The organism is Pseudoalteromonas sp. T1lg21 (genome assembly GCF_002964625.1).
In the GTDB taxonomy this organism is placed as follows: domain Bacteria; phylum Pseudomonadota; class Gammaproteobacteria; order Enterobacterales; family Alteromonadaceae; genus Pseudoalteromonas; species Pseudoalteromonas gelatinilytica.
In genome coordinates this window covers 1-57671 of record NZ_PQBX01000001.1, presented here as the reverse complement: position 1 = coordinate 57671, position 57671 = coordinate 1, and the positions used below count along the sequence as shown (strand labels likewise).

Here is a 57671-nt window from a genome sequence, read left to right as displayed (position 1 = left end):
CAAAAAATTTATTACAGCCAGCAAAGCCGTTAACCTGCATCGCTTCGATAAAACGCAGCGAGGCTGTTTGGGATACAGGAATGGCTAAACCATTCACTTTTGATAATTGCCACTGTGTATATTTTAATTGCTCACTAGTGACTGTCCCTGTCGATGAGCAGCCCATGCAAAATAATACTAAAAGGAGGGGCAAGGCTACTAACTTCATATTTTTTTACGATTCAAATTTCAATGTAGTAATAATAACAACATTTAACGCAATTGATCGTTAAAAAAACATGTTTTATCTGTAAAAAATTGTTCTAAGTTAGCTTTTTAAATAACAACGCAGACTATTTGAATAAGTTATCGACTTCTTCTGGTAAAAAAGGACGACCTTTTTCATTTACCGACGTGCCAATCACCAAAGCTTGCAGCATCACTTTATCGTCATGTTTACGATACACCGTTTGCCTAAAAGCAAACTTTAAACGGCTGATACGCTCAGGCTCAACTGCAACGTAAAACTCATCGCCCGGCACTAGTGATGCCTTGTAATCCATTTCGCTTCGCAGCACGACCAGGTTTACTTTTTCTCTTGCTAGCTTTGCAAAGTCGATACCTTGAGCATGTAAAAACTCATGGCGAGCATGCTCTAGGTAATTAAAATAAACACTGTTATTAACAATGCCTTGTAAATCACACTCATAATCACGCACTTTAAAGTCTACTTTAAAGGTCATAGTCGTATTCCTAATCAATTTACGTATAATTGCCTGCGTTTATACCATAAAAATTGATTTTATAGCCATTTGGCTAGCTAGGTTGCTAGAATAGCAGTCCCGAAAATGGAGTTAAGAATCCGCATGAAACGACGTTTATCATTATTATCTGCTGCCATCCTGCCTTTATTCGCAGCATCTTCGATTGCTTACGCTGAAGACGGCGAGCTGGAAACGATTGAAGTTACCGGTGATTTCAAAAGAGAAAGCATTCAAACCCTTAGTGCCAGCGCAAGCTTGTTTTCAGATCATGAAATCAATCAACGTGGTGCAAAGTTTTTAGATGAGATGCTTGCTAGTGCAGCGAATGTAAACTTTACCTCTGGTGCATCTCGTGGTCGTTTCGTGCAAATTCGTGGTGTTGGTTTACGCTCACAGTTTGTTGACCCTATTAATCCTTCGGTTGGCTTAGTGATCGACGGTATTAACTACTCTGGTTTAGGCGGCAGTTCACTGTTATTTGATATCGACCAAGTTGAAATTTATCGCGGCCCACAAGGGACTCGCTTTGGTGCTGATGCCTTAGCTGGCATGATTCAAATGGAATCTGCAACACCCACTCTTGACCCAAGTGTGAAAATACAATTAGGTGCTGGCAACTACAACAGCTATGAAGCAGGTATAGCCGCAGGTACGGGTATTACTGACGACACAGCAGTACGCGCCAGCATTTATCAACGTGAATCGGATGGCTATGTTGAAAACCGTTATTTAGGTGAAGATACCCAACAACAAGATGAGCTTGTTTCTCGCTTTAAGTTACACAGCCAATTGACCGATCATCTGCGTACTGAACTGAATGTACATTACATCGATATAAATAACGGCTATGACGCATTCACACTAGATAACAGCCGCTACAGTGTTGCTGATGAACCAGGTCAAGACAACCAAGAAAGCATTGCGGTTGGCCTAGCAAATATTTATACCGGTTTTGACTTATTTGATGTCAGCCTAAACCTTTCTGGTATCGACAGCGAGCTGTTATACAGCTACGACGAGGACTGGGTGTGTAATGATGAAGCCCAACCTGAATTATGTGCCGCTGGCTTACATGATTGGGGCTATAGCTCAACAGATGCTTACTTTCGCGATCGTCAAGATCAGGCTGCAGAGCTGCAATTTAGCGGTAAATCAGGTGAGTGGGTCGCTGGCATTTACTATCAAGGCCGCGAAGTTGATTTAGAGCGCCAATACACTTGGCTTGCACAGCCATTTACCTCAAATTATGAAACCAGCAATATTGCAGCGTATGGCCAACTAGCAACAGCTATTGGTCCAAAAACAACCTTAATAACGGGTTTGCGTGTTGAGCAGTATCAAGGCGACTACATCGACAATAACGGTTTTATTGAAGAAACGGATGATGTCATGGTGGGCGGTAAGCTTGCACTTGAATACCAAGTGATTGATCGCACTATGATCTACACCAGCATTACTCGTGGCTATAAGGCTGGCGGTATTAACTCTGAAGCTTTAGCAAAAGCTAAAGATGAGGGCTTAAATCTAGATGCTGATTTCTTCGCTAATCACACATCATTTGCCCCTGAATACCTTTGGAGCGGTGAGTTTGGTGTAAAAGGCAGCTCTTTGGATGATAAGTTTGTGTTACGTCTTGCCGCTTTCTACATGTACCGCGAAGATATGCAGCTAAAATCGTGGCAAGTTGAAGGCCAAAAATTCACAGGCTATATCGATAACGCCAGCTCTGGCGAAAACTATGGTTTAGAAATTGAAGGCAGCTTCCAAGCTACTGACAATTTGCTACTAACAGGTAGTGCAGGTTACCTAAATACAGAAATCAATGACTTTGTTGCGCAATCAGGCCTAGATCAAGATGGTCGAGATCAAGCACAAGCACCTAAATACCAATACGCATTCACTGCGCGTTATAACTTTACGCCAGCACTTTACGCATCAATTGGTATAGAAGGCAAAGACGATTACTACTTCTCTGATAGCCATAACTCAAAAGCACCTAGCAGCAACTTAGTGAATGCTTCGTTTGGTTATGAAAGTGATAATTGGAGCATTAATGCATGGGCACGTAACTTATTTGACGAAGACGTACCAACTCGTGGTTTTGAGTTTGGTAACGACCCATTAGACGGTTACACCACTCATACGTACACACAACTTGGCGAACCTATGGTTGCCGGTGTGACATTTATTTACGAGCTATAAGCAATTGAGTGCTAGGTTTTCACCTAGCACTCAAACACCTAGAGCCTAGAGGCAAATCAGTTAAGCCCTTTCAACATCAAAGGCAAGTACGTCTTTAATCTTTTGCTTATTCGTTGCCAGCATAATGAGTCGATCAATACCCAGTGCGACACCCGCACATTGTGGTAAACCATGTTCTAGTGCAGCTATTAAGCGCTCATCCATTGGCACTTGCTTTAATCCATTCGCTTCACGATATTGATTATCTTCACTAAAACGAGCTACTTGCTCTTTACCATTGGTCAGTTCATTAAAGCCGTTTGCCAGTTCCATATTTTTAAAATATAACTCAAAGCGTCCTGCTACTCGCTCATCATGTTGGCAAATTTGGGCAAGAGCGGCTTGCGATGCAGGAAAATGATAAACAAAACAAGGCTTTTCTTGGCCAATCGTTGGTTCAACCTTCATACAAAATAATAGCTGCAACAAGGTATCGCGGTGCGTTTCATTCGCGGCAATATCGGCAAAGCCCTGCTCCGCTGCTAGCTGTTGTAATGTGCTGATATCAGCAGTTAAAGGATCAACACCTAAAGCGTTAATGAAGGCTTGCTGATAAGTTAGTCGCTCTGCGCTATCTACGCCAAGCACTAATTGCATAAGCTCATCCATTTCATCCATAAGCGCAAACTCATCAAAACCTGGGCGGTACCACTCAAGCATTGTAAATTCAGGATTATGATGACTACCCGCTTCTTCATTACGAAAGGCTTTGCACAGCTGGAAAATAGCCCCAGAGCCCGCAGCAAGTAAACGCTTCATGGCAAACTCAGGTGACGTTTGCAAATACAGTGGCAAGCCACCAGCATGACCTGGGCCAACAAACTCGGTACTAAAAGTCGCTAAATGCACATCGGTTACACTGGCAGCACTAAGACTCGGCGTTTCAACCTCCATTACATCCCGTGCATAAAAGAACTCGCGAATACGACGAATGATGGCGGCACGCTCTCGTAAAGTTTCAATATCGGCGCTTGGTTGCCAAAGGACATTAGACATAAAGTGTTTCCCAAAAAAAATCCCAGCAGAAGCTGGGATTTTATAATAATTTCATACCAACTCGCTTAATTAAGTGGTCTATTTTGAGGCAATAAAACCTTGTTGATAGCAAGGCAAAAATTTCGTTATTTAGTTGTTCTAAATCAGAAGTTTTTAACGCAGCTAGCGACAGGTTTAATCCCTCAAAATGATTAAGTATTATTGCGAATTGGTATTATTTAGCCTATTACTTAACGCGGCTCACGTATTCACCGCTACGTGTATCAACTTTGATCACTTCGCCGATTTGTACGAACAGAGGAACACGAACAACAGCACCAGTGCTTAATGTTGCTGGTTTACCACCCGTACCCGCTGTATCACCTTTTAGACCTGGATCTGTTTCAGTGATTTCTAGTTCAACGAAGTTTGGTGGAGTAACTGCGATTGGGTTACCGTTCCAAAGTGTGATTGTACATACGTCATTTTCAACTAACCATTTTGCATTGTCGCCAAGTGCTTTTTCGTCAGCAGCGATTTGCTCAAATGTTTCGTTGTTCATGAAATGCCAGAACTCACCGTCAGTGTAAAGATACGCTAAATCTGTATCCATTACGTCTGCACCTTCAACGCTATCGCCTGATTTAAACGTTTTCTCAAGAACTTTGCCTGAAATTAGTTTACGAATACGAACACGGTTAAACGCTTGGCCTTTACCAGGTTTTACCATTTCATTTTCTAAGATGCTGCAAGGTTCGCCGTCTAACATAATTTTTAGGCCGCCCTTGAACTCATTGGTGCTATAATTCGCCATCGTTTCCTCTGTCTAAATAATTTCGAGTAATCTACGTGTCAATGATACAAAGAAATGAAGTAAATTTGCATAAAAACTGGCAAAAAGAATTGGCAAATGTTGTCACTTGTCCTGAACGCTTGCTAGAAATGCTAGGATTATCAAGCAAAGTAGACGAAAAAGACCTAAAAGCACGCAGTCTTTTTCCTGTCCGCGTGCCACTGCCTTTTATCAAAAAAATGCGTTATGGCGACATAAACGACCCTCTTTTGCTGCAAGTGATGCCAAGACACCAAGAGTTTTTAGCAAAAACAGGTTACGACAAAGATCCTCTAAAAGAGCAAGATAACAACCAACCTGGTTTGTTACACAAGTATCGCTCTCGGGTTTTAGTGATGTTTAAAACCGGCTGTGCTGTAAATTGCCGTTATTGTTTTAGACGCCATTTTCCTTATCAAGAAAACCAATTAAACAAACGCAGCTTGATTGACGCACTGGCTTACATAAAAGCAGACAGCAACATCAACGAAGTCATTTTAAGTGGTGGCGATCCATTGATGGCCAAAGACGATGCTGTTAGTTGGTTTATGGATGAGTTAGAGCAACTTCCGCAAATTAAACGCATGCGTATTCACAGCCGCTTACCTGTGGTGATCCCTGCAAGAATTACCGATGAGCTATGTACACGCTTTGCTGCATCACCGTTAAAAGTGGTGTTTATAAACCATATCAATCACGCTAACGAAATTGATGATGACTTTAAAATGGCCATGCAAAAGTTAAAAGCTGCAGGGGTTACGTTATTAAATCAGGCGGTGTTACTAAAAGATGTGAATGATTCTGTCGAGTCGCAAGTTGCACTTAGTGAGGCTCTGTTTGAGGCAGATATACTTCCTTACTACTTACATCTACTCGATAAAGTTGAGGGTGCTAGCCATTTTGACATAGCTGAGAGTCAGGCACGGGAAATCGTAACGGCTATGCTGGCAGCATTGCCGGGGTTCTTAGTTCCTAAGCTGGTGCGCGAGATCGGCGGCGAAAAAAGTAAAACGCCTATCGATCTAAGGGCGTGTTGACCTTTGTTGATTGAAATTTGTTCACTCTAGGGGCGATTTAATCGCGGCGCGAGATTTGTAACCTAGTGGGCTAAGTAAAAACCGAGCAACAAAGAGTTAATCGCCCCTAGGAAGAACCCGAAGGGCAGCGCGTGTTTGGCATTGATGCTGCGTTATCGCCTATTTATGTGGAACAACCACACTACATAGGCTCTGCCTTGCCTAAATACCAAACACACTGCTGCAAAATTAATCATAAAGGGTCAACACGCCCTATCTAGTTTAACAACTAAACGTATACGTTTACGTTGTTACCTAGTGTCGCAGTTACCGACTTAGCAGGTGTTTGTGCAGCACTGGTATTCATTGCTGCGCCTTCGATAAGTGCAAGTGCCGCAGCACCATCAGCCTTTTGCTGTTTTTTAGCAAGCGATGCGCTGTAAACTTCTGCGCTTTCGCCACCGCCACTCATCGCTGGTAAGCTTGATCCTGATATATTCATAGTTCATTACCTGACTTTTTATGACAATCCACGTACTATATCGGCATTGCAGTCTAAAGCTTTAGGAAAAAAATGGATTCAATTATTGAACAACTCAATGCTAACCTAAAAATCGTTTATCGTCAGGCACTTGATGCTGATAAAAAATTAGATGATTTACAGCAGCAAGGCCATGGCAAATTCACAGCCTTATTTGCAAAAGATGCTGGCTTTGATTTTGAAGCAAAACGCTTTAAACCTTACGTTCTTGATGTTGCTGCTGATGTAGAAAGCTTAAGCAACGACGGTATGGACGAAGAAAAACTGAAAAAAACCGTTATTAAACTGCAGCAGTTACTACAACTGTTAGCGACGTTTAAGTAAACTAACGGGAAAGTGAAAGTGGCTCTTTAGTCATAAGTTTAGCAATGAGTATATTCATCGTTAAAACTCATATAGTTAATTTGGCAGCGCTTTTATATATTGTTAATTACGCAAACAAAAGCAAAAACACTCGATATAAAGTTGCTGCCATAGAAGCGTATTTATTCAGCTGAGTCAATTGACGGAAGCAGTTTATCCTCAAACCACTCGGCTATCAGCTTATTATCGTAATAGTATGAATCTTTGTAACGCATTACGATACCATCTAGATAGCTCATATCTTTAAGTTTCAAATTGCTATCTTGGCTAACAATTTTTCCATCATTACTCTTAACTGTGTAATTTAAGGTAATTTTAGGTGAGTATGTCGATGTCATTACGCGAGGTTCGGTACTATTGCCATTACCATTACCTAAAAGTACTTCACCAGCTAAATCTAAATCTGTTACCTCAACAGAAAAAACATAACCATCAGGTAATTTACTTGCTAATTTTCTAAACGTTTTTTCGTGGTTACGCTTAACGCTGTTGTAGTAATTTTCTTTTTTCCAGTTACTCCCTGGACGCACATCACTGTATTCATCAAAATTATGCCATTTTACTTCAGCTTCTCCAGAATAGGCAAAAGCAGGTAAAAGTAAACCAGTTACAAGTAACACTTTATTGATTTTAATCATTCCATTTCTCCATTAGATATCAAACTATTACATAATCAATATTTATAAAATGTAACGTTTGATCACTAAATAAAAATCATGTAATAGAATAACAATATGGTATAAAATGTAACCAGTTTCAAGACTAAGAGTTCCTTTTGTCTTAGGTATTGAACGTTAAACGAATAAACTAAAAGAAAACTTATATACTAGGATTCCAAATCAGAGAAAATTTATATGTTGTAGCAGCTAAATATGTGTTTAGTTGTACTATTTACTTACGACTACAGCCACATAGTTACTAAGTTTATTCATCAAGGTTTAACGACGGCAATAACTCATCTTCAAACCAATCAGTGATTAAACGCTTGTCGTAGTAATAGGCTTCATCTCGACCCATTTTCATACGATCCATGAAGCCCATGTCTTTAAGCTTTACATCATTAGCTTCGCTTATCACTTTACCTTCTTTATCGGTAATCGAATAATTTAGGTCGATACGCGGGAAATAAATTGGTTTGATGATGCGCAATTCATTCATCGTACCAAAACGCACATCACCCGCTAGGTCGAGCTCAGTCACTTCAACGTTAAAGGTGTAGCCTTCAGGTAACTTTTCAGCAAGCTTGTTAAAGTGTTTTTCAAAATTCTTCGCCACATTTTTATGAAATGAACCTTTCGGTGAGTTGTTACCTGGTTCAACATCGCGGTAATCGTTAAAGTCATGCCATTTAACTTTTGCCTCTCCTGCGTGAGCAAAAGCAGGTAGTGCAATGATCATTGCTAAGGCAATTTTTTTTACTGTATTCATCTGTTTCTCCACTTAACAGGTATAGCTAATGATTAAATTTTAGCTGCTGACAATTAACTATAGCTTAATATCTAAACACTTAGGTGTAACCAATATGGTGCAAAATGTAATCAAAAACAAGCGATTCATATTTTTGCTTTATCGCTATAAGTCACAATTTATTCATGTAATTTAGGCCGAAATGTGATGAAATAAGGCTAATTCAACCAGGTATAGTTCATGGATATTATATGACCATTTTAGTCACCGGCGGAGCCGGATACATCGGTTCTCACACCGTATTAGAGTTATTACAACAAGGTACTGACGTTGTTGTACTCGATAACTTAAGCAATTCATCAAATGAGTCATTGGCTCGCGTAAAACAAATCACGGGTAAAGACGTCACATTTTATCAGGGTGATATTTTAGATAGAGCCTGCTTAGACAAAATCTTCAGTGAACACACAATTGATAGTGTTATTCACTTCGCAGGTTTAAAAGCGGTTGGTGAATCGGTTGTAAAACCTATCGAGTATTATCAAAACAACGTACAAGGTACATTGACTCTGGTTGATGCTATGCGTGATGCTGGCGTGTTTAAGTTAGTATTTAGCTCGTCAGCAACCGTATACGGTGACCCTGCAAGCCTGCCAATTCGCGAAGATTTCCCAGTTGGCGGTACAACTAACCCGTATGGCACATCAAAGCTTATGGTTGAAATGATGCTGCAAGATATCGCAAAATCAGATGAACGCTTTGCCTTTGTTATCTTACGTTACTTTAACCCTGTCGGCGCTCATGAATCTGGCCTTATCGGTGAAGACCCTAACGGTATTCCTAACAACTTATTACCTTATATTTCGCAAGTCGCTGTGGGTAAGCTAGAAAAGCTAGGTGTATTTGGGGATGACTACGATACTGTAGATGGTACAGGTGTTCGTGACTATATCCATGTCGTCGATTTAGCATTAGGTCACTTAAAAGCACTGAACCGAATTGCAAGTGATACAGGTGCGCACGTATTTAACCTTGGCACAGGTAATGGTTACTCAGTACTACAAATGGTTACCGCTTTTGAGAAAGCCAGCGGTCAAGCTGTACCATACCAAATTTCGCCGCGTCGAGCGGGCGATATTGCAGCCTGCTACGCAGCTCCAGAAAAAGCGTTGAACGAGCTTGGCTGGCAAGCAGAGCGTGGTATCGATGAGATGATGCAAGATACATGGCGCTGGCAAAGCAATAACCCGAACGGTTACAAATAGTCAAAATCATTTTAAGGCCGATGTTCACACATCGGCTTTTTAATTTAATGAAGCTTTCTTAAGCTGCGCAATACCCCAGAAAAGTATCCCTGCCCCCGTGCACGATAAGAAAAAGAACAACCCTAAGCCGACAGGCGATCCCCAAAACAAAATACTGTATAAAACTTCCATCTCTATATCCTTTATTATTATTTGAATAGTAAGTTATATAAGTTTTAGGAACAGCTCGTCAAGTTATACCAATCCGCTTAATTAAGTAGTCTATTTTGAGACAATAAAACCTCATTGATAACAAGACAAAAACTTCGTTATTTAGTTGTGCTCGGCAATTGCTCCTGCATTGCTCTACCTTCTGCATCCATGCAGTCGTAAATGAGAAATTTTTAACGCAGTTAGCGACAGGTTTAATCCCTCAAAATGATTAAGTATTATTGCGGGTTGGTATTATAGCGATTCCTTTTATAAAAGCGCTTAGCCAAGGTATGGCGGATTAATATTTCATGCCAGTAAAAATTAAGCCTGCACTAAATGCAGGCTTAATTATAAATCACTAACCACCTGGGCCACCTCGACCACCGCCACCACCTGGGCCAGTTTGCCCTCCTAACTGAGTAACAACATCAGTAAGAGTAAATGACTCTGACAAACTAGCTCCGTCTAATGAGAACTCTCCTGAAGTATACAAACCATTAAAGCTTTCACCGTCACTCACACTGCCGCCAACATAAATATCGTAGCTTTCAGACAAGCTCAATTTGGCACTTGAATAGAGTATGGTCGCAACTTGTTTAGGCACTAAAAAAGTAAGCGCTTCGTCTTGTGATTCTGAGTGAATATGTAAAATACTGTCTTTGGCAACCCCATCGAGCACGATGCTATTTTGTGTGCTTTCGGTTGAGCTTGGTAAACTTGTGGTTCCACCGAGCCCAAGAATTGTGCCCCCTGTGAACTTAATCGTGTTGCTATCTGCATCGATCCCTGCTTCTGGTGCACTGCTACCAATCGCTATCAGAACACCGCCGGTGATAGTAATTTCGCCATTTGAGTCAACCGAGTCATTTGAACTGCTATACGCGTAGATCTGACCGCCATTAATATAAATCATATCGCCTGCATTTATAGCATCGTCATACGCGTTGATCTCAAATTGCCCATCGTTAATGGTTATTTCACTTTTCGCTTCAATTCCTTCTCCTTCTGAGGTTGTTATCGTAAAAGTGCCGCCATTAATCGTTACATTAGGAGTGATTGACTCATCCGGCTCGTCTTCTTCGCTAATATCATAAGATGCAGCAATACCATCATCTAGCACGTCAATATTAAAGACTCCATCATTGATAATAATGTAGCCCTCAGATGCATCAATACCGTCGCTTTGTGCTGCAAGCGTAAAACTACCGCCATCAGCAATAAAATAATCATTGGTATGAATGGCATCTTTTACTGCGTCAGTCACAATAATAGTGCCATCACGTACACGGATATAATCATCACTGACAATCCCGTGCTTGTAATTAGCCGTCACGGTTAACTCACCTGAGCCACTAAAAATGAGTTGCCCTTCACTAAAAAAGGTCGCTTTAGCGTCTTCATCGTCAGGAATATCGGAATACGTTGTACCGTCGATAAGAGAGCTCTCACCTTCTAAAATGACGAACACCGTTTTTTTAGACTGAATATTAATGGCAGGGCCATCACTATTTACAAGCTCAAGATCTGATAAACCCAGTTTAAATTTATTATCACTGTAGATCTTTAATGACCCCTCAGTGCTCGAGCCCTCGACGTCATACGCAACTCCCGAGATGGTTGCCACAACAGTCACATCAGCACCATCAACGCTAATCTCAACACCATTGTCTTCAAACGGATTTGTTACCGACACGCTGGTATCGATATAACTAATAATAACAGTGCCATCAAAGCTAGCATTTTCAACGAGGTCGTCTTCATCTTCACCTGTGTTGTCAGTATCTCCTTCTGCTGCTCCTGACGGGTTGTAGTCTAAAATAGTAATGGTATCTGCAGATGATGTACTCGTGGTCGCTGTAATAGCTACCGTATCAGCAGTACTATTTTGAGAGCCATCATTAACGATTAATTGAATGGTATAAACACCGTCTAAATCAGTTGTGAATGAGGGGGATACCGTTGTTGCATTCGTTAATTCGGCTTCACTGTCTGTCGGAGTTGATAACAATGACCATTGATAAGTAAGTGTATCGCCGTCTTCATCGCTACTTGATGAACCATCTAAGGTCACCTCAGCTCCAGTTTCAACGCTTTGACTGTCGCCCGCTTCCGCTATGGGTGCGGTATTAGTTGCAGCTGTCGATGAGGCTGTAATTGTCACCGTATCTGCACTGCTCGACTCTGCTCCATCATTCACTATTAACTGTATTTCATAGTCGCCATCGCTATCTGCAGTAAAAGTAGCAGAGACACTCGTTGCATTTGAGAGGGTTGCTTCGCTGCCTGATGGCATACTTACAAAAGACCATTGATAAGTTAATGTGTCATCATCGTCATCACTACTCGACGCGCCATTTAAGGTGACGAGCGTGCCTGTTTCAACAGTTTGATCTGTACCAGCATCGGCTTCAGGTGCTGTATTTTCAACGCTAGTGGTACTTGCCGTGATAGTAACCGTATCTGCACTACTTGTGTCTTCACCATCGCTTACAACAAGCTGTACTTGGTAGCTCCCCGCTACATCTGTAGTAAAAGTAGCAGATACGCTGGTTGCATTTGTAAGACTGGCGGAGCTGTCCGAAGGTACGCTAACAAAAGACCATTGATAGGTTAACGTGTCACCATCTTCATCACTACTTGATGAGCCATCTAACGTAACCACAGTGCCCGCTTCGACACTTTGATCGACCCCTGCAATCGCAATAGGCGCCGAATTCACCGTTTCTTGATTGTCTGAGCCACTGTCACCGCAGGCAACTAAGCTCAGCATAATGCTCGATAAAAGCAAACATTTCACAACATGTGCCATAAATACTCCCTATATCTCAGTATTGACATAGGTGTATTTTTAGCCAGTTACACAGCGCTCTACTATAGGCTAGGAGGCATCTTTATTGTATAAGCACAATACTTCCACACTATAAACACAATTTGGCCACCTCAAGTAGCAACGCCGCTCATCAGCGCATCGCTTGAATGCTCTCAAGCGCTACAGCTATCTGTGCTTTTAGTTTTTTATAGCGTACATAAACAGCCAGCACGATAATGCCATTAATACCAAGCTGGATAAGCCATAGGCTGTATGTTTTAAACATAACCATATTAAACAAGGCAACGATTAGCAAAGCGCACCAAAGAGCAACGCAGCCAATAAAACTCACATGCCAGTAATGAACTTGGTGCTTCAGCTGGTTTTCTTTAAAATTAAGCATTGCATTAACGTCTAGTGTTTCTGCTCGCCAAAGCTTTCGTCTTAAATGGTATGACCAAATCCCAAAGCCTAAAGGAATAGGCACTAATAGTGCAAACATAATGGTTTCATAGGTGTTTTTTGCCTCAAACAACATGGCGTAAATACAAAATACGGTTACCACAACACCTAAAAATGAGTCGATTAACCCTTTTAGTTTTAACTTAGCTCGCGACTTTTGCGTTTGTGCTATTAACGCTGCACTATCCACTTTCGGCGTTGCCTGAACGAATGCCTGCTGCCACTTAGCTAATTGATCATCTGCTTCGAATTTATCCACTTTATTCACTCCACTAGGCTTGCAAGTTGTTGCCTTGCTCTACTTGCACGTTTAGCAACCGCATCTTCAGACAGCCCCAGCGTTTGAGCTATCTCACTTTGATTAAACCCTTCAAGCTGTAAGGCAAGCACCTGTCGGTATTTCAGCGTTAATTTACGAAGGGCAGCCATTAAATCTAAACTGTCGTCTGGTGATTTATGCGCACTTAAAGCTTGGGTGTAATCAATACTTCCAGAACTTGCCACCTCTTTGCGGTTTTGCTCTTTTATCACATGATCAACCGCTTTATTATGAGCTATTCGGGCAATATAGGTTTTTATGCTGGCATCGCCCCGAAAGGCAACATCGGGTGATGAGTCATTACTTTCAAAAGCGCGCCAAACAGCCAATGACATCTCTTGAATTAGCTCATCTTGTAGCGCTTGATTAATCTCGTAGGTTGCAGCAACACGCGCCAACAGCGGCGCGTATTCATTCAGCAATGTGTTTATTTGAACATCAGCTTTCACTGTACTTCCATGTTTTTATTATTATTTGAACAAACGATTATAGGAACAAAAGTAGGTACATGCTAATACCGGCCCTACCAACAACATAGGTAAAAGACTATAAGGGGCAGCAAAGGTAACGAGCATATTAATCAAACAAAGCATGCTTAATGGTTTAATCACCTTTAGTGCCGTTGCAATGCTTTCTTTAACAGCTGCACTAAGCGAAGCATTGTTTAAAAGTAACAGAGGTACCACAAACATAAGCAACATATTTACAGGAACAATTGATACAAACATGACCCCTACGCGCCAGCGCTCAACATCAACAAACTGACCTGACAATAAAGCCGATAACTGCTCACTACCAATCAAAGTACTCCCAACAGCAAATTGCAACAGCGCCAGTAAAATACCAACAACTGACCACACGGCAACTCTCCCCCACTTCGTCCATGTTGCATTGTGCTTAAATGAAAAACCTTGCTGATTATTCAGGTTAAACAACAATGGCCACACCGTTGCCATTAACATAGGCGCTAACCATTTTGATACTGTTAAACCTGTAGGTGCAGGTAATAGCTGCACTAAACCAGGCACAATAGCGAACAGCGTCATAAGTAAAAAAAGTTTAAACGGTGCTTTTTTAAATAACCCCCATCCTTCTTTTAACCAAAGAGCCGCATCACTAAATGGTGCATTCGTTGAATCAAGTTTTAGCGTATTCACAGTTGATGTTGTGGTCGTCATGAGTTTGTCCTTTTCGTAAAAAATAGATACACAAGACACTGCCTATTACTACCACCGAATAGAACAACTTCGTGTCATTTGCAGCTATAGACGAGACAAACACAGATAACCTGACAAAATATTTTTAAAAAATTTAAAATAATTTTATTTCATTGAATTTTAAGGATTAAAAAGAGGTGGAACGCAGCTATAAAAACAGCTGTAAGCTTTAATTTTGGATTTTTACAGTAAGAAAATGGTGGCCCCTCCCAGACTTGAACTGGGGACCTAACGATTATGAGTCGTGTGCTCTAACCAACTGAGCTAAGGGGCCATTGTATTAGCGAAAGCTAAATTTTTTGATGCGTTTAGCAGGTTTAACTGACTAAAGCGGGATGCAGTATAAGAAGTTTTTGTAACCTTGTCACTAGCAAAACCCTTTATTTTAACAATCACTAAATCAACTGCTCAAATAGTAAACTCTTTGTTTTTACAACGACCTTAAAGCATGCCGATTAGTTTCTAGCCTCCGACATTGTTCTAGATCAAATAGCTAAATCACTAAACTCGTTAAAATAGCCGCTCAATCAATTGCGGAGCGCTGACTGTGATAAATTTACCTAGCTGGGATCAATCTCTGATCAACAAGTACAATATTTCTGGGCCTCGATATACATCTTACCCAACAGCATTGTCTTTAGCTGATGGTTATAACCAACAAGATATGATTAACGCGATTGCGGCATCGAAAAGCCGTTCTTTATCCTTGTATATCCATATCCCTTTTTGCAGTCAGCTTTGTTATTACTGTGGTTGTAATAAAGTAATCACTCGTCATCAATCTAAAGCCGATTTATACCTAGATAATTTAGCGCTTGAAATTGCTGAGCAAGCAACACTTTTTGCCGATTATAAGGTTGAGCAATTGCATTTAGGGGGTGGTACGCCAACGTTCTTATCGGCAGAGCAAATGAGTCGCTTAATGGCATTGGTTGAACAGCATTTTAATTTTGCTGATGATGCCGAGCGCGGTATTGAGATTGACCCTCGCTCTTTAGCTGATGGCATGCTAGTTCATTTACGTAAGCTTGGCTTCAATCGTGTTTCGTTTGGTATTCAAGATTTCAATGATGCTGTGCAACTGGCGGTTAATCGCCCGCAAAGTGTGCAATCTGTAAAAGGCTTGATTAGTGAGGCTCGTGAACTTGGCTTTAAGTCTATTAATGCCGATATGATTTACGGTTTGCCACTGCAAACACCAGAGAGCTTTAAAGAGACGATTGCACAGCTGATAGAGTTAAACCCTGATCGCGTGTCGGTATTTAACTATGCCCACTTACCAGATAGATTCGCAGCACAGCGTAAAATTAAAGACGCTGACTTACCATCTGCGGGCGATAAGCTCACTATGTTCAAAAATACCCTTGAGCAGATGTTAGCGGCGGGTTATCAGTTTATCGGTATGGACCACTTTGCCCGTAAAGACAATGAACTGGCAATTGCACAAAACGCGGGTCAATTACATCGTAATTTCCAAGGTTATACAACGCATGGCCAATGTGACTTATTAGGTTTGGGTGTGTCGTCGATTTCACAAATTGGCAATGCCATTTTACAAAACGAAAAAGAGTTAAAACACTATTACAAAGCCGTGCAAGAAGGCTTTGGCAGTGCAGTCTGTAAAGGTGTTGCTTTAACTGATGACGATACGTTACGTGCCGCAGTGATCAAACAATTGATCTGCCAGTTTGAGCTGGATATTCCTGCAATCGAAAAGCAGTTTAATATCAACTTTGCCAGCTACTTCTGCGAGGCACTACAAGCACTTGACCCGCTACTGGCTGATGGCTTGGTGTCTGTGAGCCAAGAAAAAATCACAGTAACAGCCCGTGGTAATTTATTTATTCGTATTATTTGTATGTGCTTTGATGCGCACCTACAACAACAAATCAAGCAAACTCGTTTCTCACGAGTTATCTAACCCAACAAAAAGCAGAGCCTAGGCTCTGCTTTTTATTTTGCTTAAATCACTGCACGTATGTTTAATTGAATACGACGTTTTCGCTGCCTGGGGCTGCTTTAAACTCTTCAATGATACGTACGCAATCTGCTTTTATCTCATCGCTAAGTTGCTCTTCAGCACGCCAGCGAGTGGTGTCCATTTTAAAAATCTCTTTTTTAGAGTATTTCTTACGGGCATCATGGGTTGGCATGTCTTTAACTACTTCGTACATTTTAAATATGCCTGGGTAGCGCTCACTTAACTCAAACTCTTCTGCAAAGCTGTATTGAGAGATCAGCACCCAAATGCGCAAGCTGCCTTCTGAGAACTCACATTGCTCTTCATTCATTGCACGGGCAATTAAATGAATGCTATCGGCTAACTTTGCATTACGCTTTGTTCTTGATGCCGCAAGCTTTTGCTCATGCTCAGCTTGCTTCTTGGCGATAAGCTTATTTTGCTCTTTTAGTTTATACAGAAGTTGTCCTGCATAAAACGCAAGCCCTGCGATAATTGCCGCACCAATTACGATGGCAATAATCAAGGTTGTGCTCATCGCTCATCCTCATCTTCGTCATCAAACCATTCGTTCGCTAAATCGTCAGATAAGTACTTATCGAAGTCTGATTCACCTTCATCGTAAAAATCATCTTCAAAGTCATCTTCGTACTCGTCTTCATCATCTTCGATACCTAATAGCTCACATAGAGCTTGGTGACGAGCAATACGACTATTAAAGTACTTAGCGTCTTTACCTGTTAGTAACTCGCCACGCTCATGACGTTCTACCAGTTTCAGAAGACGCTCGTCATTTTCTAGCGCTTCTAGCTCTTGCTCTGGCGTTAACTCAGGCTCAGTTACTTTCTTCAGCTCAACCATTGGCTTTAAGTTGCGTTTCATTTCAACTTTTGGCTCAGCCTTAGGCGCAACTAAAGAAATCGGCTTTTTACTACCAACACGCTTATCTTTCGGTTGATTGTTCGCAGCAGTGTTTTCTGCACTTTGTGCATCTGGCGCATTTCGAGACCCAGGTTTAGCACCTTTCGTCTTTTTAACTCGCTGCTCTTTTAACGCGCGCATCTCTCTAAGCTTTTCTTTACTTAGACGTACAGGACCATTCGATGGAATTTTACGCGACTTTTTCTTTCTACTCATATCTTGATCATCTCACTTAAGAGGTTGTGCACAACGCCTGTGTGGCATTGTAATGCTGGCATAACCAGAAGAATTCGATGTGCGGATGTGGTTGGTCAACTTGACGAACTGCGCACTTTTCATACTTTTAGTACAAACGGTGGCTATTGTAACAGGACAAATAAAAAGGCGGTAGAGAAAACATCTCTACCGCCTACTAATCTGAGCGCCAATTATCTGGACACTTCTCCCTTCGACTTTTTAGTCTTTATTATTTTTATTATTATTGTTTTTCCATTTTGTTATTGTTTTAACCTTCCGTGTAGCATTCCATTTTGTTTTTATTATTAAACTTCCATGAGCTTTTATTATTCTCGGTCAATCCTGACGCTTTTTTGTTATTTCCTTTAGGACACCTAACCAGTGTCAACCCCTAAAGACTTGCCGCAATCACTTTCCTTATTACATTGTCCATGTTGTTTTTGCTGTCTCAGCGACAGTGGTTAATTTACTCATTAATAATTTTGTTACAACTAATTTATATAATTTTTCTTACAGATAAGATATTGCAACAAGATCAAATCAACCAATAACAAAGACTTACAATTAAAAGTGAAATAAAAATAAGATTTAGCTTACAGCTCGATATGGTCAATGTCTTACAAGAGTGTGGGATATTTCGACATGGATTAAATACAAAAAAAGCAGCTTGCGCTGCTTTTTTCACACTAATCACATATTACTGCGCAGTATTACTACTGGCAATCAGACTTTAGTGTAAGCCACCTAAGTATTTTGAAAGTACTTCGATGTCTTTGTCTGTTAATTTTTTAGCGATGTCTTGCATCATACCGTTTAAGTCGTTATTACGCGTGCCATCACGGAATTTTTCAAGTTGTGACTTGATGTATTCTGGATGTTGGAACGAAATTTTCGGGAATTTTGCAAGTGATGTACCGTTACCACGTGGACCGTGACACGCAGCACATGCTGGAATACCACGCTCTGCATCACCGGCTTTATAAAGCTGCTGACCAACTTCTACTACATCTTTAGGTGTTGCACCTTCAGACATATTTAAAGAAGAGAAGTAAGCTGCTAGGTCTTTCATGTCTTGATCGCTAAGCGGCATAGCCATACCACTCATTACTGGATCCATACGACCTTCTTTGCCGCCAGATGTCATACCTAATTTCAAATCTTTTAATTGTTTATAGATATAATCTGCGTGTTGGCCTGCAAGCTTAGGGTAGATATTAACCGGCGCATTACCGTCTGGGCCGTGACAAGCCGCACACGTTGTCGATTTCTCTTTACCTGCGTTTACATCGCCATCAAATGCTGTTGCGTTGCTTGCTGACAACGTACCAAGCAATATAGTTAAAGATAGTGCTATTTTTTTCATGGTGAATTCTCTGTTTCCGACCCTGTATCATCTACAATATGGATGTTGTGATTTCTATATTCTACACGATAATAAATTCTCTGGCACGTTTTCTGCCCACATTAAGCTCATAATTTATAGGGATTTGACTTAGATTAAGTTTCTACCTAGTAATTTTCCTAATTCAAAGCCAATTTAGCACGCTTAAATACGCTTTTGAATGCTGCTTTAATAGTATAAAATACGTGCCTTAAGTGGAAATTAGCCACTGTTCGTTATTATTTATAAAAGACTAGGAGAGCCTGTGCTCAAATCTCGTATCAAATACAATACTGCGTCCTTTGTTACCAGCGCACCTGATATCTCACGCTTACCTGCTGATACGGGGATTGAAGTCGCGTTTGCTGGTCGCTCTAATGCGGGTAAATCAAGTGCCCTTAATACGTTAACAGATCAAAAATTAGCACGTACCTCTAAAACACCAGGTCGTACTCAATTGATCAATACGTTTGAGCTAGATGCCGATAAACGCCTTATCGACTTACCGGGTTATGGTTTTGCGAAAGTGCCTATCGAAATGAAAAAGAAATGGCAAAAATCGCTAGGTGAATACTTACAAAAGCGTCAAAGCTTAAAAGGTATCGTTGTTTTAATGGATATTCGTCATCCGTTAAAAGATTTAGACCGTGACTTAATCGATTGGGCTGTGGGCAGTGAAATACCTGTGCTTGCACTTTTAACTAAAGCCGACAAGCTCAAACAAGGTGCGCGTAAAGCACAAGTTTTACAGGTTCGCCGTGAGTTAAGTAACTTAGAGGGTGATATTACCGTACATGCCTTCTCTTCACTAAAAGGCACAGGTTTACCAGAAGTTGCTAAAAAGCTCGATGAGTGGTTCTTAGGGCCTATTGAAGTTGAAGCACCTGAGTCTGATGACGAACAACCAGAAGCTTAATCGCTTAGGCCAAGTAATAACGCTTGGCTAATGATTCTATATAGTAGCCCTGCTCGTCTGAGCAGGCTATTTCAGCCCACTGATAATAAACATTTCTCGATACCCTCGCAGCCAAGCCATGCGCTAATTGAAGATAAGGCACACTAACCCCCTCAAATTCTCTTAGTAATAGTGGTTGCTTTGCTGATACCAACCATGCACGCTGTAAATTATCGACACAACAAAGTGCACGGCCTTGCTCTGTCTCTTCAAAGCGCCAATCAACAATAATAAAAGGCACATCAATGACGGTGATTGCCATTTTCTCAACAGGTGTTTTTAAAAAGTAACTATCGGCTTCTTTGCAAAGCACAGAGGCAAAGAGTTTTACCATTGCCTCGCGCTTTATTTCACTGCCGGCATAAAACCAAAGCCCTTGCGCATCAATCTTTATTGGCAATTGCCCACAATTTTGTGGTTGCCATTGATCAAAAGGTTTATCGGGCGCTTGAAGTGCGGCTTCTAATTCGGCAAGTGATTGCATTACTTTTCTTTATCTAGCGTCAAAGAAAATGTTACAGGAACAGCTGTCGCAATTGATGGTAAACCCGCAAGTTTTTGTAACTCACTAATACCTTCTGTTACTTTGAAGTCACTTGCATTAATAATAACCGGCGTAAACGATGAAACAGTAACATCGCCTTTCGGTGACATATTGGCAAGCACATCAATCGTTAGCTCTTTCTTGTTGCCGTGAAAATCTAATTCAGCTTTCAAACCTTTAAGCACATGTTGACCAGGTCTTAGCGTTAACAGCGCTTTGCTTAAATCAGCAGTTAACACTGCATTAGGGAATTTAGCTGTTTCAAATAACAACTTGGTCATGCGCTCATTGCGAATAGGGATTAGAGTTTCAACCGATGTCAGATCGATCATCAACTTAAATTGACCTTGCTCGTTAAGTGTACCCGACACGTTTTTGAAATGATGCGCTTCTGCAACTGAATTCTTTTTGATAGACACAAAGCTCACATTGCTTTGCTCATTATTAACTTGCCAGTTTGCGCTGGCTAAAGGGGCAACTAAAATACTCGATAATGAAAAGGCAGCAATTGCCAAAGATTTAAACATAACGCATTCCTTCGAAAGTAAATAAGAATCACTTTGATGGTATCACTTGCGTTAATTTGTGCAATGAATTGTATGATAAGAGAAAGAAAAAGCGACTCACTCAACAAGGAGTGAGTCGGTATAGCAAACTGGGGAGAAGCTATCAATACGTTGCATCTTTTCAGATGCATCATCAACAGGATGTCCTACAGGATGAGGACGGCGCGGACTTTAACAAATACCAGATTAAAAATAAATTGCATAACCGCAGAAACAACACAAATTGATAAACATATAACGAAACACTAAAACCATCTTTTCTTGTTTACTTAAAATTAACATTACAGCGAACCGTAATTTAGGGTAAAGTGAATCAACAGCACGCAAAAATCAGGCTTTTTCAAGGCTTGTTAGTGATAAAAATTGCAGTAGAAGAGTAAAAGGTATGAAAAAAATCCCCTTAATTTTATTTGCTACCTTACTTTTTTTAATGACCCCCTACTGTCATGCAAAAAAAACAACGACACAATACCCGGTAGTTTTAGTTCATGGGTTAATGGGATTCGATAACCTACTCGGCCTCGATTATTTTTATAATATTGCTAAAAGCCTCAGCCAAGATGGTACCTTGGTGTTTACGCCGGCGGTCTCTGCTATTAATAGCTCTGAGGTCCGAGGCGAACAATTACTTACTCACGTAAAAGCAATTTTAGCACTGACAGGCGCCAATAAAGTAAACTTGATTGGTCACAGCCAAGGCGCGCAAACAGTGCGCTACGTTGCATCTGTCAGACCTGATCTGATTGCCTCAGTGACCAGCATTGGCGGTGCAAACTATGGCAGTGGCATTATTGATCTAATTAGTCAAAAGCTGCCTGCGAACTCTCAAGCTGAACAGACCGCGCGATTCATATTTGATGGGGTTGGTGGGGTTATTTCACTGCTCTCAGGCCACAGCCAATTACCACAAGATACTCTGGGTGCATTAAATAGCTTAAGTAAACAGGGCGCTGACGTATTTAATCAAAAATACCCTGAAGGTTTACCAGAAAATAAGTGCGATCAAGGTCAGTTAGTTGCCGAAAATGGCGTGTACTATTTTTCGTGGAGCGGTACAGCAGCACTTAGTAATATACTGGATCCCACCGACCTGCCCATGCTGCTCGGTTCATTACTTATTTTAGGCAAAGATGATGGCCTAATATCACGCTGCAGCAGCCATTTAGGCCACGTAATTAAAGATGATTATGACATGAACCACTTAGATGAGATTAATCAGTTCATTGGTTTACACAATTTTCGCGAAGTTGACCCTATTGAGCTTTATCGTCAACACGTAAAGCGGTTGCAGGAGTTGGGGTTATAGTTAGCAAGTTAGCAAGTTAGCAAGTTAGCAAGTTAGCAAGCCTAAATGACTTAGCTTGCGCGTCAAGCAACTCGCTAACTTTACTCTTTCCCCTAGAAACTCGCTAACTTTCTAGCTGACAGCTTTCATTTTTTCGCGACTATTAGTTAGTGCGCCTGTTGCCAGTTGTCACCGCTGTCGGCTTCAACAATCAGAGGCACATCAAGAGTCGCGGCTTCAGACATTAGCTTGCAAATTTCAGCTTTATAGTCATCAACACACTCTTCTTTAATTTCGAACACTAATTCATCGTGCACTTGCATAAGCAACTTCACTGAACCTTCAGCTTGCGCATTCACCCACTGATGAACTTTTAGCATCGCTTTTTTGATGATATCAGCAGCAGTACCTTGCATTGGCGCGTTGATCGCAGCACGCTCAGCGGCTTTACGACGAGCACCGTTACGGGCATTGATTTCTGGTAAATGTAAACGACGACCAAAAATCGTTTCTACATACCCTTTATCAGCCGCTTTTTCACGGGTTGTTTCCATGTACTCAAGTACGCCAGGGAAACGCTCGAAGTATTTATCAATATAATGCTGTGCTTCATGACGTGGTACGTCTAATTGGCGTGATAAACCAAACGCCGACATGCCATAAATTAAACCAAAGTTAACCGCTTTCGCTTTACGACGCATATCGCTGGTAACTTCTTCAAGGCTAACCCCGAAGACTTCTGCCGCTGTTGCACTGTGTACATCTAAACCATTCGCAAACGCAGTGAGTAGGCCTTTATCTTGTGATAAGTGCGCCATGATACGTAATTCAATTTGGCTGTAATCGGCAGCCACAATTTTATGGCCTGGTGCAGCAATAAAGGCTTCACGAATACGACGACCTTCTTCTGAACGAATTGGAATATTCTGTAAGTTAGGATCCGTTGAACTTAAACGCCCCGTTGCCGTTACTGCTTGATGATAAGAAGTATGCACTCGCTTCGTGCGCTCATTAACCATCAGCGGAAGTTTATCTGTGTAGGTTGATTTAAGTTTAGATAAACCACGGTGCTCAATAATCACTTTTGGTAATGGATAATCATGAGCAAGTTCTTGCAATACTTCTTCTGCCGTCGAAGGTGCGCCCTTAGGTGTTTTCTTGATAACAGGCAGCTCAAGCTTTTCAAATAAAATAACTTGCAGCTGCTTAGGTGAACCTAAGTTAAACTTTTCACCAGCCATATCATAGGCTTCTTGCTCAAGCTCTAACAGGCGTTCGCCTAAACGTTGGCTGTGAGCAGCCAACATGTTGCTATCAATTGCAACACCAGTACGCTCAATATCAGAAAGCACTGTGACAAGTGGTAACTCAATATCTTCGAATACTGACTTCAACTGGCTATCAGCATCAATTTTTGGCCATAACACTTGGTGAAGACGAAGTGTTATATCTGCATCTTCAGCAGCATAAGGCGCTGCCTTTTCTAGCTCAATTTGATTAAAGGTTAACTGCTTCTTACCTTTACCAGCAATATCTTCAAAACTGATATTTTTGTGACCAAGGTATTTCAGTGCCAACGAGTCCATATCATGGCGGCTGCCCACACTATTAAAGACATACGACTCCAACATAGTGTCGTATTTAATACCCTTTAACTCAAAGCCAGCATTCGCTAATACGCTTTTATCGTACTTAAGGTTTTGCCCAACTTTCGCTTTATTTTCGTCCGCTAAAATTGGGCCAATTTTTGCCATTACCGTTTCTAGGCTTAATTGTTCAGGCGCATCCGGGTAATCATGAGCAACAGGAATATAAGCCGCTTCACCCGCTTTTACCGCAAAGCTCATACCAACCAATTGTGCTTGCATATAATCAAGGCTGGTTGTTTCAGTATCAAAAGCAAATAATTCTGCGTCGTTTAACTGCGCCACTAAGGTATCAAGTTGCTCTTCGGTTAAAATCGTTTCGTAATGCGCATCAGCGACTTTTGGTAGTTCATTTGCTTCTGTTGGCACATCTAAATGCGTGTCAGCATCTTTAGGGTTATCAAGTAGTTCAGCTAACCAACGGCGGAACTCACATTCACCATAAAGTGCAATCAGTTCATCACGATTAGGCTCTTGCAACTTAAAGGTTTCAAGATCTGACTCAACCTCAACATCACACTTAATTGTTGCTAATTCATAGCTAAGTGGCAGATGATCCAGCGCTGCGGCAAGTTTTTCACCAATCTTACCTTTGATCTCACCAGCATGGTCCATTACACCTTGTAATGATCCATATTTTTGTAGCCATTTCACCGCTGTTTTAGGACCACAACCATCAACACCAGGGATGTTATCGACCTTGTCACCCATTAAAGCAAGGTAATCAATGATCAGCTCAGGGCCAACGCCAAATTTTTCAACCACGGTTTCAGGATCTGAAATGCTATCTGTCATGGTGTTGATCAGCGTGACATGTTCATTAACAAGTTGCGCCATATCTTTATCGCCAGTCGAGATCAGTACATGACGTTGCTGCTCTGAAGCAATACGCGCAAAGGTACCAATAACATCATCAGCTTCAACACCTTCAATACTAATCAGCGGGAAACCCATTGCTTTAATAATGTTATGCAGTGGTGCGATCTGTGTGCGTAAGTCATCCGGCATAGGTGGACGATTCGCTTTGTATTCGCTTACATGTCATTTCTGAAGGTTTTACCTTTGGCATCAAAGACCACCACCATGTGTGACGGATCATATTGCTTGATCAAACTCTTAAGCATATTCACTACGCCATAGATTGCGCCTGTCGCTTCACCTTTTGAATTAGTAAGGTGCGGTGGCGAATGATATGCACGGAATAAATACGAAGAACCATCTACAAGAATAAGTGGATTTTCAGGGATCTGAGCCATGGTGAAATTGGATCCTAATTGAATAACATTAAATTGTTTGTAAGCATGCCATAAGGCTTTAAAGAAAACGACTGTGAATTATTAACCAATAATTGTTTCTTCAATAGCAAGCTGTGGATAACTTTGTAGATAACAAACACAGATAAACCTCCCGAAATGTAAAAACATTTAGGAAATTTTCATAAGTTCATGTTTTGATTTAAAAAAGATATTACGACGTTCTTTTTTTATTATTTTTGTCCGATGTGGAAAACGGTTTTAGCAGCGATAACCTTTTGCTTATTCGAAACCGAATTAACATCCCTTTTCATAACCGGAGGAGTATTCTAGCATAATGGATCAAAGATCATAGCGATCCTTTATACTTTTTTTTTCGTTAGTAATTTAGAAAAAGGCATAAACAGCTATTCATCATGCTTTGCGAGTTATTAAGCGGCGAAAATTTTTATTTTGTAGGCTGACTCGTATCCTTGTTAAACTAAAGCAAGTCGCATTAAGGAGAGTTCTAAAATGAAAAAAGTTGCTGTAATTTTAGCAGGTTGCGGTGTTTATGATGGCGCCGAAATCAACGAAGCTGTATTAACCTTATTACATATCGCAAAAGCTGGCGCGAGCTATGAATGCTTTGCACCCGATATCGAACAAATGCACACCATTAATCACTTAACCGGTGAAGAAATGACACCTAACCGTAATGTGTTAGTTGAAGCTGCGCGTATTGCTCGTGGTGAAATTAAAGCCCTTACAGAGCTAGATGTGAATGAGTTCGACGCCTTGATCGTACCAGGTGGTTTCGGGGCCGCAAAAAACCTATCAGATTTTGCCGTTAAAGGCGCAGATGCCCAAGTTCAAAGTGATGTACTTACCACTGCGAAAGCCTTTGTCGATGCCAATAAAGCGGCTGGGTATATTTGCATTGCCCCTGCCATGCTGCCACTTATTTATGGCAAGGGTGTCAAAACCACCATTGGTAACGACGCAGATACAGCAGCAGCAATTGAGCAGCTAGGCGGTGCACATCAAAACTGTGCAGTGAATGATGTTGTTGTTGATCAGCAGCATAAAGTAGTCACAACCCCTGCTTATATGTTGGCACAAAGCATTTTAGATGCTGACGCAGGTATCGAAAAATTAGTCAACAAAGTGTTAGAACTAGCTTAATCATCGGGCAAAAAGCCAGCTACTAATGCAGGCTTTTCTTGCGCTAACGCAAAAAAATGACGGTTTTTCTCAAGAAAAAGCCTTTTAGATCATTTTATAAATTGTGGCTTAGCGTTATAATCGTTCTAATTTCCGTCAGATATCGTGATTGATCACGTTCAAATCGAAGTGAGCAAGGCAAAATGAAAAAACTATCAGCTGCATTATTACTGCTAGCAACAACGGCATATGCACAAGCATATGACAACTCTTTGACTGAAGACGCAATTAAAAAGCGTCTAGCGCCAATTGGTTCTGTATATCTAGAAGGTGATAAAGCTGCGGCCGCTGCTGAACCTACAGGTCCTCGTTCTGGTGAACAAGTTTACCAAGCAGCATGTTTTGCATGTCATGGTACTGGCGCACTAGGTGCACCTAAATCAGCTGATGATTGGGCTCCTCGTATCGCTAAAGGTAAAGATACACTTTTAAACCACGCGCTTAACGGTTTCAACGCGATGCCTCCTAAAGGTACGTGTATGGATTGTTCTGAAGATGAAATCAGCGCTGCTATCGATTTCATGACTAGCAAGTAACAGTCTAAAAACTAATACTAAGGGCTTAATTTTATTAAGCCCTTTTTTTGTGCCTGTTTTTAACCGCTAGGCTAAGGCTGTAGCCAAATACGCCCCATCATAAATTACTATTTTGTTAACACCTGTTACTTGACGATCTAATAAAAAAGTGGAACTATAAAGGACGAAATTTAAACAATAATAAGATCTGGTTCTAAATCATTGGAAGATTCAGCAACACACATTGATAAGCTAGAGCGAAAAAATGCTCGCTTAAAATCGCTTTTACAAAAGTATAAGCAATCACATCACTTGCAACATGCTCTTTTACAATTATCAGAGCAAGCAAGCACTGTTGCCGAATTAACCCTACTCTACCCTGCTATTCATAACATTCTGCAAGACTACATTCCGAGCAGAAACTTCTTCGTTGTGTTACATAACCCGGTTTACGATAACCTTGAGTTATCTTACTTTGCCGATGAAAAAGATGGCCTTTCAGTACCGTTAAAATATGAGCAGTACTTTAAAGAAGGCCTTACGGGTTATGTATTTAAGCACGGTAAAACCAGCTACTTTACCAAACAGCAAACAGAGCAAGCACTAGAACAAGGTTTATTTAAAGCGTTTGGTACACCTGCCGAGCATTGGGTTGGTGTGCCCGTTTACCGTGAGCAAGTCATTATTGGCGTCATGGTCGCGCAAAGTTACGACAAAAATCAAGGCTATTCAGAGCAGCAAATTGAATTGCTAGAAGCGATGTCATTATATTTGGCAACAGCGATTGAACGAGTTAAAAAACGTGAGCTGCTTGAGTCTGAAGTTAAAATTCGCACCCGTGCTCTGACACAAAGCAACCAAGCTTTAAACGACGAAATTCAACAACGTAAAAATGCCCTCGACCGCCAGCAAATCCTGTTCAAAATCTCGGAGCTAGCAACGCAAAGTAAAAACCTCGACGATGTATATCAGCATGTCCATAACATTATAAAAACCATTACCTATGCAGATAACTTATACATTGCCCTATACGATGAACAATCGCACTGGCTGAGTTTTCCTTACTGCGTCGATGAATTTAATGATAATGCTCTGCCGCGGCCTTTCGCTAAAGGTTACAGTGAACTGGTGCTCAGCACTGAAAAGTGCCAAGTCATAGACAGTGAAAGAGCAAAAGAACTTATCAAGTTAGGCGTAGTAGAAAGGCCGGTTAATGTACCACCAGAGCGTACCGCCACGAGTTGGTTAGGCGCGCCGCTGAAAACTTCGCAAGGTGTTATCGGTCTCATTGTTTGCCAAGCTTACAATAATAAGCATGAGTTTAGTCAGGATGACTGTGAGTTAATCACCTTTGTCTCGCATCAGATAGCTAACGTTATTCAAACCCACTTGGCCAACCAAGAGTTAAAACTTAGTCACCAAAAACTTGAGCATCGCGTTACTGAAAAAACCAAAGAACTTCGCCAAGCCAATATGCATCTGCAAATGCAAATTGAAGAACGTAAAAAAATAGAACAACAGCTGTATCACGATGCACACCATGACTCACTGACGAGTTTACCGAATCGCAGTTTATTCTTAACTCAACTTGAAAAAACATTGCAGCATTACCAGCGCTACCCAGAGCAGCAGTTTGCAGTGTTATTTATTGACCTCGATAAATTTAAAGACATCAACGATCACCTTGGTCACCAAGCAGGCGATCAGTTTTTAATTGGTGTTGCCGAGTCTTTCTCGCATTGTATTCGTGAGCACGACCTACTCGCGCGCTTAGGTGGTGATGAATTTGTGGTGTTGCTAACTCACTTAACTGAGCAACAGCAAGCCCAAGATGTTGCCAAGCGTATCATCGAAATAATGAGAAAACCTTTCTGTATGAAAGGTCAGTGCATACAAAGTGGCGCCAGTATCGGTATTACCTACTCGAAACCAAGCTACAAGCACACCGATGAAATTATTCGCGATGCCGACGCCGCCATGTATTACGCGAAAAATGCAGGCCGTAATCGCTTTGAATGTTTCCATCCGCTGCTTAATGCCAGCAATGTCCAGCATGATGCTGACAATATGCATCACTTAGATGATTTGCCTATGCACTTTAGAAGTGCCGAAATCATTACCTTGGATGAGCAAACTCGCGCAGAATCTTTACTCGAAGCATTTGGCGAGCACCCTGTACTTGGTAGCACCAGCTTCGAAGTACTTAAGAAGTTTGCGACCGATAGAGTTCAGCACTTTGAGGTTGAACTCAGCCTACTGAAACAAGCCTTTACCCTAGCAAGCAACAGCAAACTCGAAAAAGTCCTGTTTCCTTGTTCTGGATTAGTGCTAGAGCGTATTAATTTTCAAGCACTGTGTAAGTTATTAAAAGCCCATGATGCAAATAGAATGTGTTTACTATTCAACGAACAAGAAATTCGTTACGCATCAGCGGTGCAAATTGAAAATTTAAAAAACCTGGTCGCTCAAGGGTTTTCGATTGGTTTGAATGAGTTTGCCAAAGATCGCTGTGAGTTAAACTTACTAACTGAGTTCCAATTCAATTACTTGTTATTAAGTTCAACGTTCAGTAAGCGTGTACTACAGCAAGAAAACTATCACTTACAACTGCAAGGTGTACTGGCGATTACTAAGCTGCAAAATATCCAAGTAATCGCGAAAGGCCCGTCGATTTTTAACTACCGCACATTACTCGATAAGCACGGATTGTCGTTGTTTATTGGTAAGCAACATGCGCTGGCGCCCTTCGAACACGAAGCACCAAGCGCACAATTTATTACTTCTTAAGCATCGCTCTTAAGTTAGCAACACGGGCTTGGCCTTTTTCCATGCGCTCAGCCTGTGAAGACGGTGGCTTTTTCGCTTCAAAGGCTAAGTCATCTTGTGGTAACTCTTGCACAAAACGACTGAGCTCAGTATCTGACGTTTCACCAAATTGACGACGTAACTTAGCATAGGTCATTACCAACTCTTGCTGAGCACGCGTTATACCTACATAAGCAAGGCGACGCTCTTCTTCGACGTTATCTTCATCAATGCTCACTTGGTGCGGTAATAAGCCCTCTTCCATGCCAACCATAAACACATACGGATACTCCAAGCCTTTTGACGCATGCAGCGTTAGTAATTGTACCGCGTCAGATTCGTCTTCTTCTTCGTTACGCTCAAGCATATCGCGTAAGGTCAGTTTACTAACCACTTCAGCAAGGTTCAGCGGTGGATTATCTGCATCCCCTGTTAGCATGTCGGTGATCCAACGATAAAGCTCTGAAACGTTTTTCATACGCATTTCAGCGGCTTTTGCACTCGGTGATGACTCATATAGGTAAGCTTCGTAGTTAATTTGCCTAACTAACTCTTTCACAGCTTCAAGGGTATCGCCGCGTACCGCATTATCAGAAAGCTCAACCACCCAGCGAGCAAATCCAGCTAAGGCATTAAAGCCTCGACCTTTTAAGCGGTGTGCAAGTTCAGGTTCAAAACAGGCTGCAAATAAGCTGATGTGCTTTTCATTAGCAAGTGTACCTAGCTTTTCCAAAGTGACCGTACCAATTTCACGACGTGGCGTATTTACAATACGTAAAAAGGCATTGTCGTCATCTTGGTTCACCAATAGGCGTAAATACGCCATGATATCTTTAATTTCTGAACGCGAGAAAAACGACATGCCGCCGCTGATCTTATAAGGAATACGGTTGCTCATAAGTGCTTTTTCAAACACCCGCGCTTGGTGATTACCACGATATAGAATCGCGTAATCTTTATAGCTGGTGCGCTTCATGAATTTATGAGAAATGATTTCTGCGACCACTCGCTCAGATTCATGCTCTTCATCACGACAACCAATCACTTTGATAGGCTCACCATAGCCAAGCTCACTGAAGAGTTTTTTATCAAACTCGTGAGGGTTGTTGGCAATTAAAATATTTGCCGCTTTAAGAATTCGTCCAGCACTTCGGTAATTTTGCTCAAGCTTAATTAAACGTAAGCTAGGAAAATCTTTACTCAATAGCACAAGGTTTTGTGGCTTAGCACCACGCCAAGAGTAAATAGATTGGTCATCATCGCCTACCACGGTAAAACGAGCTCGTTCACCCACTAATAGCTTAACCAGCTGATACTGACTGGTGTTGGTATCTTGATACTCATCCACCAGCAAGTAACGAAAACGCTGTTGCCAACGCTCACGCGCTGTGGCGTTTTGGCTTAGTAACAAAGTAGGGATCATGATCAGATCATCAAAATCAAGGGCATTATAAGCACGTAGTTGATTTTGATAACGCGCATACAGCTGAGCAAATAAGGCTTTTTGCGGCTCACGGGCTTCACGAACGGCACGCTCTGGTAGAATCAATTCGTTCTTCCAGTTACCTATTTGCATTTTTAATAGGTTGAGTAAGTCTTTGTCTTTTTTTAGTTCTTCTTCGGTCAGCTCGGCTAGTAACTGGTTGGTATCTTGATCATCAAACAACGAAAAACCGGGTTTAAAACCTAGAGTCGTTAACTCTTTTTTGATGATCTCAAGCCCAAGGGTATGAAACGTTGAAACCCATAAGCCTTTCGACTCTTGCTTGCCGAGTGTTTGCGTAACACGCTCGCGCATTTCTTTTGCAGCTTTATTGGTAAAGGTTACCGCCGCAATATTGCGCGCTTGATACTCACACTTTTGCACCAAGTAAGCGATCTTATTAGTAATAACACGCGTTTTACCAGAGCCCGCACCAGCTAATACCAGACACGGTCCACTGATATATTTTACCGCTTCATCTTGTTTTGGGTTGAGTTTCATAAGCCCCTAAAGAAATTATCCAAAGACAGGACGGGCAATTTTACCGTAATCACTACACTACGCCTAGCCAATAAGGTAAGATTGTTTTTTTACGTGACTCAAGGGACGAAGATGATCAACCCAGCAAAACTTGAAGAAATCGCTAAGCAAATTACTGATAACATGCCACAAGGCGTAAAAAACCTTGCTGATACAATTGAAGGCAAAACTAAGCAAGCTATTCAAAACAAACTTGCTGAGATGGACTTTGTAAGCCGTGATGAGTTTGATATTCAAAGCCAAGTACTTATTCGTACTCGTGAAAAACTCACTGAGCTTGAAGAGAAAGTGGCTTTACTTGAGCAGCAACTTGCTAGCAAACAAGACGAACAATAAAAAAGGAGAGCGAATTAGCTCTCCTTTTTTCAATCTACTTCGGAATTAGCTTTTTTCAGCAATACGTTCAAATACACGCTTAACTGCCGTGCCATAAGTATCACTTGCTTCTTCTGCACAGGTCACAACCGACTCTAAGTCATTAAGGTGACCATTCGCTAAGCCATACACCCAACCATGAATTGTTAACTCTTGGCCTTTCGCCCAAGCGTCTTGCACAATGTTGGTACGGCACACGTTACGTACTTGTTCAATAACGTTTAATTCGATCAAACTGTTTAAACGCTCTTTTTCAGGTAATGCATTAAGCTGTTCGATGTGTTTTTCTTTTACATCACCTACATGGCGTAACCAGTTATCAATTAAACCAAAACGCGCTTCGTTTAATACTGCTTGAACACCACCACAGCCATAGTGACCAACGACCATGATGTGCTTCACTTTAAGCACTTCAACAGCGTATTGCATTACTGAAAGACAGTTATGATCAGTATGAACAACAACATTTGCCACGTTACGGTGAACAAATAGCTCACCCGGTAATAAGTCTACGATTTCGTTTGCAGGTACACGCGAGTCAGAACAACCGATCCACAAGTACTCTGGATTTTGCTGCATTGATAGAATTTTAAAAAACTCAGGATCATTTTCACTCGTACGCGCTGCCCAACGTCTATTATTTTCGAATAAATTTTTTAACTTTCTCATTGCGCCTCTTTACGGTTTTTAATAATTAGCTTGGATCAAGATATTCCTTGGTGTCAGCTGCTTTTCGCAAAACGTACTAACCGTTACTTGATACCCTTGTTGTTGCAAATATAAAGCACGATCGAGTACGAGCCAAACTTCAATTGCCCTTCTGAACACATGTCGGACGAGTTCAACTCGCTCAGTAACCCTTTTGCGCTTTTTACCTATCTCTAAAAATTTATTGTAATCAATACCTTCCGGAAAATGTAATGATTTTTTCTCAGCAGCCCAAAAACAAAATGAGCTAAAAGAACCAGAGAAGATCGCTTTGTTCACTGATGGCACACTCACATAGTGCATTTCACCGGTCAGTGATTTTCGTAACGCGTCAAATCCAAGACGCCATTCAACCTCTGTTTTTCTGACCTTATCAACTCGGCTCGGTGCTGTTACCGTTTCTTGCAGCGCCAGTTTTAAATCGCGATGAGTAAGCGCAAGTTGGCTTTGCATGGCAGGCTCGCTCATTGCTTGATAGGCGTTATCTGTGAATAAATGATAACAGCACGGTGAAAAACTGATTTGTTGGGTTTTCGCTTTGCTTGCTTGCTGCATAAATGTTTGATGCAAACGACCACAAGCATGTAAAGCAACAGCATGCTGCTGGCTTTCAAAAAAGCCATCAGTGTCATCGGTTAATACATCAGCTTGTGTAAACTGCATCGCCAATTGCTGTTGTTTAGCACTGTGTTGACCTTGGTCGCACAAGTGTTGTTGTAGCTCAATGCTATGTACACGTGGTGCTCCATTGAATGCCAACATGCGACCTAAATGCCCTTTACCAGCACACCATTCTAAAACAGGCTGGTTTAATGGCTGCTGACTGATCGCCGCGACAAAGTCTTGTAGTTGCTCAAACTTACGGCCTTTAATGCCATTACTTATCCAAAACGGAAATTCATTACGGGCAGCACTTATCGCTGGCAACTCACACAATTCAGCCAGCTTTTCGATGTGTTCGATTTCATCAGTAAAATAACGATATAAAGCCCGCTGATCGGCATCAAGTTCACTCACTTGTTGGTCATCAAGCGCCCATAATAAGTTGGCTAATTCAGGCCAAGGAAGATCATCAAAATCAAATGCGGTACATTGCCAGTATTGGCGGGTTGAAAATAGCAGTGCATCTAAGGCAGCAAAGTGCTCGGCAAGTGTCATAACTACTTAGCGACAAGAAATAAAAAGCAGTATAACAGATTTATCTTATTTAACGTCGGTTACTACTGATCAAACGAATGTACAATGGCACACATGCAATACTTAGAATGATGGCTAGGATCAGCATCCACGATAATTCAATGCCTTCTGTTTGCTGTTGATCATACATAAAGCCATCAAAGGCCTGATCAAACTCATCCTGATCTAAGCCATATAAATCTGCAATCAAACGCCACTTTGCCATCGACATATTGCCTAAATTAATCCCCGGTGGTTGAATGTAGCTCGCTAACACATGCGCTTCGTAGGCCAGCTCTTGTACGCTTTTATGGGTGGCGTAGTGCTGCTTGGTTACATCAATGCTTTCTTCTAAGTGTAATAAGGCATACCGCCACCCTTTTAAACTGGCACGATAAAAGCGCTCAACAACCTCAGGCTTGTTCGCTAAAAACTGCTCAGAGGTATATAAAATATCGCCATACACATTCAAACCAAACTTTTGCGGGCAAATGAGTCGGTGACCGACTCCTTGTAGTGTCATCGTATAAGGCTCATTGGTGACATACACTTGCACCGCATCTAAATCACCGACAAGCCACTCTTTAATACCGCCTTCATGGCTAGCTGCCATCAAGCTTTCTAGCCTCAATCCTGCACGCTGTAACATCACTAGTAATTCAGCATTTTCTATTGAACCGATTTTACTTAGCTTCTTACCAGCAAAGTCTCTTGGCTGAAAAATATCTGAGTTATTTTTTACCATCCAGCAGTAAGGTGAAAACTGCAATATGGCTCCAAGGGCAACAACCGGAGCGCCTTGCTGACGCTTTTGTAATATTCCTGAGTGAGTAATGGCAAAGTCGGCTTTACCGCTTAGTACTTTAGGGAAGGTGTCAGGGTGGTTTGGATCAGCAGGAATAATAGAGACATCAAGGCCAGCTTCCTTATAAAAGCCTTTTTCTGCAGCCATGTAATAGCCTGCAAACTGGAACTGGTGAGTCCATTTTAACTGTAAGCTAACTTTATCAGCACACTGTGCGCTCATAGAAAGCATTAAACAGATTAACCCTAATAGGCTTTTTATACCTTGCACGCATCATCCTTGCTTGAAACCGTGCATTAACTATAGGAAAAATAGAGAAAAAAACAAGGCTGCTAATTAGCAGCCTTATTCAGGTTTTATAACTAATTAGCCACTTTCACTGCGCTCAACTCCTGACCTTGGCTGGTTAGGAACTGGGTGAAACATGGGTTGTTTGTTTCATCTTGAACGTTGTATCCCAAACGGTTCAAATGCTCATTGAATACCTCATAATCACTCGGTTCAATAGCAAAGGCCGCCAGCACATTACCAACCGATCCACCATGGTTACGGTAATGGAATAAAGTAATATTCCAATTACTACCAAGGGTATCTAAGAATCGTGCCAGTGCACCTGGGTATTCAGGAAATTCAAAGCGTAATAAACGCTCATGAAGCTGAGCTGGCGCTTTACCACCCACCATATAACGAATATGCAATTTAGCCAGCTCGTTATCTGATAAATCGCAAAACGTGTAGTCGTTTTCTGTCAGTGCTGCTTTTAACTCATCAAGCTCTTGCTGCCCTTGTCTTAAGGCAATACCAACAAAAATTTGTGCTTCGCCAGGACCTGCATAACGGTAATTAAACTCGGTGATAGCTCTGCCACCTAATGAGTTACAAAACTGCTTAAAGCTACCCTTCTCTTCTTTAATGGTCACAGCAAGGAGTGCTTCGTTCTTTTCACCAAGTGCCGTTCGCTCAGCAACATAACGTAAGCGGTCAAAGTTTAAGTTTGCACCCGATAAGATTGCAGCTACGTTTAAGCCTTTTACACCGTTTTGTTGGCACCATTTTTTCAGCCCTGCTGTTGATAGCGCCCCAGAAGGCTCCGCTATCGCACGAGTCGAAACAAAGATATCTTGCATTGCGGCGCAGATTTCATCGCCCGTTACAGTGACCACTTCATCACAGAACTTTTGCGCTAATCGAAACGTCTCAGTACCAATGATTTTTACTGCGACACCATCAGCAAAACTGCCAACACGGTCAAGCTCAACAGGCTTGCCTGCTTCAAGTGCTGCTTTTAAGCAGGCACTCTCGTCAGCTTCAACACCAATGACTTTAATATCAGGACGTAACGACTTAATGTACACCGCCATACCTGCAAGTAAGCCACCACCGCCAACAGGAATAAACACAGCATCAAGGTCGTTCAATTGCTGCATTAATTCACGGGCAACGGTACCTTGGCCAACAATGACATCAGGATCATCAAACGGTGGCACAAATACCCCATTACGCTGCTCTGTCAGCTCTAAAGCATGGGCTTTTGCAGCATCAAAATGATGGCCGTGTAATACCACTTCACCACCGAGTGAACGTACTGCATTCACTTTAATTTCTGGTGTTGTAACTGGCATCACAATCGTTGCTTTATGCCCTAAAAATGAGGCACTGAGTGCCACGCCTTGCGCATGGTTACCGGCAGAGGCTGTGATCACATCAGAACCTTTTGGCAACTTGCTCAGTTTATGAAAAGCACCGCGAAGTTTAAATGAATAAACCGGTTGTTGATCTTCACGCTTTAGCCACACATGGTTGCCTAGCCGTGCACTAAGATCAGCCATTTCGCTGACCTCAGTAACTTTTGCAAGCGGTTCCATGTTCGCTTGGATGATAGCGCGAAAATAATCGAGCTCTTGAGAAACCATAATTAACTAAGCTCCTCAAGTTTTGCTAAATCGCGCACTGCCCCTTTATCTGCACTGGTTGCCAGTAATGCATACGCTTTCAGTGCTGGTGATACATAACGGTCACGATCCAGTGGTTTATAAGCATCTTTACCACGTGCAAGTTGCTTTTGTTTACGTGCTTCAAGCTCTTCATCAGACAGCGCTAAAGTGATTTCACGGGTTGCAATATCAATCACTATCTTATCGCCATTTTCAACATAGGCGATTGCACCACCGCTTGCTGCTTCTGGTGAAACGTGACCAATTGATAAACCTGATGTACCACCCGAGAAACGACCATCGGTGATAAGCGCACACTTTTCACCTAAGCCCATTGATTTTAAGTAACTCGTTGGATACAGCATTTCTTGCATGCCTGGGCCGCCTTTTGGTCCTTCGTAACGAATTACAACAACGTCACCGGCTTTTACTTCACCGTTTAGAATGCCTTCAACCGAATCATCTTGTGATTCGTATACAACTGCAGGGCCTTCAAAGTGCAGCATTTCTTCAACTACACCGGCACTTTTAACAATACAGCCATCAAGGGCTAAGTTACCTGAAAGTACAGCTAAGCCACCATCTTGACGAAAGGCATTTTCAACACTGCGGATACAGCCGTTTTCACGGTCATTATCAAGTTCTGGCCAGCGGCACTCTTGGCTCATTGCTTTTGTAGTACGGATACCGGCAGGGCCTGCTTTATAGAATTTTTGCGCCACTTCATTATTCGGATCGGTCGCATCCCATTTAGCCACCATTTCAGCCATACTGTGGCCTGCAACGTGATCCACAGATAAATCAACAAGGCCTGCTTTACCTAACTCACGGATAATTGCCATCATGCCACCAGCGCGGTGCACATCTTCAATGTGATATTTATTGGTTGCAGGTGCCACTTTACAAAGGAAAGGTGTTTTGCGAGAAAGCTCATCGATGTGCGACATATCAAAATCAACACCCGCTTCTTGCGCCGCAGCTAATAAGTGTAAAACCGTATTTGATGAACCACCCATGGCAATATCAACGACCATTGCATTCATAAAAGCAGTGCGATTAGCAATTGCACGAGGTAACACTGCTGCATTGTCTTTTTGATAATACTCTCGGCATAAATCAACAATACGCGCACCTGCTTCAACGTAAAGTTGTTTACGGTCTTTATGTGTAGCAAGTGTGGTACCGTTACCCGGCAGTGCTAAACCAATCGCTTCTAATAAACAGTTCATTGAGTTGGCAGTGAACATACCTGAGCATGAACCACACGTAGGACACGCAGAGCGCTCTACTTTTTCTGAGTCTTCATCGCTTACTGTGGTATCAGCGCCTTTCACCATGGCATCCACTAAATCAAGTTTAATGTCGATATCAGCAAGGCGTGTTTTACCCGCTTCCATTGGACCACCTGATACGAAAATAACCGGAATATTTAAACGCAGTGCTGCTAGCATCATCCCCGGAGTGATTTTGTCGCAGTTAGAAATACAGATCATAGCATCGGCACAGTGTGCATTAACCATGTATTCCACTGAGTCAGCAATTAAGTCACGCGATGGTAGTGAATACAGCATGCCGCCATGACCCATTGCGATACCATCGTCGATTGCAATAGTATTAAATTCTTTTGGTACACCACCCGCTTCAGTGATGGTTTCAGCCATCAGCTCACTAAGTTGGTTAAGGTGAACGTGACCCGGTACAAACTGAGTATATGAGTTAACAACAGCGATAATTGGCTTACCGAAGTCTTTATCTGTCATCCCTGTTGCACGCCACAAAGCACGCGCCCCTGCACGTTTGCGACCTTCTGTTGTTGTTGCACTTCTTAATTTAGCCATAATTACCTCAGTTGTTGCAGTGGCATGCCACTGACTTCCTCATTCCTAATTTATTTCTCACTAAAGCATTAATCTGATTGCTCTAGTTACCTGTTGATTTTTTACTAGATTGCTTGTTGTTGAAATTGGTTTTCAACATTGACGTGTTTCACATCAACCAATTTATTTAACTGTGATGTTAGTAGATAAATTGGCTTATCGCTGTCTACCGTCATGGTGACATGAAACGCTTCATCAGCCATTTCTAAATTCATGGTTGTTAGGTCAAAGCCGCGATGACGTGCAACGCGTAAAAAGCGCTCTACAGCGACACTTTGATTCTTTAGTGCAATCGTTAGGGTGTGTTTCATTTTACAGTCTCCGTCATCATTTCATCATTAGCTGCACCCGGTGGTACAAGCGGCCATACATTTTCTTTATCATCGATACAGGCATGAAGAATGTATGGACCTTCACTATTAACTAACGCATCAACCGCAGCATCGACTTCATCTGCTTTAGTGATGGTTTGACCTGGAATGCCAAACACCGCTGCTAACTGCACAAAATCAGGATTATCTGAAAGGTTTGTTTCAGAATAACGACCTTCAAAAAATAGCTGCTGCCATTGACGTACCATGCCCAAGCGCTGGTTATCTAGGATTAGAATTTTAACTGGCAGATTGTTACGGCGAATTGTTGCCAGTTCTTGAATGTTCATCATGATTGAGCCATCACCCGACACCGTGATCACAAAATCATTTGGGCGCGCAACTTGGGCGCCGATAGCGGCTGGTAAACCAAAGCCCATGGTACCTGCACCACCACTACTTAAATGGTTGCTTGGGTGGCTAAACTTCATGTGCTGTGCCACCCACATCTGGTGCTGACCCACATCACAGCACACAACACCCGTTGATGGCATTTTTTGGCTTAGCTGGTTTAATAAGTAAGGGGCAAACACTTTTTCGCCCGGATAGTCATAACGCCACGCATGCTCTTTCATCATGCTTTCGATGTGCGTTAACCACTCATCTGGTGTAACAAAACAATCAAGTTGCGGTAATGAGGTTTTTAAATCTGCAACTAAAGACGCTTTTGCAGGCTTACGTTTACCAATTTCTGCGGCATCGATATCAAGGTGTATCACTTTTGCTTTTGCAGCAAATTTACTTAAGTTGCCAGTAACACGGTCGTCAAAACGTGCGCCGATACAAACAAGCACATCACATTGTTGCACAGCTAAGTTAGCCGCTTTACCGCCATGCATACCTAGCATACCCAAATCATATTCATAATCAGGTAATACACTGCCTAGCGCTTTCAACGTTGATACCGCTGGCATATGTGTTTTTTCTAAAAATTGCATAAGCTCGTTTTGCGCATCAGCAGCTTGTACACCACCACCGATATACGCCACAGGACGCTGCGCCTCACTTAAGATTTGATTGGCTATCGCAACTTGGTTTGGGTCTAATTTTGGTAAATGATCTTCGGCGGCTAACCAAGGGTGGAATGGCACTTGCGCCATTTGGATGTCTTTCGGGATATCAACTAACACTGGACCTGGGCGGCCGCTTTGCGCTAAGTGGATGGCTTCTTGTAATATTTCGGCTAAATCTTCAGCTCTTTCAACCATGTAACTGTGTTTAGTACATGATAACGACATACCTAGAACGTCCACTTCCTGAAAGGCGTCGGAGCCTATCGCTGCGGTAGGTACTTGCCCTGTGATTGCAAGTAACGGCACTGAATCCATCATCGCATCAGCAAGGGCTGTTATTAAGTTAGTCGCACCTGGGCCTGATGTTGCAAAGCACACACCTAACTTACCTGTGCTACGGGCAAACCCTACAGCAGCAAAACCCGCTCCTTGTTCATGACGCGTCAAATAATGTTTGACTGGCGCACCGTACAAAGCGTCGTAAATAGGCATGATGGCACCGCCCGGGTAACCAAAAACATCCTTAACGCCATGTTTAGCTAATAAATCGATTGTTAACTCTGCGCCTGTCATCGTAAATCCTCATTCCTCAGTGACATTGTGTATTTGCTGCGACTCAAACCTTAAAACAAAAAAGCCCCCCGGACTGTTAAGTGCGGGGGGCTTTTTAAATGCTTCACTTTTCTCTAAGCACTAACTAGCCCCCGCGGTAATAATAATCACCACGACGTTAATTAGAATTAGAGAAAGTTTGTTAGTAAGCATTTATCTGTAACCAAATTCTGTTCATTTGTAGCGGAAATCTAGCCATCCCGCTGTCTTTTTCTATTAGTACCGCGCTGGGGGCGTTAAGTCAACATAAAATTCAATTCAAAAAACAAGCAAAAAAACGATTTTAAAGAAATAAATATCCAACAATTAGCATTAATAAGATTTATTTTTCACCATTTGCTAAATATTGAAATTTCATACCTCTTTATCTGCCATTCTATGATTGATTAATTTTTAGCAATTAGATGTGATTTTTCTGCTTAAAGCCGATTTAATTTAACGCCTCTTTAAAAAATTAGTTTAGTATTGAAAATAACCACGTTATGAAAAGGAAAGTTATGAAATTCGTCCAGCGTATAAATGCCCTATTTTTTATGGTGCTACTGCTTGGTTTTAGCCAATATGCACTTGCAGAGCCGGGGTTATGGAAAGTAGAAAAAAACGGCGTTGCTTCTTATTTATTTGGTACCGTGCATGTGGGTGACAACAGCATGAAAGGCTTACCAAGTAAGGTAACGAAAGCACTTGATAACTCAGATAAAGTCATTGTTGAGGTCGATATCAGCGCTATTTCACCAATGGAAATGCAGCGTCGCTCATTACCATTTATGATGCTGAAAAATGGCAAAACCTTACAATCAGAATTATCACCTGAAAACTATGCAAAACTGCAAAAGTACTTTGCAGATAAATCAATTGATATTGCGATGTTTAAGAACTTAGCACCGTGGGCGGTGATGGTCACCATGATGCAAATGGAGTTCCAAAGCGTCGGTTTTTCAGATCAATACGGCATCGACAAGCAAGTACTTGCTTACGCTCAAGAACATAAAATTTCTGTTGGTGAGCTAGAAACTCTTGAACGCCAAATGGAAATGTTTGAGCACTTAGCAATTATGAATGACAAAATGATCGAAGAAACATTCGACCAACTTGCAGATGTAGACACCTACTTTTTTGGTCTTATCAAGGCTTGGAAATCAGGTGACATGAAAACACTTACACAGTTTTATAACGAAAGCTTTGATGACACACAGTATGGTCAACTAAGCGAGCAAGTGATGTTGATAGACCGTAACAATGACTGGGTTAATCAACTATCTACTCGCATCGGTAAAGAAAAGCTGTTCATTGCAGTGGGCGCTTTGCACTTACCTGAGCAACACGGCTTATTGAAGCAGTTAACAGACAAGGGTTTTACAGTTACCCGTATCTAAATGATTTCAATCGTTTAAAAAGCGCCTTAAGGCGCTTTTTTTGTGAAATCAGCCATCTCTAAATAGTTGTCGATACCGGCTATTTTGTCACTCGCATGGTGATTAACATACACCACGGTGCTGGTACCTGCAGCGCAGATTTTTTCTATCAACAATAACACACGCTGTCTATTCGCTTCATCAAGACCTAAGCAAGGCTCATCAAGAATCAATAAGTTAGGGTGTTTAACCATAGCCCGAGCAATCAATAATAAACGCTGATCACCAAAAGATAACTGGCTAAATGAGCTGCTTTGTTTGTCACTTAACCCTAATAACGCTAACCATTGTTTGGCTATGGTAAGTTGCTTATCAGTGGCTTTTTGGTAAAGACCAATGCTGTCATAAAAGCCCGAAACAACCGTATTGAGTGCGGTGATACTCACTCGATAATCCATATGCAGCGCGTTGGAGATATAACCAATGTGCTGTTTAATTTGCCAAATACTCTCACCGCTTCCGCGCTGATAGCCAAACACCTTGATATCGTTGTTGTAACACTGCGGGTTATCACCCGTGATAAGGTTCAGCAAACAAGTTTTACCTGAGCCATTTTTACCTGTTAACTGCCAATGTTCGCCTTGGTTAATTTGCCAGTTGAGTTTTTCAAAAATAGCCTCGCCGCCATAACTTACCGATGCGTTGTTTAATCTGACCAGCATAGAATCAGTGAGCGGAGGCGCTTGATGGTCAATATCTGCCTCAGGTATTTGTAACTGAGTATGCGTGAGATGCAATAGCTTGAGTAAATCATCGCGCTGCTCGGCTGTAGGCTTTGCTAATTGCTCTGTGACATGACCCTCTTTAACGTAGGCGTAGTGATCAACAAAGTCAGGGATCTCAGTTAAGCGATTAAGCACAAAAATAAGGGTCGTCGTTTTACTAAGCTCAGCGAGTAACTGATTCAACCCAGCCGTTGCCTTGACATCTAAGCCATCAAAAGGCTCATCAAGCACAAGTAAATCTGGCCGACCTATTATGGCTTTAATCAGCATCAATTTGCGGGTTTCACCGGTCGATAAATCGCGAAATGCCTTGCTAAGTTTGTCACTAAAATCAAATAGACTTATTAGTTGCTGTAGCAAATCACTATCAAGCTGTTGCTCGTCTCGGCCCGCAATAATCAGCTCATATACCGTACTTGAAGGCGTAACGCCATCAATAATGTCATCTTGATCTTTTGTTAGCTCAGCCGCAAGGAGCTGCTTTTGACTGTCTGGCGAAACCAATGCTATACGCTCAAAGCTATTCTCATACTGGCCTTGCTCTATTTTCGCAAAACCGGCAATGGCAGCAGCAACGGCTGACTTACCCGCCCCATTCGCACCAAGTAAAACCCATTGCTGCAATGGCGATACATTGATATTAAGATCATCTAAATAATAAACATCATTACCCTGCCCTTTTAGGCTGGCTCTAACATTAACCAACTGCACTTGTTGCACCTTGAATCCTCATTCTAAGTTACCGTTAGCTTGACGTTACCGCATTCAAGAAAAAATTAAAAATCGTTTAAACCTTTTTTAAACACAGCTGCGACTAAGGTATAAAAGGTCATTAACAGGAATCAGACAATGAAAAAATTACTTTGTGTAGCGGCATTAGGCTTAGCACTTACAACAACATACGCAATGGCAAAAGACTCACGTGAGCTAAATCATAACTTTGCAGTGAATGGTGCAAGCCAACTTGATATAGATTTTCCGGTGGGCAGCTTAGAAGTCGAAAGCTATGACGGCAGCGAAGTCGTGGTTACAGTTCGCATTGAACCAAAAAATGACAATAGCTGGTTCAGCTCTGATGTTGACTTATCAGATATCGAATTAAGCCACTCGCAAAGTGCCAGCTCTCTTAGCTTAAAACTAGATAACGATGATATTCAACAAAACTGGCATGTAAAAATGCCTAAATCGATGGCAATTGATGTTGAGTTAGGTGTTGGCGATATTGAAATTAACGACGCTAGTAATTCGGTAGATATTGAGTTAGGTGTGGGCGCGGTAAGAATTGATAGTGCGCTTGATGACTACAAACGTATCGAGCTTGATACCGGTGTGGGCGACACTAAAATTCGCGGCTTAAAAAATGACGGTAATACCAGCCGTAAAGTAGTTAGCTCGCATTCAAGCTACCGCGGTAATGGTCAATACAATATTGAAGTAGAAGTAGGTGTTGGCGACATTAAAGTAACGAACTAATTGAATGCTTTGGTTATCCCTGTGAGCTCTCAGTAAATAAAATGCTGAGAGCTTTTTGCACTGAATCCAGCGTGATCGGTTTGTAAACGTGCAAGTTTGCTCCAAGTTCGTATACTCGTTGTAAATCATCATTCGATGTATTGGCTGTCACCACCAAAATTGGCACCTGTTGCCCCTGCTCATTACGAATAATATCAATCGCTTTAAAACCATCCATAACGGGCATATTCAAATCCATAAAAATTAAATCGTAGTGCTTTTCTGACGCTTTATCTGTGGCGATTAAGCCGTTTTCAGCCACATCAAAGCTGTAATTTAAATGGCTAACCATGCGCCCTAAAATAGTGGCGTTTAGCGGGTTATCTTCAACAATTAAACAATGTAATGCTTGCGGCAGCGGTGCTGGCATTGCTGATTTAGGCGTGCTTTCTAGTTCTAAATTAATTAACACTTTCACACCTTGTGGCTCAGCATTAAGAAATTGGATTTCTCCTTTTAATGCTTTAACAATGTGCATAACCCTAAGCAGCCCCGTTTTTAAGCCTTGAAAGTGTTGCTCTGAGTCATTTTCGTAGCTAAGTAAATCTGTTGGCGGCTTTTCAAAGCCTTTCCCGTTATCTTGTATTTCCATTACAAAGTGCTGCTCACCTTGGCACGCAGCAGTTACGGCAATACGGCCTTGGCTTGGAGTAAATTTAACGGCATTGTTAATGATTTCAGCAACAATTTGCGTCAACCTTGCATGGTCAGTACTCACCTCTTTATTGAGTGACTCAGCTAAGTTCAAGCTCAAGGTAATACCTTTATCGTTACAGGCATATTCATAGGGTGAGATAGCTTGCTTTAATGTTGATAACAAATTGCTGCTAGTAAAACTTAACTGCCATTCTCCCGAGGTTAGCTGCTGTAAATCCATTAATTCGTCTAGCATGGCCACCAGCCTATTCACGCAATAAAGTGCCTGCTGTTTAGTCAGTTGTTGGCTGTCGTTTATATCAAGCGCTTCGATTGATGCGGTTAGCCCTTGCAATGGTGTTCTAAACTCATGACTGGTACGGGCAATAAAGCGCTCTTTATTTTTATTAACACGCTCAGCAAACTCTTTTTGTTCTTTGTATTTAGCAATATTTTTAGTGACCAGTTTCTCCATGGGTTTAAAAATGAAAAATAGCTCAATTGCTAATAACGTCATGGCGAGCAACCAAAACAATAACTCTAGCACCGCCAAAAATGTGACTTTTTGAACTGATTTTTGCTCAAGTAACTTAACCGCTTGGTCTAGCTTTGTGAGTAGTGCTTCAAGCTGATTGCTAACAAATGTTGAGCGGTCTACATAGGCAAAATCATCGGTATTGTTTAATAGCTGCTGCGCTTTACTCACATAGCGCTTCACATGTTCATCTAACGCAGTCGGCGGCGAGAAATAATGGGCCTCAAGCGCCTCATTTAAATGAATATAGTGACCTTGCTCATCTTGTTGAATTAAAAATTGATGCCCTGCAATAAATTGCTCAACCGCTTGTTGCAATAGCCTTCGGTGTTGCTGTTGAAAATGATCGGATTCATGATAAATGAGTGCATTGCCATACAAGGCAATTTTTTGTGACAGCATGCGTTGCTTACCGGCAATATTGATGACCTTGGCATCACCCTTTTGGATATACAAAAGGCTCTGTATCAAGATGGCTGATACAGAGATCAATATGGCAATCGCCAATAACCCCCAGCGATATCGTTTTCGGATATCTGTGACTAGCTGCAACATGCTTTACTCATTATTTTTTAAAAATAATTGTAGTTCATAGAATACAAGAAAGCCCACTTGAAGTGGGCTTTAAACATGATAGTTAACAGAAATTTATCTATTTTCGAGTCGGTTATAGTCAAATAAACCAAACTCGACGCCGCGATACTCTTTCGCTACACGGTGTAAAATATCGCTGTATTGCCAAAACTGTGGATGTGTTCGGCGAATAGCAAACTCACTTTTCAGATCTCTGTAAGCTGCTTCATCTGTTGCTTTAGCCAGCCCAGCTGCAAAAGCTGCAACCTGCTGATCATTGTGCAAGTACCAAATGGCTTCTGGGTAATCACCTATAAACCCAGGCACAATCGTCACTGTATCTTCGTCATAAGCGCGCTGCCCTTCTTCATTCAATAAGCTCGAAATATTGTAATGAGCATTATGGTGGATCAGGGTATAGGCCTTGTGCTTATCAGCGCCATCTTTGACTAACACAAACGAAATTTGCGGTAGCAAGTTCACAGCTTTAACTGGAAGATCGTTAATTCGCGCAAGCGGCTCAGGCACTTTCGTATAGTCGTAACGGGGGCTCAATATTGGCTTCAGTTTCTCTTTTAGCATATTGAACAACTCAGACTGCGGATCCATTGTTTTGTATTCAATGCCCGTAGGTTGACTAAATGACAATTCATCCTCAAAGAAGCTCGTTAAGCTAGGTGGCGATTTACGATACCACTGGGCTTTAATTTCTTTGCGCTTAGCTTCTGGTAATAATGCAAGGTAGTTTGCTTCACCTTCTAAGCGTAAAAAGTCCATGTACAAACGAGTTAATAACTGATGACCAATGTTGCCATACACATCAAAACCCGCCACCAGCAAGTAATGAATACGTTCAAATAACGCATAGTCGAGAATCCAAGCGGTCTTTGGTTGCTGGCCTATCCAACCCTTTACAACCGTTGCGCTATCGAAATGGCGAAATACCGTCAGCGCTGCATTTTGGTTATGACCATCTCCTTGCCAAAGTAAATCGGTTGTAAGGTGCTGACCGTTAGCAAACATCTTATTTGCCAGTGCAACTTTGGCAGACAAATATTTGTTTTGGCGTTTTGAATACTTCACCCAGCTAGAAATCGGCAAAGCATTACTTTCTTCTTCAGCCGGTAATGCTAATGCATCTTCATGTTGTAACAACATTTCACCGACTTTAGGTGTCGCCGCCATTTCAGGCTTCGCAAAACCCACCCAGAACTGGTCGTTAATTACATTTAACGCGATTTGACCACGACAAACCGGCCCTTTAATAAAGCCCATAATAATAAGCTCAGCTTCATCAAGCATAAATTGATAACGTGAGTTTACTGGTATTGCCGCAAAGGCTTTAAATGGGTTTGACGCCACTTCTGGCTTATAGCTTGGCAGTTTATCTACTTGATAATCAGCTTCAATAAATTGCGAATGTAAGCGTGCAAGCTTTTCGTCATTTAATGCTAAAGGTAAATGTGTTTTCGCTAAAATAGTCGAACGATCATGCATTAAACGATAGTAAACACGCTCAACCTTAGGGTCTTCATAGGGGCGACGGGTGCTAATGTGTTTGATCTCTTCACCCGGTGGCGTTGAAGAGCGAACCAGCTTAAAGTAGCTGTGTTTATCGCCATGCTCAGGGAAGTAAATATGCGCTAAATACCAGTGCTCATAAATATAGCGAGCAGCCAGTTGATGCTTTAAACCATCTTGATTTAAAAATGCTTCCCACCGTTCGACCTGTTTGAGTACTCCTTTTTCAGGAGGCTCGATATGAGCTAAATAACCGCCTTTTCGGAGCCACTTAGCAAGGTGCTGAAACTCTTCACTCGAGATACCCGGTAAACCATAAGGCATACCACTATGCGGGCTATCTTTAGCAAATGAGTCAAACTCATTCATTGTGGTACATGTTTGCTCACGGTCGAGTGAAAAATCAAACTCATCGCCTAAAATTGCTTGTTTAGGCAGTGGGCTGCTTTGCTTAAGTACTAAGGCATTATAAAGCACACTACCGGCAAGGTTCGCTTCTTCGGTTTGAGCTCGCTCATTAAGTACTGGGGTAAAGCCTTTTCCACGCCACTGGGCGGTACTTGTCGCATCAAACAGCAAGCGGCTTGGCTCTTGCGCTAGTAAACGTGTGCCGTCATAAACACGCTCTTTACTTAAGCCGCGGTCGATACCTTCCACAGAAGATAACTTAAGCTGACACGGTGCATCATAGCAGCCATGACAAACCACACAGCGACTATCAATTACGGGCTTTACATCACTTAAAAACTCAGCACCTTCAAGTGTTGATGCTGCAACCACGCGCTGTTGTGGTTGTTCTTTACCAAACAGTTCATCGTAATGAGCGGCACCTAAATATGCACAGCCACTTAATAGAATAAGACCAAATACGGTGGTGAGGAGTTTTCTCATCCTTCCTCCTCGATATCTTCAACGTCATCACCTAAATCGAAGGTTGGCATCATATCGACTTGCGGCGACACAAAGGTTTGGTCGTTGTCGCAGCTAAGCATCGCACTCAACAGTGGTCCACGAACGAGTGTCAGTTGCGCATCGTGCTCACGGCCAATCAATACTTGGTAGTCATCATTTAACGCTTCAAGACGATATTCATTAACGGCGATTGCAACACTGCTATCAACAGCTGGATTTTGACAAAGCTGTGCGAGTAAGTCTTCGCTTAAGGTTATATGTATTAATACATCTGGGGACTCGATGTCACGGCTATGAAGGTTTTCATCGAAATAAAAAAGAGGAAGGGTTAAATCGCTATTTTGCTCTAATTCCATGTGCTGCTCTCTACATCAAAATGACTTTTAATTGTACGAGTATAGCAAACTATAAGTTCAATAATTAGCGAAACTTATCAGCCGTTAGCAGCTTTTTAGCTGCTAACTAACCGAATTATAAAAACAGTGAAAAATGCATTACCAAGGTAGCGTTTCGCCGTTTGAATGCCAAAACCCACCTGTGTTGCTAAGGTTTAATTCGTCAATCCGCTTGATGAGCCGCTCTGCGGCAGTTTCAGGGCTGATATCGCCGGCAAAATTAACCATTTGCGTTTGTACAAAGCCCGGATGAAATAACCCTACGGCAATTTTTTTATCTTTTAGCTCATGGGCTAAACTAACACTGGCAGCATTAAGTGCCGCTTTTGACATACGATAACCAATGTAACCACCCGAGCTATTATCTGCAATTGAGCCCATACGTGATGTGATCATCGCTACTTTGGCATCAATACCTAAGCTTTGCTGTAATGCATGAGTAATACGAATAGGCGCGATACTATTCACGCTAATTTGTTTTTCGATGGCAGCAAAGTCCATGTCAGCTAATGTTTCGTTATGAAAAATACCGGCGTTGTTAACCAAAATATCAATTTTGTCGCCGTGCAAGTAATTGGCAAGGGTTGCAACATCATCGGCATCAGCCACATCAATATCGCTAATAATTTTTACGTCGAGTGCTTTTAGCTCTTCGCTTGGGGTGCGAACCACTGCAGTAACACGGTAACCTTGGGCTAAATACTGTTTACAAAAATTTAGGCCAATACCTTTATTGGCCCCCGTAACCACCACATGCTTAGTCATCAATCTGCTCCTTAGTAGGCTTTTCTATACCCAAACCACTTCAAGGTGCGAGTTTCTGCATCTTGAAGAGGCTTAGCTATATACTTTGGGACAGATTGACAAAAACCAAGGGCTTAAGTTAATTCATCAATGGTTGATTTAAGTATAGAAAATACGGCCCCTTGTGGATCGGTAATCACACTAAAGCGCCCAACATCTGGAATGTCTGTTGCTGGCACACAAATAGCCCCATTAAGCTGCGTTGCTTTAGCGACAGCCTGATCGCAATCTGCTACCGCAAAATACGGCATCCAATGAGATGGAATGTCATCTGGCCATTCATTGGTCATTTCAAGCATGCCTGCAATCGGTTGCTCATCGATGGTAAATAAGGTGTAGTCCATGCCCTCCATGGGTTTCACCTCAAACTGCCATCCGAACAACTGACAATAAAAGTCGCGACTTTTTTGCATGTCTTTCGACACAAGCTCAAACCAGTAAGGCAGGTTGAGCTCTTGCACTCGTTTAGCCCCGATATGCTCACCCGCTTGCCACAAGGCAAATGTTGCACCGCCAGGTTCTTGCAGCATCACCATACGACCCGCTGTCATGACATCATGTGGCCCTGCCAAAACCGTTGCCCCCAATGACTTTGCCTGCTCAGTGCTTTGGTCAACATCATCAACAGCAATATATAATAACCAATGGGTTGGCATCTCGCTCATACTTGCTGGCAGTTGATACATAGCGGCAATATCATCACCTTGCTTTTGCAGCATGGTGTAATACATATCTTCACCTATTGGCTGGTCGTCAAAACCCCAGTCAAAAAGTTGCGTATAAAATTGCTTCGCAGCTTGCCAGTCTTTCGCGCATAACTCGGCCCAGCAGAAAGTACCTGCAGGGTGTTTTGTATTTATTTTTGTCATGGCTGTTCCTCCTTCATTAACGGTAATCAACAAGCTGCTTTTTTGCCAATTATTTTTAAAATTTATTTAATTCACGTTTAGAAAAATTAAATAATCATAATCAATAACTTAGGTTTAAACCCTGCTAAAACAGAGAATTGCAGTTATGGCACTATATTGATTGTCACAACAAATGTATGTATAAATGCGAACAATTTTTAATAACAATTGTATAGCGATTTAACTATGACAATGAAATTTGCGCTTCCTTTTTTACTTACTCCTATCGCTGCGTTTGCAAACCAGGCCCAAGATATTGAACGTATTACCGTTTCTACAACTCGTAGTACGGCACCTGTTAGTACTGTACCTGCAACTATCAGTGTTATTACTAGTGAAGACATTGCTGAGCAACTTGCTCATACTCAAGATCTATCGCAAATTTTAGGTAATTTATTACCGAGCTTTTCACCAAGTCGTCAAAAAATGACCAGTGCCGGTGAAACACTCCGTGGCCGTGAGCCGCTATACATGATTGATGGTGTTCCTCAGTCAAACCCGCTTCGTAACGGTTCTCGTGATGGGAATACGATTGACCCTGCAATGATCGAACGCATCGAAGTGATCAGTGGCGCAAATGCAATTCAAGGTATGGGCGCAAGTGGCGGTATTATTAATATCATCACAAAATCAGCTGGCGATTTTAATCACCAAATGAGCGCGGGGTTTAGCACTCCAACAGACGGTGGCAGCGACAGCCAAAGCTATAAAGCCAGCTACTTATTCAGCCAACAACTAGATGATATTAGCTTTATTGGTGGTGTATCGGCTCGTAGTACGGGTATGTATCGCGATGGTAACGGTGACTTTGTTGGTTTAGATGGCACACAAGGTGACACGCAAGATTCAACCAGCCTAGACTTATTTTTAAAAGTTAAATATCAGCTTGATAACGAGCAAAGCATTCAAGCAATGCTGAACCACTACAAAATTGAAGGTAATGGTGACTTTGTAGCTGTAAATGGCGATCCAGCAACAGGCCTTGCAACCTCTGCTGAAAAAGGCGGTGTAGAAGGCGACACGCCGCGTAACCGTGTAACAACCTTTACCCTAGATTATAACCACAGCAATGTGGCTGGCGGTAACCTTGCTATTCAATTGTTTACGCAAGATTTTGCAGCTATGTATGGTGGTGGCACATTTGCTACGTTCCAAGATCCAGCCTATGGCGAGAGTATTTTCGATCAGTCTCAAAATAAATCACAAAAGTTTGGTAGCCGCGTTACTTACAATAAAGATAACCTGTTAAACAGCCAGTTTGATATTGCGACAGGTATTGATTTACTTTCTGATGAAACATACCAAGAGCTTGCGCAAACAGGTCGCCATTGGGTACCAAAAACCAAGTTTAATAACATCGCGCCATTCGCTCAACTACGTTATGACGGCTTAGAGGATTGGACCTTCAATGCAGGCGTACGTTACGAGTACGGCAAATTAAAAGTGGATGATTTTACCACCCTAGCCTCATACAACAGTAGCTTTGTAGAAGGCGGTGAGCCAAGCTTTAATGAATTATTAGAGAACTTAGGTGTTGTCTATCAAGTAACTGATGAACTTCGTCTATATGCAAGCTACAGCGAAGGCTTTAGCATGGCTGATGTTGGTCGCGTGCTGCGTGGCATTAATCAAGCAGGTTTATCGGTTGAGAGTTTCTTAAACCTAGAGCCGGTTATTTCTGATAACCGCGAATTGGGTTTTGAATATGCCAACGATAGCTTCAATATTAAAGCTAGCTACTTTGAATCTGACTCAGACTTAGGTTCACGTTTACAAGCTGATGCTGATGGTATTTACAGCGTGCAACGTGAGCGTACTGAGATCTCAGGTTTTGAAGCAAATGCACAATATTACCTAACTAACAGCACAACATTTGGTGCAAGTTACGCTGATACAGAAGGCCAATATGATGGTGATGGCGACAATAAAGTAGAAAGCGATTTAGGCGGCAGCAATATTTCACCTACACGTTTAAACCTTTACTGGCAGCAACAGTGGCCAGCGAATCTATCTAGCCGCGTACAAGCTAACAAAGTATTTGACCGCGACTTTAATACTGGGGAAGAGTTTGACGGCTACACAACCGTTGATTTATCGGTACAATATCAAAGTGTTGAGTACGGTGCATTTAGCCTAGGTATCGATAACCTGCTAGATAAGTATTACATCACTTACTACGGTCAAACACGCCCAGCAGCAACACGCTATTTTGCGGGTACGGGTCGTACCGTAAACCTAACTTGGAACTATGCATTTTAGGTTTAAGCTAAGTAATTAAACAATAAAAAAGGCACCTTGGTGCCTTTTTTTGTGGTTGGTACTAATTAGTGATGATGTCCATGCTCACCTTTGAGCTGATTACCTTGCGCATCATAGAAACCGCTCGCGCCATGCTCAACAAACCCTAAGTTGATCATTTTAGCTAAAAATGGATCGCTTTCATTATCACCGATATCTGCGTAATCGGTTGTTTGGTAGTTATCCCATTTCGCAAACTCTGCCTGCACCATTTGCTGGTTGTGATGGCTGGTTGTTAAAGCAATTTCACGGCTATAAGTGGGTGTTGAAATACGAATTGCTTTAAGTAACTTTTGATTGGCAAGCCAGCTTAGCTCGACTTTGCTTTCACCTTGCTGCTGTGTGTAATATTCTGTTAGTTCACAGCCTTCACCCGTGCTTTTTTGGTGCGTCATTGACGCTAAAAATTTATCGCTTACTAACTGATATTTGCTACTCCAATCTTGCTCACCTTGCACTTCCGATGGTTGATATTCAATGCCACGCTGCGCTTGCTGGAAATAACGAATTGGCCGAATTTGTTGATTACGTAATTGCTGCCATAGCTCAATAAACTGTGGATTTTGCTTAGCCACCTGATGAGGCGTGCGCCATAGAGTGAAGGTGTCTTCAGAATGCTGCTTATTAGCGACTATGTCTGTGGTGACTTTATAGTCTGCTTGCGTAAAACCGGTATTCATATCGCATTGCCCTGCAACAGCAAGTGGGCTAAGTAATGAGGCAAGTAAGATGGCTGCTTTCACGGGATTCTCTTTTTATCTTGGTTTTCTTTATAACTGATTGAGTAAGGGAGGCTCAGAGCCTCCCAAACACTCATTATTGTGCTAATTTAGCATCGGCTTGTTTAACAAGGTCAGCGGCATAATCCATAACATGGAATATAAGGCTTTGCTCATTAGTGCCTGTAACTAAATGTGCACCTGGGCCTACTGCATACACACCCACATCTTCTGCTGCGTGTGTTTCAGAGCCTAATGGCACGAGCGCTTCTTGGTGGAAACCAGGTGCCGTGGTATCAACATCGGTTAAGTCAACACGACCTGTTACTGGCGCATAGTTGTAACCTTCTTCTGCATCAGTCTCATCACCTAAATCGCGGAAACCGCCACCATTAGTATAACCAACCGTTGTGTATGGCATGTTATCTGCGGCAAGAGATGGTTCATCGCTACCCACAGGTACCACTTTACCTAAGATTGGGTTACCACGTTTTGGGTAGCCTGCAATGGTAAATACGTGGCTGTGGTCAGCTGTAACGATGATTAACGTGTCTTCAATGCTGGTTTTATCAAGGGCAACTTGTACTGCTTTTGATAGCTCAACTGTATCGCTTAGAGCATTGTAAGCATTACCAGCGTGATGACCGTGGTCAATACGACCTGCTTCAACTGTTAAGAAGAAACCATTGGCGTTGTTATCTAGTACATCAATTGCTTTTGCAGTCATTTCAGACAGTGATGGCTCACCCGCTACATCATTTGCACGGTCTGCTTCGTATTGCATGTGTGATTCATTGAATAAACCAAAAACACGCTCAGTCGTATCTGCATTGATTGCATCAAAACCAGCTTGGTCCATTACATACTGACCCGCAGGGTATTTGGCTTTCCACTCAGCTGTTAGGTCGCGACCATCCGTACGGTCACCTTCTACAGCGCTCATCGCATCAGCTGAATTATAAGCCGCATCTTTTGGTAAGAAATGACGACGACCGCCGCCCATCACAACTTCTAAACCATCAACATCAAGGCCTTCGTAGCGAGCTTCAAGGTTTGCTTCAAAGTTAACTAATTGCGATGCAATATCTTCACAACCAGCGGTAACTGCTGCCTCTGGCATATCAGATACATCCTCCCAGTTACGGTCAGCCGATTTGGCATAGGTTGCTGCTGGCGTTGCGTGTGTGATTCGAGCTGTCGAAATAATACCTGTCGACTTACCAGCAATCTCAGCAAGCTCAGTCGCTGTGACTAGTTCATTACCTGCAACCGTTGCACAGTTACCACGTTCGATATCTTCATCAACACCAATAACGCCAGCATCCGTTTTTACGCCCGATGCCATTGCCGTCATCGTACCCGCTGAATCAGGTGTTTGTGCATCAACGTTATAGGTTTTAGCAAACCCTGAGAATGGGAGTGTTTCAAAGCTAAGTTGGTGCTCTTCACCCAGCTTACCTTCTAGCTGGCCGGCCATGATACGTGCTGCTGTGACGGTCGAAATGCCCATGCCATCACCAACAAACAAAATCACATTTTTCGCTTTACCTGACTCTTTTACAACAGCCGCAATGTTTTCTTCGCTAGTTGCGACTTTAACTTGTGCTGATTTGAACCACGCATTATCAGTCAACGGCGCTAATTGCGATGCTGTTAACGACGTTGCTGGTGCATTACATGCAACGGTTGTGTCCGTTACTTCTGCTGAGTCTAGCTCACCGTTATCATTGCTATCTGCACCTGTTAGCGTTTCTGTACCACCATTTACGCACTGCTCAGAACCTACAGCTAACGTGTTTTCAACGGTTAATGTTTTTGGAGAGTTGTCATCGTCATCCGAACAACCCGCTAATGCCACTACTACAGCAAGAGAAATTAAATTTAGTTTTTTCATCGTCGTCGCCATTATTCTTCAATTAGTTCTAGAGCTTGGTTAATGATGTGGAAAATTACGTTTTGCTCCACAACGCCTTGTGCTAGTTGCGCACCTGGACCTTTTGCATGAAGCGAAATATCTTCGCCCGCATGAGTCTCAGAACTTAATGGCACAGTCGTTTCTTGGTGATAGCCAGGTGCAGTCGTATCAACACCGGTTAAATCAACACGACCTGCAACAGCAGCATCGTTATAAGACACCTCTGCATCTGTTTCATCGCCTAAATCACGGAAACCTAAGCCATTTGCATAGCCAACGGTGGTGTAAGGCATACCATCTGCCGCAAGGCTTGGCTCTTCGCTACCAATGGCAACCACTTGACCTAAGATTGGATTACCGCGTTTCGGATAACCCGCGATAGTAAATACGTGGCTGTGGTCAGCAGTAACAAGAATAAGTGTTTCTTCTGGATTGGTATTCTCTACTGCTGTTTGCACTGCTTTGGCAAATTCAACGGTATCGTTTAACGCGTTATAAGCATTACCCGCATGGTGACCATGGTCGATACGGCCTGATTCAACGGTTAAGAAAAAGCCTTTTTCGTTGCTCTTTAAGATATCAATTGCTTTACCTGTCATTTCAGACAGTGACGGCTCACCCGCTACATCGTTAGCGCGGTCAGCTTCGTATTGCATATGTGATTCATTAAACAGTGCAAATACGCGTTTGGTATCGGCATTAAGCGTATCGAAACCCGCTTGATCCATAACGTACTTACCATCAGGGTACATTTCTTGCCATTCAGCAGTTAGGTCACGCTCATCCGTACGGTCACCTTCAACTTCGCTGACTGCATCAGCGGAGTTGAACGTTGCGTCTTTTGGTAAGAAGTGACGACGACCACCGCCCATCACAACTTCAAGACCATCAACGTCAGTGCCTACGAAGCGTGCTTCTAGATTCTTTTCAAAATTAACAAGTTGTGAGGCAATGTCTTCACAACCCGCTTCAACAGCATCAGCTGGCATGTCTGATACGTCTTCCCAGTTACGGTCAGCTGATTTTGCATAGGTCGCAGCTGGCGTTGCGTGAGTAATACGCGCTGTTGAGACAATACCTGTTGCTAGACCTTTGATTTCTGCTAGTTCTGTAGCGGTAATTAACTCGTTACCAGCAACGGTTGCACACTTGCCACGCTCGATGTTTTCGTTAACACCAATAACACCTACATCGGTTTTAACGCCTGAAATAATTGCTGTCATTGTGCCTGCAGAGTCAGGTGTTTGCGCATCAACGTTGTAGGTTTTTATTTGCGCAGAGTAAGGGAATTCTTCAAAGCTTAGTAAGCCTTCTTCGCCCGACTTACCTTCCATTTGACCTGCCATGATACGTGACGCAGTGAGCGTTGAAATACCCATACCATCGCCAACAAATAGAATGACATTTTTAGCTTTAAACGTTTGCTCAGCCTGAGCTGCCGCTTCTTTTTTTGTTAATGTAGCTTCAGCGGCACTATACCAATCATTTTGTTTTTGACTGTCTGGTAACACACCTGCATTGGCCGTCGCTGACAATGCCAACGTTAAACCAATTGCAGTAGCAATTTTATTAATTTTCATCGTTACGTTCCGTTAGTACGTTATTTTAAGAATTTGAGTGCTAACTAAACTGCACTTGGATAATTAGCGCAGTAATACTAAGAACGCATTGTTACTAAAAAAGTGACTTTTCATGACGAAATGATGAAACAAAAACGACTTTAGATATAAGTAAGTATTTAGTTTTAGGGGAAATAATAGGGCTAGGTGCTAGGGGTGAGTTACGAGTTACGAGTTGCGAGTTGCGAGGGTAAAGGTTCTAGGTTCTAGGTTCTAGGTCAAGCCTAATTGTAAGAATGGTTCTAATTCGGCACTAAAGTGCCTCCTACGGTATTTAATTTCTGAGTAAGACACCGAACTTAACAACCCCACCGTTCTAATCTGACGTCTGAAAGCTGACAGCTCTGTTTACGTTGGGTTTCGCTACGCTCTAACCAACCTACCCGAAGAATGAACAGGCCGAATGCTGAGCGAGACACCACACTAAACAACCCTCTCGATCTAATCTGACGTCTGATAGCTGACAGCTGATAGCTTTTCTTCACCCATAAAAAAACCCGAGGCTAAGCTCGGGTTTTTCTTAATGCTTGATGCATTACTATAGTTGATTACTCAACGATAGTTGCAACAACACCAGCACCAACTGTACGGCCACCTTCACGGATAGCGAAGCGTAAACCTTCGTCCATCGCGATTG

General features: G+C 42.1%; 47 protein-coding genes, 1 tRNA gene and 2 pseudogenes (1 of these 50 running past the window's edge). 14 read left to right on the top strand and 36 right to left on the bottom strand.

Annotated features, from left to right (window positions below):
• Positions 1–166, bottom strand: the 5' portion of a protein-coding gene (locus C2M25_RS00250) for an META domain-containing protein (RefSeq protein WP_325051014.1). 194 nt of this gene lie to the left of the window's left edge; 166 of the gene's 360 nt are visible here — the first part of the coding sequence; its start codon is at positions 164–166; its stop codon lies off the left edge, out of view.
• A gap of 166 nt (positions 167–332) precedes the next feature.
• On the bottom strand, positions 333–722 hold the full coding sequence (locus C2M25_RS00245) for an acyl-CoA thioesterase (RefSeq protein ID WP_054561129.1): 390 nt from the start codon (positions 720–722) through the stop codon (positions 333–335).
• 123 nt (positions 723–845) lie between these two features.
• Between C2M25_RS00245 and C2M25_RS00240 the strand changes: the two genes are divergently transcribed.
• A complete protein-coding gene (locus tag C2M25_RS00240) occupies positions 846–2945 on the top strand; it encodes a TonB-dependent receptor (RefSeq protein WP_105180107.1) in 2100 nt (699 codons plus the stop codon).
• A 60-nt stretch (positions 2946–3005) separates the two neighbouring features.
• On the opposite strand, the gene epmA is transcribed toward C2M25_RS00240, so the two are convergent.
• Both epmA and efp read right to left on the bottom strand, forming a co-directional pair.
• The gene (gene epmA / locus C2M25_RS00235; RefSeq protein WP_105180106.1) at positions 3006–3980 is read right to left on the bottom strand and encodes an elongation factor P--(R)-beta-lysine ligase; all 975 of its coding nucleotides are present in this window, start codon (positions 3978–3980) and stop codon (positions 3006–3008) included.
• Positions 3981–4206: 226 nt separating this feature from the next.
• Positions 4207–4773 (bottom strand): elongation factor P, encoded by a 567-nt coding sequence (gene efp, locus C2M25_RS00230; protein ID WP_063702772.1) that lies wholly within the window; start codon positions 4771–4773, stop codon positions 4207–4209.
• Between the two features lie 41 nt (positions 4774–4814).
• On the opposite strand from efp, the gene epmB reads away from it, so the two are divergent.
• Positions 4815–5828, top strand: coding sequence for an EF-P beta-lysylation protein EpmB (gene epmB / locus C2M25_RS00225; protein ID WP_105180105.1), 1014 nt, complete (start codon positions 4815–4817; stop codon positions 5826–5828).
• 268 nt (positions 5829–6096) lie between these two features.
• Here the strand turns inward: epmB and C2M25_RS00220 are convergent, their stop codons facing one another.
• On the bottom strand, positions 6097–6309 hold the full coding sequence (locus tag C2M25_RS00220) for a hypothetical protein (RefSeq protein ID WP_054554124.1): 213 nt from the start codon (positions 6307–6309) through the stop codon (positions 6097–6099).
• Positions 6310–6381: 72 nt separating this feature from the next.
• Here C2M25_RS00220 and C2M25_RS00215 point away from each other — a divergent pair, with 72 nt between their 5' ends.
• Entirely contained in the window at positions 6382–6672 is a 291-nt protein-coding gene (locus C2M25_RS00215; protein WP_054561134.1) for a hypothetical protein, read from the top strand.
• Positions 6673–6833: 161 nt separating this feature from the next.
• Here the strand turns inward: C2M25_RS00215 and C2M25_RS00210 are convergent, their stop codons facing one another.
• Positions 6834–7349 (bottom strand): DUF3016 domain-containing protein, encoded by a 516-nt coding sequence (locus C2M25_RS00210; protein ID WP_105180104.1) that lies wholly within the window; start codon positions 7347–7349, stop codon positions 6834–6836.
• Positions 7350–7635: 286 nt separating this feature from the next.
• Entirely contained in the window at positions 7636–8139 is a 504-nt protein-coding gene (locus C2M25_RS00205; RefSeq protein WP_105180103.1) for a DUF3016 domain-containing protein, read from the bottom strand.
• A 230-nt stretch (positions 8140–8369) separates the two neighbouring features.
• Here C2M25_RS00205 and galE point away from each other — a divergent pair, with 230 nt between their 5' ends.
• The gene (galE, locus tag C2M25_RS00200; protein WP_105174456.1) at positions 8370–9383 is read left to right on the top strand and encodes a UDP-glucose 4-epimerase GalE; all 1014 of its coding nucleotides are present in this window, start codon (positions 8370–8372) and stop codon (positions 9381–9383) included.
• Between the two features lie 550 nt (positions 9384–9933).
• Here the strand turns inward: galE and C2M25_RS00195 are convergent.
• The 5 genes from C2M25_RS00195 to C2M25_RS00175 all read right to left on the bottom strand — a co-directional run bounded on the left by C2M25_RS00195 (position 9934) and on the right by C2M25_RS00175 (position 14656).
• Positions 9934–12384: a carbohydrate-binding domain-containing protein gene (locus tag C2M25_RS00195; RefSeq protein WP_105180102.1), complete on the bottom strand. Its 2451-nt coding sequence runs from the start codon at positions 12382–12384 to the stop codon at positions 9934–9936.
• A 151-nt stretch (positions 12385–12535) separates the two neighbouring features.
• A complete protein-coding gene (locus C2M25_RS00190; RefSeq protein WP_158679650.1) occupies positions 12536–13105 on the bottom strand; it encodes a hypothetical protein in 570 nt (189 codons plus the stop codon).
• A gap of 5 nt (positions 13106–13110) precedes the next feature.
• Positions 13111–13614, bottom strand: coding sequence for an RNA polymerase sigma factor (locus tag C2M25_RS00185; protein ID WP_105180100.1), 504 nt, complete (start codon positions 13612–13614; stop codon positions 13111–13113).
• Between the two features lie 21 nt (positions 13615–13635).
• The gene (locus C2M25_RS00180; protein WP_105180099.1) at positions 13636–14343 is read right to left on the bottom strand and encodes a hypothetical protein; all 708 of its coding nucleotides are present in this window, start codon (positions 14341–14343) and stop codon (positions 13636–13638) included.
• A 236-nt stretch (positions 14344–14579) separates the two neighbouring features.
• Positions 14580–14656: transfer RNA gene (locus C2M25_RS00175), tRNA-Ile, on the bottom strand.
• Positions 14657–14929: 273 nt separating this feature from the next.
• Here C2M25_RS00175 and hemN point away from each other — a divergent pair.
• Positions 14930–16303, top strand: a complete 1374-nt coding sequence (hemN, locus tag C2M25_RS00170; protein ID WP_063702820.1) for an oxygen-independent coproporphyrinogen III oxidase — start codon at positions 14930–14932, stop codon at positions 16301–16303.
• 61 nt (positions 16304–16364) lie between these two features.
• On the opposite strand, the gene C2M25_RS00165 is transcribed toward hemN, so the two are convergent.
• The 3 genes from C2M25_RS00165 to C2M25_RS00155 all read right to left on the bottom strand — a co-directional run bounded on the left by C2M25_RS00165 (position 16365) and on the right by C2M25_RS00155 (position 18863).
• Positions 16365–16880, bottom strand: a complete 516-nt coding sequence (locus C2M25_RS00165; RefSeq protein ID WP_063702822.1) for a DUF2489 domain-containing protein — start codon at positions 16878–16880, stop codon at positions 16365–16367.
• Complete coding sequence (gene yihI, locus C2M25_RS00160; protein WP_105180098.1) at positions 16877–17479, bottom strand: Der GTPase-activating protein YihI; 603 nt, start codon at positions 17477–17479, stop codon at positions 16877–16879. The genes C2M25_RS00165 and yihI overlap by 4 nt, the downstream gene beginning before the upstream one ends.
• 751 nt (positions 17480–18230) lie before the next feature.
• Entirely contained in the window at positions 18231–18863 is a 633-nt protein-coding gene (locus C2M25_RS00155; RefSeq protein ID WP_105180097.1) for a c-type cytochrome, read from the bottom strand.
• Positions 18864–19146: 283 nt separating this feature from the next.
• On the opposite strand from C2M25_RS00155, the gene yihA reads away from it, so the two are divergent.
• Positions 19147–19797, top strand: coding sequence for a ribosome biogenesis GTP-binding protein YihA/YsxC (gene yihA / locus C2M25_RS00150; protein ID WP_063702828.1), 651 nt, complete (start codon positions 19147–19149; stop codon positions 19795–19797).
• Positions 19798–19801: 4 nt separating this feature from the next.
• Here yihA and C2M25_RS00145 read toward each other — a convergent pair whose 3' ends face one another.
• Positions 19802–20320, bottom strand: a complete 519-nt coding sequence (locus C2M25_RS00145) for a DUF1285 domain-containing protein (protein WP_105180096.1) — start codon at positions 20318–20320, stop codon at positions 19802–19804.
• On the bottom strand, positions 20320–20907 hold the full coding sequence (locus C2M25_RS00140) for a YceI family protein (protein ID WP_105180095.1): 588 nt from the start codon (positions 20905–20907) through the stop codon (positions 20320–20322). The genes C2M25_RS00145 and C2M25_RS00140 overlap by 1 nt, the downstream gene beginning before the upstream one ends.
• Positions 20908–21331: 424 nt before the next feature.
• On the opposite strand from C2M25_RS00140, the gene C2M25_RS00135 reads away from it, so the two are divergent.
• Positions 21332–22252, top strand: coding sequence for a lipase family alpha/beta hydrolase (locus C2M25_RS00135; RefSeq protein ID WP_105180094.1), 921 nt, complete (start codon positions 21332–21334; stop codon positions 22250–22252).
• A 146-nt stretch (positions 22253–22398) separates the two neighbouring features.
• Here the strand turns inward: C2M25_RS00135 and polA are convergent.
• A pseudogene (gene polA, locus C2M25_RS00130) lies at positions 22399–25133 on the bottom strand (DNA polymerase I).
• Positions 25134–25643: 510 nt separating this feature from the next.
• Between polA and elbB the strand changes: the two are divergent.
• From elbB to C2M25_RS00115, 3 genes are all read left to right on the top strand, one after another.
• Positions 25644–26294, top strand: a complete 651-nt coding sequence (gene elbB / locus C2M25_RS00125; RefSeq protein WP_063702837.1) for an isoprenoid biosynthesis glyoxalase ElbB — start codon at positions 25644–25646, stop codon at positions 26292–26294.
• A 182-nt stretch (positions 26295–26476) separates the two neighbouring features.
• Positions 26477–26869 (top strand): c-type cytochrome, encoded by a 393-nt coding sequence (locus C2M25_RS00120; RefSeq protein ID WP_063702839.1) that lies wholly within the window; start codon positions 26477–26479, stop codon positions 26867–26869.
• A 201-nt stretch (positions 26870–27070) separates the two neighbouring features.
• Entirely contained in the window at positions 27071–29635 is a 2565-nt protein-coding gene (locus C2M25_RS00115) for a sensor domain-containing diguanylate cyclase (protein ID WP_105180093.1), read from the top strand.
• Here C2M25_RS00115 and rep read toward each other — a convergent pair.
• Positions 29625–31637, bottom strand: coding sequence for a DNA helicase Rep (gene rep, locus C2M25_RS00110; RefSeq protein ID WP_105174447.1), 2013 nt, complete (start codon positions 31635–31637; stop codon positions 29625–29627). The genes C2M25_RS00115 and rep overlap by 11 nt on opposite strands.
• Positions 31638–31748: 111 nt before the next feature.
• Between rep and ubiK the strand changes: the two genes are divergently transcribed.
• Entirely contained in the window at positions 31749–32012 is a 264-nt protein-coding gene (ubiK, locus tag C2M25_RS00105) for a ubiquinone biosynthesis accessory factor UbiK (RefSeq protein ID WP_036971505.1), read from the top strand.
• A gap of 45 nt (positions 32013–32057) precedes the next feature.
• On the opposite strand, the gene can is transcribed toward ubiK, so the two are convergent.
• From can to ilvG, 7 genes are all read right to left on the bottom strand, one after another.
• Positions 32058–32720 carry a carbonate dehydratase gene (gene can / locus C2M25_RS00100; protein WP_063702845.1) on the bottom strand — a complete coding sequence of 221 codons (663 nt, stop codon included), beginning with the start codon at positions 32718–32720 and terminating at the stop codon, positions 32058–32060.
• A gap of 18 nt (positions 32721–32738) precedes the next feature.
• Entirely contained in the window at positions 32739–33917 is a 1179-nt protein-coding gene (locus tag C2M25_RS00095) for a methyltransferase (RefSeq protein WP_105180092.1), read from the bottom strand.
• A gap of 49 nt (positions 33918–33966) precedes the next feature.
• Positions 33967–34971, bottom strand: a complete 1005-nt coding sequence (locus C2M25_RS00090) for an ABC transporter substrate-binding protein (RefSeq protein ID WP_199775135.1) — start codon at positions 34969–34971, stop codon at positions 33967–33969.
• A gap of 131 nt (positions 34972–35102) precedes the next feature.
• The gene (gene ilvA, locus C2M25_RS00085) at positions 35103–36653 is read right to left on the bottom strand and encodes a threonine ammonia-lyase, biosynthetic (RefSeq protein ID WP_105180091.1); all 1551 of its coding nucleotides are present in this window, start codon (positions 36651–36653) and stop codon (positions 35103–35105) included.
• A gap of 2 nt (positions 36654–36655) precedes the next feature.
• Complete coding sequence (gene ilvD, locus C2M25_RS00080; RefSeq protein WP_063702851.1) at positions 36656–38512, bottom strand: dihydroxy-acid dehydratase; 1857 nt, start codon at positions 38510–38512, stop codon at positions 36656–36658.
• A 104-nt stretch (positions 38513–38616) separates the two neighbouring features.
• On the bottom strand, positions 38617–38862 hold the full coding sequence (gene ilvM, locus C2M25_RS00075) for an acetolactate synthase 2 small subunit (RefSeq protein ID WP_054554110.1): 246 nt from the start codon (positions 38860–38862) through the stop codon (positions 38617–38619).
• Positions 38859–40508: an acetolactate synthase 2 catalytic subunit gene (gene ilvG / locus C2M25_RS00070; RefSeq protein ID WP_063702853.1), complete on the bottom strand. Its 1650-nt coding sequence runs from the start codon at positions 40506–40508 to the stop codon at positions 38859–38861. Before ilvG ends, ilvM begins: the two co-directional genes overlap by 4 nt.
• Before the next feature lie 536 nt (positions 40509–41044).
• Between ilvG and C2M25_RS00065 the strand changes: the two genes are divergently transcribed.
• Positions 41045–41923, top strand: coding sequence for a TraB/GumN family protein (locus tag C2M25_RS00065; protein ID WP_063702855.1), 879 nt, complete (start codon positions 41045–41047; stop codon positions 41921–41923).
• 26 nt (positions 41924–41949) lie between these two features.
• Here C2M25_RS00065 and modF read toward each other — a convergent pair whose 3' ends face one another.
• On the bottom strand, positions 41950–43407 hold the full coding sequence (gene modF / locus C2M25_RS00060) for a molybdate ABC transporter ATP-binding protein ModF (protein ID WP_105174444.1): 1458 nt from the start codon (positions 43405–43407) through the stop codon (positions 41950–41952).
• 129 nt (positions 43408–43536) lie between these two features.
• Here modF and C2M25_RS00055 point away from each other — a divergent pair, with 129 nt between their 5' ends.
• Positions 43537–44160, top strand: coding sequence for a hypothetical protein (locus tag C2M25_RS00055; protein ID WP_063702860.1), 624 nt, complete (start codon positions 43537–43539; stop codon positions 44158–44160).
• Between the two features lie 13 nt (positions 44161–44173).
• Here C2M25_RS00055 and C2M25_RS00050 read toward each other — a convergent pair whose 3' ends face one another.
• From C2M25_RS00050 to C2M25_RS00030, 5 genes are all read right to left on the bottom strand, one after another.
• Complete coding sequence (locus C2M25_RS00050; protein ID WP_105180090.1) at positions 44174–45925, bottom strand: response regulator; 1752 nt, start codon at positions 45923–45925, stop codon at positions 44174–44176.
• A 93-nt stretch (positions 45926–46018) separates the two neighbouring features.
• Positions 46019–48355, bottom strand: coding sequence for a fatty acid cis/trans isomerase (locus C2M25_RS00045; protein WP_105180089.1), 2337 nt, complete (start codon positions 48353–48355; stop codon positions 46019–46021).
• Positions 48352–48732: a hypothetical protein gene (locus tag C2M25_RS00040; protein WP_063702866.1), complete on the bottom strand. Its 381-nt coding sequence runs from the start codon at positions 48730–48732 to the stop codon at positions 48352–48354. Before C2M25_RS00040 ends, C2M25_RS00045 begins: the two co-directional genes overlap by 4 nt.
• Before the next feature lie 138 nt (positions 48733–48870).
• Positions 48871–49536, bottom strand: coding sequence for an SDR family oxidoreductase (locus C2M25_RS00035; protein WP_063702868.1), 666 nt, complete (start codon positions 49534–49536; stop codon positions 48871–48873).
• A gap of 113 nt (positions 49537–49649) precedes the next feature.
• Positions 49650–50444 (bottom strand): VOC family protein, encoded by a 795-nt coding sequence (locus C2M25_RS00030; protein WP_105180088.1) that lies wholly within the window; start codon positions 50442–50444, stop codon positions 49650–49652.
• Between the two features lie 231 nt (positions 50445–50675).
• On the opposite strand from C2M25_RS00030, the gene C2M25_RS00025 reads away from it, so the two are divergent.
• Entirely contained in the window at positions 50676–52742 is a 2067-nt protein-coding gene (locus C2M25_RS00025; RefSeq protein WP_105180233.1) for a TonB-dependent receptor, read from the top strand.
• A 65-nt stretch (positions 52743–52807) separates the two neighbouring features.
• Here the strand turns inward: C2M25_RS00025 and C2M25_RS00020 are convergent, their stop codons facing one another.
• From C2M25_RS00020 to C2M25_RS00005, 4 genes and pseudogenes are all read right to left on the bottom strand, one after another.
• Complete coding sequence (locus C2M25_RS00020; RefSeq protein WP_105180087.1) at positions 52808–53524, bottom strand: hypothetical protein; 717 nt, start codon at positions 53522–53524, stop codon at positions 52808–52810.
• A gap of 73 nt (positions 53525–53597) precedes the next feature.
• Positions 53598–55394, bottom strand: coding sequence for an alkaline phosphatase (locus C2M25_RS00015; RefSeq protein ID WP_063702875.1), 1797 nt, complete (start codon positions 55392–55394; stop codon positions 53598–53600).
• 11 nt (positions 55395–55405) lie between these two features.
• Positions 55406–56995, bottom strand: coding sequence for an alkaline phosphatase (locus C2M25_RS00010; protein WP_105180086.1), 1590 nt, complete (start codon positions 56993–56995; stop codon positions 55406–55408).
• A gap of 587 nt (positions 56996–57582) precedes the next feature.
• Positions 57583–57671, bottom strand: a pseudogene (locus C2M25_RS00005) (elongation factor Tu); the annotation flags it as partial.

Bases quoted from the DNA above. Each gene is read 5' to 3' on its own strand.
- C2M25_RS00245 (WP_054561129.1), bottom strand. From the start codon at position 722: ATGACCTTTAAAGTAGACTTTAAAGTGCGTGATTATGAGTGTGATTTA.
- C2M25_RS00240 (WP_105180107.1), top strand. From the start codon at position 846: ATGAAACGACGTTTATCATTATTATCTGCTGCCATCCTGCCTTTATTC.
- epmA (WP_105180106.1), bottom strand. From the start codon at position 3,980: ATGTCTAATGTCCTTTGGCAACCAAGCGCCGATATTGAAACTTTACGA.
- efp (WP_063702772.1), bottom strand. From the start codon at position 4,773: ATGGCGAATTATAGCACCAATGAGTTCAAGGGCGGCCTAAAAATTATG.
- epmB (WP_105180105.1), top strand. From the start codon at position 4,815: ATGATACAAAGAAATGAAGTAAATTTGCATAAAAACTGGCAAAAAGAA.
- C2M25_RS00220 (WP_054554124.1), bottom strand. From the start codon at position 6,309: ATGAATATATCAGGATCAAGCTTACCAGCGATGAGTGGCGGTGGCGAA.
- C2M25_RS00215 (WP_054561134.1), top strand. From the start codon at position 6,382: ATGGATTCAATTATTGAACAACTCAATGCTAACCTAAAAATCGTTTAT.
- C2M25_RS00210 (WP_105180104.1), bottom strand. From the start codon at position 7,349: ATGATTAAAATCAATAAAGTGTTACTTGTAACTGGTTTACTTTTACCT.
- C2M25_RS00205 (WP_105180103.1), bottom strand. From the start codon at position 8,139: ATGAATACAGTAAAAAAAATTGCCTTAGCAATGATCATTGCACTACCT.
- galE (WP_105174456.1), top strand. From the start codon at position 8,370: ATGACCATTTTAGTCACCGGCGGAGCCGGATACATCGGTTCTCACACC.
- C2M25_RS00195 (WP_105180102.1), bottom strand. From the start codon at position 12,384: ATGGCACATGTTGTGAAATGTTTGCTTTTATCGAGCATTATGCTGAGC.
- C2M25_RS00180 (WP_105180099.1), bottom strand. From the start codon at position 14,343: ATGACGACCACAACATCAACTGTGAATACGCTAAAACTTGATTCAACG.
- C2M25_RS00165 (WP_063702822.1), bottom strand. From the start codon at position 16,880: ATGAGCACAACCTTGATTATTGCCATCGTAATTGGTGCGGCAATTATC.
- yihI (WP_105180098.1), bottom strand. From the start codon at position 17,479: ATGAGTAGAAAGAAAAAGTCGCGTAAAATTCCATCGAATGGTCCTGTA.
- C2M25_RS00155 (WP_105180097.1), bottom strand. From the start codon at position 18,863: ATGAAAAAAATAGCACTATCTTTAACTATATTGCTTGGTACGTTGTCA.
- C2M25_RS00145 (WP_105180096.1), bottom strand. From the start codon at position 20,320: ATGCAATCACTTGCCGAATTAGAAGCCGCACTTCAAGCGCCCGATAAA.
- C2M25_RS00140 (WP_105180095.1), bottom strand. From the start codon at position 20,907: ATGTTTAAATCTTTGGCAATTGCTGCCTTTTCATTATCGAGTATTTTA.
- C2M25_RS00135 (WP_105180094.1), top strand. From the start codon at position 21,332: ATGAAAAAAATCCCCTTAATTTTATTTGCTACCTTACTTTTTTTAATG.
- elbB (WP_063702837.1), top strand. From the start codon at position 25,644: ATGAAAAAAGTTGCTGTAATTTTAGCAGGTTGCGGTGTTTATGATGGC.
- C2M25_RS00120 (WP_063702839.1), top strand. From the start codon at position 26,477: ATGAAAAAACTATCAGCTGCATTATTACTGCTAGCAACAACGGCATAT.
- rep (WP_105174447.1), bottom strand. From the start codon at position 31,637: ATGAAACTCAACCCAAAACAAGATGAAGCGGTAAAATATATCAGTGGA.
- ubiK (WP_036971505.1), top strand. From the start codon at position 31,749: ATGATCAACCCAGCAAAACTTGAAGAAATCGCTAAGCAAATTACTGAT.
- can (WP_063702845.1), bottom strand. From the start codon at position 32,720: ATGAGAAAGTTAAAAAATTTATTCGAAAATAATAGACGTTGGGCAGCG.
- C2M25_RS00095 (WP_105180092.1), bottom strand. From the start codon at position 33,917: ATGACACTTGCCGAGCACTTTGCTGCCTTAGATGCACTGCTATTTTCA.
- C2M25_RS00090 (WP_199775135.1), bottom strand. From the start codon at position 34,971: ATGCTTTCTATGAGCGCACAGTGTGCTGATAAAGTTAGCTTACAGTTA.
- ilvA (WP_105180091.1), bottom strand. From the start codon at position 36,653: ATGGTTTCTCAAGAGCTCGATTATTTTCGCGCTATCATCCAAGCGAAC.
- ilvD (WP_063702851.1), bottom strand. From the start codon at position 38,512: ATGGCTAAATTAAGAAGTGCAACAACAACAGAAGGTCGCAAACGTGCA.
- ilvM (WP_054554110.1), bottom strand. From the start codon at position 38,862: ATGAAACACACCCTAACGATTGCACTAAAGAATCAAAGTGTCGCTGTA.
- ilvG (WP_063702853.1), bottom strand. From the start codon at position 40,508: ATGACAGGCGCAGAGTTAACAATCGATTTATTAGCTAAACATGGCGTT.
- C2M25_RS00065 (WP_063702855.1), top strand. From the start codon at position 41,045: ATGAAATTCGTCCAGCGTATAAATGCCCTATTTTTTATGGTGCTACTG.
- C2M25_RS00055 (WP_063702860.1), top strand. From the start codon at position 43,537: ATGAAAAAATTACTTTGTGTAGCGGCATTAGGCTTAGCACTTACAACA.
- C2M25_RS00050 (WP_105180090.1), bottom strand. From the start codon at position 45,925: ATGTTGCAGCTAGTCACAGATATCCGAAAACGATATCGCTGGGGGTTA.
- C2M25_RS00045 (WP_105180089.1), bottom strand. From the start codon at position 48,355: ATGAGAAAACTCCTCACCACCGTATTTGGTCTTATTCTATTAAGTGGC.
- C2M25_RS00040 (WP_063702866.1), bottom strand. From the start codon at position 48,732: ATGGAATTAGAGCAAAATAGCGATTTAACCCTTCCTCTTTTTTATTTC.
- C2M25_RS00035 (WP_063702868.1), bottom strand. From the start codon at position 49,536: ATGACTAAGCATGTGGTGGTTACGGGGGCCAATAAAGGTATTGGCCTA.
- C2M25_RS00030 (WP_105180088.1), bottom strand. From the start codon at position 50,444: ATGACAAAAATAAATACAAAACACCCTGCAGGTACTTTCTGCTGGGCC.
- C2M25_RS00025 (WP_105180233.1), top strand. From the start codon at position 50,676: ATGAAATTTGCGCTTCCTTTTTTACTTACTCCTATCGCTGCGTTTGCA.
- C2M25_RS00015 (WP_063702875.1), bottom strand. From the start codon at position 55,394: ATGAAAAAACTAAATTTAATTTCTCTTGCTGTAGTAGTGGCATTAGCG.
- C2M25_RS00010 (WP_105180086.1), bottom strand. From the start codon at position 56,995: ATGAAAATTAATAAAATTGCTACTGCAATTGGTTTAACGTTGGCATTG.